Here is a 43,429-nt window from a genome sequence, read left to right on the forward strand (position 1 = left end):
ACGCACGGCGAGCTCGTCGCATCCGTGCCGCTGTACCGCGACCTCGCGGCGCATCAACTGCTGGTCTGAGGCGCCTCGAGGCGAGCGGCACCGAACGCGCTACCGCAGCCCGATCGAGACGACCTTTCCGTCGCCGAACACCTCGGTCGAGACGTAGAGCCGGCCGCTCTGCCACTCGATGTCGGCAGGCGAGGTCAGGTCCGCGAAGGTGCTGACCTCACCGCGCTTCGTGATGACCGACACCCGGTCGCCGAACATCTCGGCGACGAACACCGTGCCGTTCGGGGCGACCGCGAGGCCGGTCGCACCGGCGAACCCGGACGCGTACAGCTGTACCTCACCCGTCGTGGGGTTCACGCGATACACGGAACCTCGCGCACCGAAGCTCGCATCCTCGGGGCCCCCCGGGAGCGAGGTGACGTACAGCCAGCCGTCAGTGCCCAGCTCGACGTCGGTCGGCACCGGCTCGGTGACGAAGTCGTGACCGACGACGCACTCGGGCAGGCCGGAGGACGCTGCGAGTTCGTCTGTGGCGACGAAACTCGACGACGGCAGCACGGCGACCGTCGAGATGTTCCCGGCCGAGTCGACGGCGAGCACGGCGTTCGCGCCGGCATCCGCGACGTAGGTCACGTCGTTCAGCGTGAGCGAGCCGTACACATGGGTGTCGATCCCGCCTCCGTGCGGGCCGACGAAGGGCAGCAGGAACGGCGGGATCTGCGCCAGGCAGTCCGTCGAGAGGTCGCGGAAGCCGTACTCGGCGCTCGCATCGGGGTTGTTCGCCTGCTCCCAGGCGAGCACGTCGATCGACGTCACCGTTGCGTCTGCGGCGCGCCGCATGAGCCGGGAGGCGGACACCTGCTCCATGTCACCCTCGCGCTCACCCCAGGTCACGACGTCGCCGAGGGTCGAGACCGCGGCGATCGCAGGCCCGGTGGCGAGCGTCTCGGAGACCCCGCCGGAGACCTTCGTGAGCAGGCCGACGAAGTCCTGGCCGATGTAGAGCGTGCCGTTCGGCGTCACGTCGAAGGTGAGCGGCCCGACGAGGTGCTCGGCCAGCGTTTCCGTACCGCCCGGAGACGGCGGTTTCGGCCCGTTCGGCGCGGCCGTCGCCGGGACGGCGACCGCCGCGAGCGCCACCGTCAGCGTCGCCACCGTCGCAAGTGCGCTGAATCGTCGCATGAGTCTCCCCCTCGAGAAGCGCCGTCACGGGAACTCTCCCGTCTGCGAACCGATCTCTCGGGACGCAGTAACAACGACTGGCTGGACTTTACCGCCCTGCGGACACGGCGAAAACCCCCGAACGAGGCACACATCCGTTTCGACATCCCCGGTCGCACGTCTGCAGGAGACAGGCGGCCCGCGCGGCTAGACTCGCCGGATGACGCGCTTCGTCGTCGTGCTGCCGATCGAGCCACTCGTCGTGAACGCCGAGTTCACGGTGGCACAATGGCCCCTGCACGTCACGCTCGTCGAGCCGTTCGAGACCGACGTCGAGGTCGACACGCTGGACGCCGCGCTCGCCCCGGTCGCCGCGGCGACACGGCCGATCCCGGCCGACGTCGCCGAGGACGCGATGTTCGGCCCGCGGCGCAACATCCTCGTCTCGCTCGTGCGCGACGATGGCGACGCCCTGCCCGCCCTGCGGGCCGTCGCGATGACCGCCCTGCGCGAGCGGGCCGTCGACCTCGGGCACACCCGTACGGACTACCGCCCGCACGTCACGGCCAAGGGGCACGGCCGGGTGCACGAAGGAGATCGGCTCCTGCTCGACACCATGGCCCTGGTGCGGCTCCGGCCACCCGAGACCTCGCACCACGGGCGCATCGTCGGGTCGTGGCGGATGGGCGAGGCGGCCGGAGAGGCAGCCGGCGCATCCGTCGCCGAAGCCGACGCGAGACGACCGGCGACGTAGGCTCGGAGTCATGTCGTTCTCCGTGCCCCAGAGCCGAAACCTCGTCACCGAACTGCCCGGTCCCCGCTCACGCGAGCTCCTCGAGCGCCGCCGGCGCGCGGTGTCACGCGGCGCCGGCACGCTCGCCGACATCTTCATGGACCACGGCTCGGGCGCGATCCTCGTGGACGTCGATGGCAACCGCGTCATCGACCTCGGGTGCGGCATCGGCGTGACGACCATCGGGCACGCCCACCCCGACGTCGCGGCCGCGGCATCCGCCCAGGCCTCGAAGCTCACGCACGCGCTGTTCACGGTCACGCCCTACGAGGACTACGTGCGGGTCGCGGAGAAGCTCGCCGAGATCACGCCCGGCGACTTCGAGAAGCGCTCGATCCTCGTGAACTCGGGCGCCGAGGCCGTGGAGAACGCCGTGAAGATCGCCCGAAAGCACACGGGCCGCCGCGCGATCGCGTCGCTCGACCACGCGTTCCACGGCCGTACCAACCTGACGATGGCCATGACGTATCGCCCGTGGCCCGAGCGCGCCGGCATGGGGCCGTTCCCCGGCGAGCTCTACAGCGTGCCGTCGAGCTACCCGTTCAAGGACGGACTGAGCGGGCCTGATGCCGCGGCCCGCACCATCGACTACGTCGTCACCCACATCGGGGCGTCGGAACTCGCCGCCCTGTTCGTCGAGCCGATCCAGGGTGACGGCGGTGTCGTGATCCCCGCGGACGGCTACTTCGAGGCCCTCGCGGAGTTCTGCGCCGCGCACGGCATCGTCTTCGTCGCCGACGAGATCCAGGCGGGCATCGCGCGCACCGGCGCGTGGTACTCGATCGAGCACTTCGACGTCGTGCCCGACCTAGTGACGACGGCGAAGGGCATCGCCGGCGGGTTCCCGCTGGCCGCGGTCACGGGTCGCGCCGAGATCATGGACGCCGTGCAACCCGGCGGCATCGGCGGCACGTTCGGCGGCAATCCGGTGTCGACGGCCGCGGCGCTCGCCACGTTCGAGGTCATCGAGCGCGACGGGCTCATCGCCGAGGCTCAGCGCGTCGAGCGCGCATTCACCGCACGCATCGGGGACTGGGCCGACCGCTTCCCCGTCGTCGGCGAGGTCCGCGGTCGCGGTGCGATGTGGGGTGCAGAGCTCGTGGTCCCCGGCACACGCACGCCCAATCCCGGCGCGCTGAAGGCCGTCATCGGGCACGCCGCGGCAAACGGCGTCATCGTGCTCGACGCAGGCTCGTGGGACAGCGTGCTGCGGTTCCTGCCGAGCGTCGTGATCAGCGAGGAACTCGTCGACGACGCGGCATCCGTGATCGAGGAGGAGCTCGCCCGCCAGAGCGGATGACGACGACCTCGGCCGGCCTCGAGCCATCCCGGGTCCCCGGCCCCCGCATCGCGAGCACAACGCCTCGCAGTGCGTCAGATGGACTCGGACCGTTCCACCACGGGCTCGTCGCGCTTCTGCCACGGCGAGCGGCCCGTGATCTCGAGCTCGAGCGAGAAGCTCAGGAACGTCCGGATGAGCACGATGATGCCGAGCACCGCGACCGACTCGAGGGTGGGCGTGACCGCGACGGTCTTGATGATGTCGGCGGCGACGAGCAACTCGAGGCCGAGCAGGATCGCCCGACCGAGCACGCGGCGGAAGCGCGAGTACACGGGACCCCGTCGCCGGAGGCCGCGCAGCGCCGCGTCCGCCATCGCGTAGACCACCCCTACGACGATCGCCACGACGCCGATGATGTCGACGATCTCGCCGACCTGCTCGATGCCCGCCCCGTAGTCCATGCCGCCTCCTCGCGGCACAGGCTAGCGCCGCGAGGCGTCCGCGGCCGTGCGACCTGCCGGAAAGCGCTAGTCGTCCTGGTGCTTCAGGTGGTAGCGCAGGCTCGCAAGCTCGGCGTTGAGCGCCGCCGGGACGCGGTCGCCGAACTGCGCGAAGTACTCCTCGGTGAGGTCGCACTCGGCCAGCCACGTCTCGCGGTGCACGTCGAACAGCTGCTCGACGGTGTCGTCGGAGAGATCGAGACCCGCGATGTCGAGCGCGCCGGGCGCGGGCAGCAGGCCGATGGGCGTCTCGACCGCGTCGGCGGCGCCCTCGACGCGGCGCACGATCCACTCGAGCACGCGCGAGTTCTCGCCGAACCCGGGCCACAGGAACGAACCGTCGTGGCCCTTGCGGAACCAGTTCACCTGGTAGATCTTCGGCGCCTTCTCGCCGAGGAGGCGACCCATCTTCACCCAGTGGCCCCAGTAGTCGGCCATGTTGTAGCCGCAGAACGGGAGCATCGCGAACGGGTCGCGGCGGAGTTCGCCCACGGTGCCCTCGGCCGCGGCAGTCTGCTCCGACGAGATCGTCGCACCCATGAACACGCCGTGCTTCCAGCTGCGCGCCTCGGCGACCAGCGGCACGTTCGTCGCGCGACGTCCGCCGAAGAGGATGGCGTCGATCGGCACGCCGTCGTGCGCCTCCCAGTCGTCGGCGATCTGGGGGCACTGGGCCGCCGCGACCGTGAACCGCGAGTTGGGGTGCGCCGCCGGGCGGCCGGATGCCGGCGTCCAGTCGTTGCCCTGCCAGTCGATGAGGTGGGCGGGCACGTCGTCGGTGAGCCCCTCCCACCAGACGTCGCCGTCATCGCGGAGCGCGACGTTCGTGAAGATCGTGTTGCCCCAGATCGTCTGCACGGCGGTCGGGTTGGTGGTCTCGCCGGTGCCGGGCGCGACGCCGAAGAAGCCCGCCTCGGGGTTGATGGCATAGAGGCGGCCGTCGTCGCCGGGGCGCATCCAGGCGATGTCGTCGCCGATGGTCTCGACCTTCCATCCGGGGATGGTCGGGCGCAGCATCGCGAGGTTCGTCTTGCCGCAGGCGGACGGGAACGCCGCGGCCACGTGGTAGGCCCTGCCCTCGGGCGAGGTGATCTTGATGAGCAGCATGTGCTCGGCGAGCCAGCCCTCGTCGCGCGCCATCACCGATGCGATGCGCAGCGCGAACGACTTCTTCGCGAGCAGGGCGTTGCCGCCGTAGCCCGAGCCGTACGACCAGATCTCGCGGGAGTCGGGGAACTGCACGATGTACTTCGTCTCGTTGCAGGGCCACTCGACATCGGAGCGCCGGTGGCCGACGCCGTCGACGAGCGGGTAGCCGACCGAGTGCACGGTCTGCACCCACGGCTCGCCGGCCTCGATGAGGCGGTACACCGCGTCGCCCATGCGGGTCATGATGCCCATCGAGAGCACCACGTAGGGCGAATCGGTGATCTCGACGCCGAGCTGCGAGATGTGGCCGCCGAGCGGCCCCATCGAGAACGGCACGACGTACATCGGGCGGCCCTTCATCGAGCCGTCGAACACGTGCGTGAGCTCCTCGCGCATCGCGTGGGGGTCGCGCCAGTTGTTCGTGGGTCCGGCATCCTCCTCGTATGTCGAGCAGATGAACGTGCGATCCTCGACGCGTGCGACATCGCCCGGGTCCGTGCGCGCCAGGAAGCTGTTGGGCCGCCACTCGGGATTCAGCTTGATGAGCTTGCCCTCGGCGAGCATCTGCTTGGTGAGGAGGTCGGCCTCCTGCTGGGAGCCGTCGCACCAGACGATCTCATCGGGCTTGGTCAGCGCCGCGATCTCGTTGACCCAGGCGATCAGCTCGGGGTCGGTGGTGCCGCGGCGCGTGCCGCCGACCGCTGCAGAGGCGTCGGTGCCGATCGAGAAGTCGGAGATCGTCATCTTCGTCCCTTTCCATGTTCTGGAGCCTGGATCGTGCGCTTCGGTACTTCAAGGATGCGCCTCTTTCACGGAGTCGTACGCGTCTTCTGCGCGTTAAGAACGTTGGATCTTTCGCTATCCTTAAGCCATGAAGGCAGGTACCCCCGACCTGGCGATCCTCGGCCAGCGCATCCGTCACTTCCGCGGCGAACGCGGACTCACGCTCGACCAGCTCGGAGCCGCGGTGGGCCTCGCGGGCAGCCAGCTCTCGCTCATCGAGAACGGCAAGCGCGAGCCGAAGCTCTCCACGCTCGACGCCCTCGCGCTGGCGCTCGGCGTGGAGCTCGCCGAGCTCCTCGCGCGCGAGGCGCCGAGCCGGCGCGCCGCCCTCGAGCTCGAGCTCGGGCGCGCGCAGTCGAGCCCGCTGTACGCGAGCCTCGGCCTCCCGCCGATCCGGCCGGTTCGCGGCGTCAGCGACGAATCGCTCGAGGCCATCGTGGGCCTTCATCACGAGCTGCAGCGGCGGGCCGCCGAGGCCATCGCGACCCCCGAAGAGGCGCGTCGCGCGAACACCGACCAGCGCGAGCGCATGCGCGAGCAGGGCAACTACCTGCCCGACATCGAGCAGCTCGCCGAGGAGCAGGTGCGAGCGTCGGGACACCGCGCTGGTGCGCTGACGCACCGCGAGGTGAGCGTGATGGCCGAGCGCCTCGGGTTCCAGCTCATCTACGTCAACGACCTGCCCGACTCGACGCGTTCCATCACCGACCTCGCCAACGGGCGCATCTACCTGCCGCCGGCCTCGATCCCCGGCGGGCACGGACTGCGGTCGATGGCGCTGCAGGCCATGGCCCACCGACTGCTCGGGCACACGCCGCCGTCGAGCTACGACGAGTTCCTCTGGCAGCGGCTCGAGATCAATTACTTCGCCGCGGCCTGCCTGATGCCGCAGGAGGCATCCGTCGCGTTCCTGCAGGTCGCGAAGAAGGAGAGGCGACTCGCGATCGAGGACTTCCGCGACGCGTTCGGCGTGACGCATGAGGCCGCGGCGCTGCGCTTCACGAACCTCGCGACGAGCCAGCTCGACATGACCGTGCACTTCCTGCGGGTCGCGGGCGACGGCGCCCTGCTGAAGGGTTACGAGAACGACGGCCTCCCGCTGCCGACCGACGTCACCGGGTCGATCGAGGGCCAGTGGGTATGCAAGCAGTGGAGCGCGCGACGCGCGTTCGAGCACACCAATCGCACGACGGAGAACTACCAGTACACCGATACCCCGGCGGGCACCTTCTGGGACGCGACGCAGACCGGGCGCACGGATGCCGCGGAGTTCTCGATCACGGTCGGCGTGCCGTTCAACCAGGCGAAATGGTTCCGCGGCCGCGAGACGACGGTGCGCGCCGTCTCGACGTGTCCCGACGAGGCCTGCTGCCGCCGAGCGCCCGACGGGCTCGCCGAGCGCTGGGCCGGGCAGGCGTGGCCGAGCGCCCGGCTGCACGCGCACGTGCTGTCGCCGCTGCCGTCGGGCACGTTCCCGGGCGTCGACGACGCCGAGGTCTACCGGTTCCTCGAGGCCCACGCCGACCACTGACGTGTGTGTTGGGCGTCACCCGATGAAGTGACGATTGCATTAGTGTGTGTCACACAGTACCGTGTGTGGCATGAGCGATGACGACCTCACCGCGGGGCACGTGCAGGAGCTGCGCCGCGGCACCGTGGTGCTCGCGTGCCTCGTGCGGCTGCGCACGCCCGACTACGGGTACGCGCTGCTCGAGTCGCTCAACGCGATCGGCATCACCGTCGACGCGAACACCCTCTACCCGCTGCTCCGGCGACTCGAGAAGCAGGGCCTGCTCACGAGCGAGTGGAACACCGACGAGGCCCGTCCGCGCAAGTTCTACCGCACGGGCCCGGCCGGCGAGACCCTCGCAGCCGAACTGACCGCCGACTGGCGTCGCATCGACGATGCCCTCACCCGACTCACGACTGGAGACGAACGATGACCACCCTCATCGACGGGTTCCGCAAGGCCGCGGCCAACCGCGGCGCCCCTGCGCTCGACGCGGTCTGATCCCGGGTCGGATGCCGCGGCGCCCGCGCCACCGGGGTCGCGGGCGTCGCGACATCCGCTCGCCGCCTACTTCGGCTGCATCCGGATCGCGCCGTCCAAGCGGATGCTCTCGCCGTTCAGCATCGGATTCGCGATGATCGAGCGCACGAGTGCGGCGTACTCGGTCGGATGCCCCAGGCGCGACGGGTGCGGCACCTGCGCCTCGAGCGACGCCCGCACGTCGTCGGGCATGCCCGCCATCATGGGCGTCTCGAAGATCCCGGGCGCGATGGTGACGACGCGGATCAGGAGCTTGGACAGGTCGCGGGCGATGGGCAGGGTCATCCCGACCACGCCGCCCTTCGACGCCGAGTAGGCGGCCTGCCCGATCTGGCCTTCGAACGCGGCCACCGAGGCGGTGTTCACGATGACGCCGCGCTCGGCCGTCGCCGGGCCGCCGGGCACGCCCGCCGACACCGGCTCGGTCTCGGCCATCGCCGCGGCGGCGAGCCGGATCACGTTGAACGTGCCGATGAGGTTCACCCGGATCGTGCGCTCGAACGCGTCGAGCGGCGCCGGGCCGTCGCGCCCGACGGTGCGGTTCGCCGTGGCGATTCCGGCGCAGTTCACCGCGACGCGGAGTGGCGCCAGGGCGGATGCCGCGGCCACAGCCGCCTGCACCTGCGCTTCGTCCGCGACATCCGCCCCGACGAAGCCGGCACGGTCGCCGAGTTCGGCGGCGGCCTCCTCGCCGCGGGGGCCGGGCAGGTCGACGAGGACGACGGATGCCCCGCCCTCGATGAGTGCGCGGGCGGTGGCCTTGCCGAGGCCGGATGCGCCGCCCGTGACGATCGCGGAGGTGCCGTCGAGTTCCATCTGGTGTGTCCTTTCGCGTGCCGGTTGTCGAGCGTGCAGTTGCCGCCACCGCGAGGGCGGTGAGTGCACTCTCGAGGTTCGGAGGGTGATGGAGCGAGTGGTGCGGGAGGGTCGGCTCGCTTCGACAGGCTCAGCGAGCGGTTCCTCAGAGGCGCTCGATGACGGTGGCGTTGGCCATGCCGCCGCCCTCGCACATCGTCTGCAGGCCGAGGCGTCCGCCCGTGGCCTCGAGCTGGTTCACGAGCGTCGTGAGCAGGCGGGTGCCGCTCGAGCCGAGCGCGTGGCCGAGGGCGATGGCGCCGCCGCGCGGGTTGAGCTTCGCGGCATCCGCCCCGGTCTCGCGAAGCCACGCGAGCGGCACCGGCGCGAACGCCTCGTTGACCTCGTAGGCATCGATGTCGGCGTGTACGAGCCCCGCCCGCGCGAGCACCTTCTCGGTGGCCGGGATGACGCCGGTGAGCATGTACAGCGGGTCGCTGCCGACGACCGAGAACGCACGGAACCGGGCGCGCGGCGTGAGGCCGAGCTTCTCGGCGGCCTCGGCGCTCATGATGAGCGCTGCGGATGCCCCGTCGGTGAGCGGTGACGAATTGCCGGGCGTGATACGCCAGTCGAGCTCGGGGAACCGTTCGGCGAGCGCGTCGGTGCGGAACGCCGGGTTCAGGCCCGCGAGCGACTCGACCGTGGTGGCCGGCCGCACGGTCTCGTCGACGAGCGAGTCGACGCCGGGCACCGGCACGACCTCGGTGGCGAACGCACCCGACTCCCCCGCCGCCGCGGCGAGCTGGTGCGAGCGGGCCGAGAACGCGTCGAGCTCCTCGCGCGAGAAGCCCCACTTGGCGGCGACGAGCTCGGCGGAGACGCCCTGGCCGACGAGCCCGTCGGGGTATCGGGCGAGCAGCCGGGAGCCGTACGGGTCGGCGCCGGCGGTACTCGAGCCGAGCGGAACGCGGCTCATCGACTCGACGCCGCACGCGATCACGATGTCGGCATGGCCGGCGAGCACCGCCTGGGCGGCGAACGTCGCCGCCTGCTGGCTCGATCCGCACTGACGGTCGATGGTCGTGCCCGGCACCGTCTCGGGGAAGCCCGCCGCGAGCACGGCGTTGCGGGTGATGTTGAAGCTCTGCTCGCCGATCTGGCTGACGCATCCGCCGATCACGTCGTCGACGAGCGCCGGATCGAGGTCGTTGCGCGAGACGAGGGTGTCGAGGACGCCCGCGAGGAGGTCGACCGAGTGGATGCCCGAGAGGAGACCCCCGGGCTTGCCCCGCCCGACGGGCGTGCGGATGACATCGACGATGACGGCTTCGGTGCTCATGCGTTCCAGCCTACGACATGTCGCGGGAGGGCTGGAGACGCTGCGTCCGACTCGACCGGCGAAGCCGCGGCCACCGCGCGCTCCAGCACGACCGGTTCGCGCTCGGGGAGCACGAGCGGGTGCGTGCCGGCCATCGCCTCGATGACGCGGACGACCTGGCAGCTGTAGCCGTACTCGTTGTCGTACCAGACGTAGAGCACGGCTTCGGTGCCGTCGGCGATCGTGGCGAGCCCGTCGACGATGCCCGCACGGTTCGACCCGACGAAGTCGGTGGAGACGACCTCGGGCGACTCGATGTAGTCGATCTGCGGGCGAAGCGGCGATGTCAGCGACACCTGACGGAGGTGGCGGTTGAGCTCGGCCTTCGACGTCGGGCGCTCGAACTGCAGGTTGAGGATCGCGAGAGACACGTCAGGGGTGGGCACCCGGATGGAGCTGCCCGTGAGCTTGCCTGCGAGCTCGGGCAGCGCCTTCGCGACGGCCTTCGCCGCGCCGGTCTCGGTGATGACCATGTTGAGCGCCGCCGAGCGGCCGCGGCGATCGCCCTTGTGGAAGTTGTCGATGAGGTTCTGGTCGTTGGTGTACGAGTGCACCGTCTCGACGTGTCCGCGAACCACGCCGTAGGCGTCGTGGACGGCCTTGAGCACGGGCGTGATGGCGTTCGTCGTGCACGAAGCGGCCGAGAGGATGCGGTCGTCGGCGGCGATCTCGCCGTGGTTGATGCCGTGCACGATGTTCTTCAGCGCGCCCTTGCCGGGTGCCGTGAGGAGCACGCGGGCCACGCCCTTCGATCGCAGGTGCTGGCTGAGCCCCTCCTCGTCGCGCCAGCGACCGGTGTTGTCCACGACGATCGCATCGTCGATGCCGTACTCGGTGTAGTCGATCGACGCCGGGTCGTTCGAGTAGATGACCTGGATCAGGGTGCCGTTGGCGAGGATCGTGTTCGCCTCCTCGTCGACCTCGATCGTGCCGGCGAACGGGCCGTGCACCGAGTCGCGGCGGAGCAGGCTCGCACGCTTCACGAGATCGTTCTCGGCGCCCTTGCGCACCACGATGGCGCGCAGGCGCAGGCCCTTGCCGTGCCCGGCGTGCGCGATCAGGATGCGCGCGAGGAGGCGCCCGATGCGTCCGAAGCCGTAGAGCACGATATCGGTGCCGCGGGCCGGCTCGGCGTCGTCATCGACCAGGACCGGCGCGAGCTCGCTGCGCAGGAAGTCGATGAGCGGCACCTGCTCGCCCGACGCTCGGTGGCGTGCCATCAGGCGGGCCACGTCGATGGAGGCCGGACCGGGGCCGAGTTCGCGCAGCGCCTCAAGCACCCGCATGGTGTCGGCCAGCGGCATCTCCTCGTCGCCGGCCTGCCGCGCGAATCGGTGCGCCTTCAGCAACTCGATCGCCGAGCGGTTGATCAGCCGCCGACCCTGTATCGACGTCACCACCCCGTGGTCTCGATAGAGGCCGCCGATGAGCGGGATCATCCGCTCGGCGAGCTCCTCTCGGGCGATCCATTCCTCGCGTCGGGCGTCGAACTCGTGGGTCACGTGGTTCCTCCTCGACCGAGCGCGCCGGAGCGCCGCCGGCCTCGTCGTGGTGGGGGGATGCTTCGATTCTACGGAATGCTCGATGCCGTCCCCGTTGCAGCCTGTTGCAGGCTTGGCGAACAGCATTCTATTATCGAATCGCCAGTTCGACTATTGATACGCCAAGGGGCCCTCGATGACCGTTGACGATCGAGCGGACACCGCGGACACGATCGAGGGCGCCAAGGCGCCGCACTCGCAAACGCTGTCGCGAGGCATCCGCGTGCTCGAGGTCCTGGCCGAGGCCGCCGGCCCGCTCACCATCGCGGAGCTCGCCGCAGCCCTGGACGTGCACCGTTCGATCGTCTATCGGCTGCTGCGCACGCTCGAGGACCACGGCCTCGTCGGGCGCACCGCCTCGGGCAGCATCGAACTCGGAGCGCGTCTCGCGGCGCTCGCCAGAAGCGTCTCGCGCGACCTGCAGTCCGCCGCGCTGCCAGAGCTCACCGCGGTGGCGAACGACCTCGGCATGACGGCCTTCGTCGGCATCCTCGACCACGGCGAGGTGGTCACGCTCGTGAGCGTCGAGCCGCGCCACGCGCACGCCACCGTCGCCCAGCGGCCGGGCACGCGCCACGCACTCGCGGTCGGCGCCCCCGGCATAGCCATCCAGACGCTCCTCACGCGCGAGCAGCGCCGCCGCCCCCTCGCTGCGGAATCCCGGCTCGACCTCGACGATGACCGCATCACCGAGGCGCACGAGCGCGGCTTCGCGGTGAGCCGCGACGAGGTGATCCCGGGCATGGCGTCGGTCGCCGTGCCGCTCGCGGTGCCCGGCCAGCCGCTCGCCGCCCTCGCGGTCGTCTACATCGGGGTGCAGGCGCGGCTCGACGACATCGGCGCCCGGCTGGCACGGGCGGCTCGCGGCATCCGGGCCGAGCTCAGCTGACGCGCATAGCGGACCCGCGACCCGCCACGCAACCGGTGGACAGACGGCCCGATCGGTGGTCGAGTGGCCCCATGGTCGCACCCCGCGAACCCGTGGGGCGAGGACCATCCGTCGAAGGGAAGATCCGTGAACATCCTCCTGATCATCGTCGCGATCATCGCCGTCATCCTGCTCTTCACGGGCGGGTTCGTCGAGTCGCTGAGCTTCCTGCTGTGGGTCGGCATCGTCCTGCTCGTCATCGCGGTCATCGTGTGGCTGGTGCGGATGATGACGGGCAGCCGTCGAGTCTGACCCGGACCAGCCGGTCCGGCGCGGTGGGTCGTGCCCACCGCGCCGACGGGCATGTGCGCAGTCGCACGGCGGCCGATCGGTGCCGGTAGACTCGTGGCGTCCAGGCGCCGCGCGCGCCGGTGCTCGAAAAATGGGCACGAAGCCGAACCGCGACGAACCGGCTCGAGCGAGACATACACGGATTCGTCAGTTCCGTTCACCGTCTCGAAGGACTTCGCATGGCCTCGGTCTCCGCGCACGTCGCGCACGCGCTCTCCGCCCGCGTCGACCACGTCTTCGGCGTCATGGGCAACGGCAACGCCGCCCTGCTCGACGCTCTCGACCGCACCTCCACCCGGTACACGCCGTTGCGCCACGAGGTCGGCGGCGTGGTGGCGGCAGACGCGTTCTTCCGCGCCTCGGGCCGCCTCGCCGCGGCGACCGCGACCTATGGTGCGGGCTTCACGAACACGCTGACCGCGCTCGCCGAGTCCGCCCAGGCGCGGATCCCCGTCGTGCTCGTCGTCGGCGACGCTCCGACCGCAGGGCTGCGCCCGTGGGATGTCGACCAGGCGGCCATGGCCGCCGCTGCACGGGTGCCGACCCTCACGATGAGCCGCGAGGATGCCGCGGCCACGACCCTGCGCGCGATCGAGCACGCGCTCGCCCACCGCACGGCCGTGGTGCTCGCGATCCCCTACGACCTCGCCACGGCCGACGCCGGAGACCTGCCCGCTGCCGGCGCAGTCCCGCCTGTCGCCCTGCCCGCACCGCTCATGCCGGACGGCCGGCGGCTCGACCTGGTCGCCGAGCTGCTCACAGGCGCACGTCGGCCGTTCCTCCTCGCCGGCCGCGGCGCCTGGCTCGCCGGCGCGGGCGAGCAGCTCGGCCGGCTCGCGGACCTCACGGGCGCCGTCACCGCGTCGACCGCACTCGCCCGAGGCATCTTCCCCGAACCGCGCTTCGACCTCGGCGTCACCGGCGGGTTCGGTCAGGAGCACGCGATGGCGCTCGTGCACGAGGCGGATGTCGCGGTCGTCTTCGGCGCCGGACTCAACCAGTACACGATGCGGTTCGGCCGGCTCTTCGCGCCGGGCACGCGGGTCGTGCAGGTCGACCTCGCCCCCGAGGCGACGCACCCCACGGTCACCGACTTCGCTCCGGGCGACGCGCGGCTCGCGGCATCCGGGATCGCCGACCGACTGGAACAGGCGCACGCGTCGTCGAACGGCTGGCGCGAGTCGGTCGACTTCGCCCCGCTCCGCCGGCTGCACCCCGGCGACGACGTCGCTCCCGACGGCCGGCTCGACCCGCGCCGCGTCGCGGCCCGCCTCGGCGAACTGCTGCCCGGGGACCGCGTCGTCGTGTCCGACGGCGGGCACTTCATCGGCTGGGCGAACATGTACTGGCCGGTGGCGTCGCCCGACCGCATGCTCATGGTCGGCACGGCGTTCCAGTCGATCGGACTGGGCCTGCCCAGCGTGCCGGGCGCCGCCGCGGCGAAGCCCGAGTCGGCCATCGTGCTGACGACGGGCGACGGCGGCGGCCTCATGGCGCTCGCCGACCTCGAGAGCGCCGTGCGAACGGCCGCCGGGCGCGGCATCGCCGTGGTCTGGAACGACGCGGCCTACGGCGCCGAGGTGAACCTCTACGGGCTGCAGGGCTACGCCGAGGCGCCCATGCTCATTCCCGAGGTCGACTTCGCGGCCCTCGCGACCGCCGTCGGCGCCGAGGGCGTCGTGGTGCGCGAACTCGCCGACCTCGACCGGCTCGCGACCTGGGCAGCCGGGCCGGTCGGCGAGCGCCGGTTCCTGCTGCTGGACTGCCGCATCTCGGGGCGCGTCATCGCGCCGTACCAGCACGAGGTGATCGCGGTCAACCGACGATGAGCCGACGCCCACGCGGGCCCTCCGCCCCGCCGGATGTTTCCGTTCCCGCGCGACGTGCCCGCTGGAGCGGGCACGTCGCGCGGGAACGGAAACATGCCGGTGTGGTCCGCGACGGGGGCGGATGCGGCTCACCGCAGAGCCGGGTGAACGTGACACACATCATATATGATATGAGATACCACATCTGACGACCGGATCGAATACGATCGAGACCGAGTCCTCGACAACGAAGTGGAGCCAACGCTTGCTCGATCCAGCACGCATCGCCGAGATCGCCGACGAACTCGTCGCCGCCGATCGCGATCGATCCATCGTCCCCCTCCTCACGGCGCGCAACCCCGACATGACCGTCGAGGACGCATACGCCGTGCAGCAGCTCTGGGCCGAGCGCCGCGCCGAGCAGGGCGCGCGACTCGTCGGCCGCAAGATCGGGCTCACCTCCAAGGCCATGCAGGTCGCCACGGGCATCACCGAGCCCGACTACGGGGTGATCTTCGACGACATGGTCATCGAGTCGGGCACGAGCGTGGAGTTCGACCGGTTCTCGAACGTGCGCATCGAGGTCGAGCTCGCCTTCACGCTCGCGAAGCCGCTCGCCGGCCCCGACACGACCATCTTCGACGTGCTCGACGCCACCGCCTACGTCGTGCCCGCGCTCGAGATCCTGAATTCGCACGTCGAGATGGCCGGTCGCACGATCGTCGACACCATCTCCGACAACGCGGCCATGGGCGCGATGGTGGTCGGGGGGAATCCCGTGCGGGTCGACGCGGTCGACCTCCGCTGGGTCTCGGCGCTGCTCTACCGCAACCAGGTCATCGAGGAGTCCGGCGTCGCGGCGGCGGTGCTCGGCCACCCCGCCATGGCCGTCGCGTGGCTCGCGAACAGGCTCGCGCAGCACGGCCAGTCGCTCGGCGCCGGCGAGATCATCCTCGCGGGGTCGTTCACGCGCCCCATGTGGGTCGAACGGGGCGACACCGTGCACGCCGACTACGGACAGCTGGGGGCCATCACATGCCGATTCGAATGACACTGCCGCCGACCTTCGGCGACCGGCTCGCGGCATCCGACCGGCCGCTCGTCGGGATGTGGGTGTGCTCCGGCAGCCCGCTCATCGCCGAGATCGCCGCGGGCAGCGGACTGGACTGGCTGCTCATCGACGGCGAGCACTCCCCCAACTCGCTCGAGTCGATCCTCGCCCAGCTCCAGGCCGTGGCCGCCTACCCGGCCACCCCGCTCGTGCGCCCGCCGTACGGCGACGTCGTGACGATCAAGCAGTACCTCGACCTCGGTGTGCAGAACCTCCTCGTGCCCATGGTCGACTCGGCCGAGCACGCCGCCGAGATGGTGCGCGCGGTGCGCTACCCGCCGGCGGGCGTCCGCGGGGTGGGCAGCGCGCTCGCCCGCGCGTCGCGATGGAACCGGGTGCCCGACTACCTCGCGGATGCCTCGGGCACGATCTCGCTCACGGTGCAGATCGAATCCGTGGCCGCGGTCGAGCACGTGACGGAGATCCTCGCGGTCGACGGCGTCGACGCGATCTTCGTCGGCCCGTCGGACCTCGCGGCCTCGATGGGACTGCTCGGGCAGCAGGAGCATCCCGACGTGGTGACCGCTGTCGAGCACTGCATGCGCGCGGCCGCGGCGGCCGGGAAACCCGCCGGGGTGAACGCGTTCGCTCCCGCCGTCGCCGACCGGTACCTCGAGGCCGGGGCGGCGTTCGTGCTCGTGGGCGCGGACGTCGCGATGCTGGCTCGCGCGTCGGAGGCGCTCGCAGGCCGCTTCATCCGGACCGGCGGGGGCCCCGGCGACGATGCGGGGAGCGGGCCGCGCGCCGGCTATTGAGCGGCGCCTCCCCTGTCGTGCATGATCGTATATGATTTCAGATACAACGAGACGAGGATGTCCATGACCACCGACGAGATCGCCACCCCCGGCAAGATCATCGCCGTGCACCTCAACTACCGGTCGCGCGCGGCGCAGCGCGGCCGCACGCCCGCAGCCCCGAGCTACTTCCTGAAGCCGACGTCTTCGGTGGCGGCCTCCGGCAGCACGCTCGAACGTCCTGCCGGCACCGAACTGCTCGCCTTCGAGGGCGAGATCGCGCTCATCATCGGCGAGCCCGCGCGGCGCGTCTCCCCCGAGGAGGGCTGGCGGCACGTGGCATCCGTCACCGCGGCCGACGACTTCGGCCTCTACGACCTGCGGGCGGCCGACAAGGGCTCGAACGTGCGCTCGAAGGGCGGAGACGGCTTCACGCCGCTCGGCCCGGCCGCGATCCCAGCGGAAGCCGTCGACCCCGCCGGCCTCCGCGTGCGCACGTGGGTCAACGGCCGACTCGTGCAGCACGACACGAGCGACACGCTGCTCTTCCCGTTCGGCCAGCTCGTCGCCGACCTCTCACAGCTCATGACCCTCGAGACCGGCGACGTCATCCTCACCGGCACACCGGCAGGCTCGTCGGTCGTCGTGCCCGGCGACGTCGTCGAGGTCGAGGTGGACGCACCGGATGCCCCGGGCGCGCCCTCGAGCGGGCGACTCGTGACGACCATCACCGAGGGCACCGTGCCGTTCGGCGACTTCGGCACCACGCCGGCGGTCGACGACCTGCAGCGCGAGGAGGCGTGGGGCAGTGCCGAGGCCGCGGGCCTCGCCCCGGTCGCTGAGCCCGTCGAAGGGACCGCGCCGGGGCAGCTCCCTTCGACAGGCGCGGGGAGCGAAGAGTTCGAGCTCACCCACGACCTGCGCGAGCGCCTCTCCGGGGTCGGCGTCGCGACCCTCTCGGTCGCGCTCCGCAAGCGCGGCTACCACGACGTCTTCATCGAGGGCGTCTCATCGAACCACGACGGCGACCGCATCGTGGGTCGCGCGAGGACCCTCCGGTTCATCCCCTTTCGGCCCGACCTCTTCCAGCGCCACGGCGGCGGATTCAACGCGCAGAAGCGCGCGTTCGACACCGTGGCGCCCGGCGAGGTGCTCGTGGTCGAGGCCCGCGGCGAGCGCGGGACCGGCACCGTGGGCGACGTGCTCGCGCTCCGCGCCCAGGTGCGCGGCGCCGCCGGCATCGTCACCGACGGCGGCGTGCGCGACTACGACGTGGTGCGCGGCTTCGAGCTCCCCGTGTTCTCGCAGGGCGCGCACCCCTCGGTGCTGGGCCGCCGGCACGTGCCGTGGGAGACCGACGTGACGATCGCGTGCGGCGGCGCCGCCGTGCAGCCCGGCGACGTCATCGTGGGCGACGGTGACGGCGTCATCGTGATCCCGCCCGCGCTCGTCGAGGAGGTGCTCGCCGAGGCGGAGACCCAGGAGCGCGAGGACGCCTGGGTCGCCGAGCAGGTCGCGGCCGGGGCATCCGTCGACGGACTGTTCCCGATGAACGCCGAGTGGCGGGTCCGCTACGAGGCGGCCCTTCGACTGGCTCAGGGACCGACCTCATGACCGGGGCGAGCAAGTCGCAGCGGGCCTACGACTACCTCCGCGAGCGCATCGACGACGGTCGCTTCGTGCCCGGCTACCGGCTCGTGCTCGGCCAGATCGCGCGCGAGCTCGACGTCTCGGTGGTCCCCGTGCGCGAGGCCATCCGGCGCCTCGAGGCCGAGGGGTACGTCACGTTCGAACGCAACGTCGGCGCCCAGGTCGCGCTCATCAAGGAGACCGAGTACCTGCACACCATGCAGACGCTCTCCATCGTCGAGGGCGCGGCGACCTCGCTGTCGGCGCCGTACCTCACCGCCGACCAGCTGCAGCGGGCCCGGCAGATCAACGAGCGGATGCGGAGGCTCCTCGACGACTTCGACCCGCACCGCTTCACGGCGCTCAACACCGAGTTCCACGCCGCGCTCTACGAGGCGTGCCCGAACCCGCACATCCTCGACCTCGTGCACCGCGGCTGGAACCGCCTGAAGCTCCTGCGCGACACGTCGTTCAGCTTCGTGCCGGGCCGCGCCGCCGAGTCCGTGGCCGAGCACGAGCGCATCATCGAGCTCATCGAGTCGGGCGCCGACGCGCTCGAGATCGAGCTCGCCGCCCGGGCCCACCGCACCGCCACGCTCGACGCGGTGCTCGCCTACACCGCCGAGCACAAGCATCCGGCCCCGCGCCGGGCCACGGAGCCGCAGCTCGCCACGACCATCGACTGACCCACCGAACGAGGAACACATGACGCGTCACATCCCCGAGGGACTGCCCGACCGCATCCGCCACTTCATCGACGGCGAGTTCGTCGACTCGGTCGGCGGCGAGACGTTCGACGTGCTCGACCCCGTGTCGAACGAGACCTACGTGCAGGCCGCGGCCGGTCAGAAGGCCGACATCGACCGCGCCGTCGCCGCCGCCAGGCGCGCCTTCACCGAGGGCTCGTGGCCGCGGATGCTGCCCCGCGAGCGCTCCCGGGTGCTGCACCGCATCGCCGACGGCGTGGAGGCGCAGGACGCACGCCTCGCCGAGCTCGAGACCTTCGACACCGGCCTGCCGATCACGCAGGCCCTCGGACAGGCGCGTCGCGCGGCCGAGAACTTCCGCTTCTTCGCCGACCTGATCGTCGCCCAGGCCGACGACACCTACAAGGTCCCCGGCCGGCAGGTGAACTACGTGAACCGCAAGCCGATCGGCGTCGCGGGGCTGATCACGCCGTGGAACACGCCGTTCATGCTCGAGTCGTGGAAGCTGGCCCCCGCGCTCGCCACCGGCAACACCGTCGTGCTGAAGCCCGCCGAGTTCACGCCGCTCTCGGCATCGCTGTGGGCCGACATCTTCCGCGAGGCAGGCCTCCCCGACGGGGTGTTCAACCTCGTCAACGGCCTCGGCGAGGAGGCGGGCGACGCGCTCGTCAAGCACCCCGACGTGCCGCTCATCTCGTTCACGGGCGAGAGCCGCACCGGCCAGATCATCTTCGGCAACGCGGCGCCCTTCCTCAAGGGCCTCTCGATGGAGCTCGGCGGCAAGAGCCCGGCGGTGGTCTTCGCCGACGCCGACCTCGACGCGGCGGTCGACGCCACGATCTTCGGCGTGTTCTCGCTCAACGGCGAGCGCTGCACCGCGGGCAGCCGCATCCTCGTCGAGCGTTCGATCTACGACGAGTTCGTCGAGAAGTACGCCGCGCAGGCGAAGCGCGTCGTCGTGGGCGACCCGCACGACCCGAAGACCGAGGTCGGCGCGCTCGTGCACCCCGAGCACTACGAGAAGGTCATGAGCTACGTCGAGATCGGCAAGGCCGAGGGCCGCCTCGTCGCCGGCGGCGGCCGCCCCGAGGGCTTCCCCACGGGCAACTACGTCGCCCCGACGGTGTTCGCGGATGTCCCGAAGGACGCGCGGATCTTCCAGGAGGAGATCTTCGGGCCGGTCGTCGCGATCACGCCCTTCGACTCCGACGCGGAGGCGCTCGAACTCGCGAATGGCGTGAAGTACGGCCTCGCCGCCTACATCTGGACCAACGACCTCAAGCGCGCGCACAACTTCGCGCAGGCGGTCGAGGCCGGCATGGTGTGGCTGAACTCGAACAACGTCCGCGACCTGCGCACACCCTTCGGCGGCGTGAAGGCCTCGGGCCTCGGCCACGAGGGCGGCTACCGCTCGATCGACTTCTACACCGACCAGCAGGCGGTGCACATCACCCTCGGTGCGGTGCACAATCCGACGTTCGGCAAGCAGGAGCACCACGACGAGACCGACCCGGACGACCCGGACCCTCGCTGACCCCCAGTCCAACCGCAGAGGAACATCGAGCAAGGACGCGAAATGAGCACCAACGACAAGACCCTCACCTCCTCGGGCTTCTACGTCTCGCAGGAGGCCCCCATCCACGCCGACCACCCGATCCCGACCCCATCGGCGCCGGCGCCGGACATCCTGCGCTGCGCCTACATGGAGCTCGTCGTCACCGACCTGCAGCGCTCGCGCGCGTTCTACGTCGACGTGCTGGGCCTCACCGTGACGGAGGAGGACGAGGACACCGTCCACCTCCGCTCCCTCGAGGAGTTCATCCACCACAACCTCGTGCTGCGCAAGGGTCCCGTTGCAGCGGTCGCCGCGTTCAGCTACCGCGTGCGCACTCCCGAGGACCTGGACAAGGCCGTCGCGTTCTACACGGAGCTCGGATGCCGCGTCGAGCGCCGCGCCGAGGGCTTCACCACGGGGATCGGCGACTCGGTGCGTGTCGAGGACCCGCTGGGCTTCCCCTACGAGTTCTTCCACGACGTCGACCACGTCGAGCGCCTCGCGTGGCGCTACGACCTGTACACCCCGGGCGCACTCGTGCGCCTCGACCACTTCAACCAGGTCACCCCCGACGTGCCGCGCGCCACGAAGTTCATGCAGGACCTCGGCTTCCGGGTCACCGAGGACATCCAGGATGAGGCGGGTACCGTCTACGCCGCCTGGATGCGCCGCAAGCCGACGGTGCACGACACCGCCATGACCGGCGGCGACGGCCCCCGCATGCACCACGTCGCGTTCTCCACCCACGAGAAGCACAACATCCTCGCCATCTGCGACAAGCTCGGCGCCCTGCGCATGAGCGACCGCATCGAGCGCGGTCCCGGACGCCACGGCGTCTCGAACGCGTTCTACCTCTACCTGCGCGACCCCGACGGCCACCGGGTCGAGATCTACACGCAGGACTACTACACGGGCGATCCCGACAACCCCGTCGTCACCTGGGACGTGCACGACAACCAGCGCCGTGACTGGTGGGGCAACCCGGTCGTGCCCTCGTGGTACACCGAGGCGTCGCTCGTGCTCGACCTCGACGGCACCCCGCAGAAGGTCGTCGCCCGCACCGACGCCAGCGAGATGGCCGTCACCATCGGTGCCGACGGGTTCTCGTACACCCGTCCCGAGGAGGGCGAGGCCTCGATGCCCGAGTGGAAGCAGGGCGAGTACAAGCTCGGCCACCAGCTCTGACCGGCTCGCCGACGAAGTCGGCCGGATTCGTCAGGTGTGTCAGTCCTCGTCGGTCGCGGCCGACTCGGCGGCGAGGAACGCGATCGCCGCGTCCTTGAACGCGCGCGACGTGAGCGTGGACACGTGGTCGCGGCCCGGGATGGTGACCAGGTCGCTGTCCCATTCGAGCGCGAGCTCCTGCACGCCCTCGGGAACCGGATCCTGCTCGCCCGCGACGAAGAGGGTCGGGATGCCTCCGGGAATCGACAGCGGTGCGCCCAGCACGCCCTCGATGCAGGCGAGCAGCGCCTCGCGGTCGGCGCCCGCGGCGATCGCCGGCCGCAGCACCCGCTCGAGGTGCGGGTTGCCCGAGGGCTCGTCGCGGAGCAGCACGCCCCGGGCCTCGTCGAGATCCCAGGTGGCGAACCACTCCCGCGGCCCCGCCCCGCCGATCACGACGCGGCGGACGCACTCGGGCGCGAGCTCGGCCAGGCCCGAGACGACCCGGTTGCCCATGGAGTAGCCGACGACGTCGACGCGCGTCGCCCCGACCGAGTCGAGCACCGCGACGAGGTCGGCACCCTGGCGCTCGGGCGTGTACGAGTCGGCGTCGGCCGGCTTGTCGCTCTCGCCGTGGCCGCGCAGGTCGACCGTTATGACCGCGCGGCCCGCGTCGAGCAGCGCGCGCACCCAGCCGGTGCCCTCCCAGGTGACCCGCGAGTTCGACGCGAACCCGTGCACGAGCAGCACCGGCGGCAGCGAGGCATCCGATTCGCCCTCGTCGTGCACCCGGTAGGCGATGAGCACGCCGTCGGGCGACTCCGCGTGCAGCGTCGGCGCCGGCGAGGCGGCCGCGGCGCGGTTCACGCTTCCTGCTCCTCGAGCGCACCCGACTCGGTGATGACGGCGCCCGCGTGCCCGAGCTCGGCGAGCGCCGCCTCGGAGGACCCGGGCGCGACCCCTGCCACGAGGTCGGTGAACACGCGCACGTGCTGTCCGTGCTCGAGGGCGTCGAGCGCGCTTGCGCGAACGCAGTAGTCGGTCGCGAGGCCGACCACGTCGATGTCGGTGATGCCGCGCGAGGTGAGCAGTTCGCTCACCGTGGCCGCCGCGTCATCCGTGCCCTCGAAGATCGAGTACGCGGGCACCCCCTGCCCCTTGCGGATGTGCACGTCGACGAGGCCCGTGTCGAGCGCCGGGTGGTACTCGGCACCCTCGGTGCCCTCCACGCAGTGCGGGGGCCACGAGTCCACGAAGTCGGGATCCATGTCGCCGACGGCGAAGTGGCCGCCGTTGTCGTTCTCGCTCGAGTGCCAGTCGCGGGATGCCACGACCACGCGGTAGTCGTCGCGGTGCCGGCCGAGGAACTCGGTCACCCCGGCGGCCACCGCCGCTCCCCCGTCGACGCCGAGTGCGCCCTCCTCGGTGAAGTCGTTCTGCACGTCGATGATGAACAACGCCCGCGTCATGGTGTCTCCTTCGCTCGTCTGGCACGCGAATCGCGCGCCGCCGTGCCTCCCATTCTTCCAGCCCGCGCAGGCGCGCTCACTGGTCTGAGAGATTGTCGCCGCAGAGGAAGAAGCCGGTCGTCAGGGTGTCGATGGCCTGCTTGGCGTCGTCGGACACGTCGCCAAGGGCGTAGATCGCGAACGTGAGGGTCGCACCGTCCTGCGCGCGGACGACGCCCGAGAGCGTGTAGCCCGTCTCGATCCAGCCGGTCTTGGCCGAGACCGCCCCGGCGGCGACGGCGTTGTCGCCGGCGAAGCGGTCGCTGTACGACAGCGACCCCCGCTGTCCCGACACCGGCAGTCCGTCCATGACGACGCCGAGGTTCGCCTCCCGGGCGTTGATCTTCACGAACAACTGCGTGAGGTAGGAAGGCGGCACCGCGTTGTCGTCACTCAGCCCCGAGCCGTCGACGACCGTGATGCCGGTCGTGTCGAGGCCGTACGCGGCGAGCCCCTGCAGCACGCCCTGGTTGACCGCCCCGAACGTGTTGCCCGCGCCCGTCTCGATCGCCACGAGCCGCGCGAGCATCTCGGCGACCGTGTTGTCGGAGACGACGAGCGCCTTGTCGACGAGCTGGGCGACGGTCGGCGAGCGCACCTGCCCGAGCTGCGCGGCACCCGACGGCACGGTGCCCCGCTCGATCACCCGGATGCCGCCGAGTTCGGCCGCGAACGCCTCGCCGGCCCGCGAGATCGGGTCGCCGCTGCGCCACGACGTGTTCGCGGTCGGATCGTCGCGATCCCCGTCGACCTGGAGTGCCGTGATGTTCGACATGTAGCCGTACTCGCGTTCGACCAGATCCCAGCTCGGCTCCCACTCGTCGCCGCCGAAGTACGTGGCGTCGAGCACGAGCTTCGTCAGCGGCGGGTTCGCCGGGTCGGCCTCCCAGGCCGCGCGCACCTGAGCCGCGAGCTCGTCGAGGTGCGCGGCGCCCGGGTACACCGTCTCGGTGCCGCTCGGCGTGCGCGAGAGCGTGACGTCGCCGCCTCCGACGAGCACCGCGGAGCCGGGCTCCGCGCCCTTCACGACGGTCGTCGCCGCGCGGAAGTCGGGGCCGAGCACCGACAGCGCGGCCGCCGAGGTGAGGACCTTCATCACGCTTGCCGTGCGCGAGGGCGTCGTGCCGCCGCGATCGTAGAGCACCTCGCCTGTGGCCGCGTTCACGACCTGCGCCTGCAGGTTCGCGAGGCGGCCGTCGGCGGCGCGGTCGGCGACCGAGCATGTGCGGATGCGGCTCGGGGTCACCGCGGCCGCGGGTGCGGGCCTGGCCGGCTCGGCCGTCGGCGTGGGCGGCGGCGCGGTCGCGGCGCCGGCCCCGGCGGGCGCGTTCACCGCCGCCCCGGCGGCGAGCGCGCCCGAGCCGAGCAGCGCGAGCGCGAGCACGCCGGCCGTGATGAGGAGCGCGAGCCGGTGCTTCCGAGCGAAGGCGACGACGGATGCCGCGAGCCCGCGCCTGGCGGTCGAATCGGCGCGGTTCGCGGAGTCGTTGACGGGGTCGCCGGGCGTCGTGGGCTCGCCCGCGGCATCCGTCTCGTCGATCACCCGGGAATTGTACGCGGCCGTCTCGGGCGGTTCCTGAGGATCCCCCGGCGCACGACGGCGCGACCCGGGCGACGACCGCCGCGGCCGCACCCCGGCCGCACCCCGGTCACTCGCCGGTCACTCGCCGGTCACTCGCCGGGGTAACGGAGCCCGATCTCCTCGCGGATCGCGTCGAGCGTGCCCATGATCGCGACGGTCTCGTCGATCGGGAGCACATCGCCCGTGAGGTTCCCCTCGGCGACGAGCCGCTCGACCGCCGCCGCCTGGAAGTGCATGCCGCGGCCGGTCACGTCGGAACGGAACTCCTCGAGCACCGAACCGTCGGGCGCGACCACGCGGAAGGTCGTCGGCGTGTACCAGACCCGGTCGATCTCGATCCGGGCGTCGGTGCCGAGCACCGACGCGGTGTTGGGTCCGAGGGTGTGGCTCGCCGAGAGCGTCGTCGCGAGCCGATCGCCGTCGTACCCGAAGATCGTCGCGATCTGGGCGTCGGCGCCCGTGGCCTTGAAGGTGGCCGTCGTCTGGACCGTGAGCGGCGCGCCGAACAGGTCCCACGCGAACGAGATCGGATAGATACCGAGGTCGAGCAGGGCGCCGCCGCCGAGCTCGAGCGCGTTGATGCGGTGCTCGGGATCATCGGGGAGCCGCTGGGTGTGGTCGGCGATGAGGGTGCGCAGCTCGCCGAGCGTGCCGTCGGCGATGATCTCGCGGATGCGCACCATGTGCGGCAGGTACCGGGTCCACATGGCCTCGAGTATGAGGAGCCCCCGCTCGGCGGCGAGGTCGGCGAGCTCCTGCGCCTCTCGGGCGTTCACGGTGAACGGCTTCTCCACGAGCACGTGCTTGCCCGCCTCGAGCGCGAGTCGTGCGCTCGCCGCGTGCATCGGATGCGGCGTCGACACGTAGACGACGTCGACCTCGGGGTCGGCGACGAGGGACTCGTAGCTGTCGTGGGCGGTCGGGATGTCGAACTTCGCGGCGAACGCGTCGGCCGCCTCCCTGGACCGCGAGCCCACCGCCTGCACCGTGAAGCCGTTGAGCGTGAGGTCGTTCGTGAAGAGTCGGGCGATACCGCCCGTTGCCAGGATGCCCCAGCGCAGTCGATCCGTCATGGCCCGAAGCCTAGCGTCGGAGCCGCCCGCCCAGCGTGCGATGCCCCGGCTGAGGAGTTACGACCGCTCCGGCTCCGAGTCAAGGGATTGATCCGAACCCTGCCGAGCGATTACTCGTGGAGTATGGAGCGCATCTACTACGCCGGCGACCAGTTCCTCACGGGCACGGCCATCGCGAACGCACTGGTGTCGTACGCGGCCGCCCTCGGCCGTCGCGGCACGACGGGTGCCATCGAGATCCCGGTGCGCCACCCGGACGACGGCAGGCTCAGCGTGGTGAACTTCCTCGTCGGTCCCGCGAGCCAGATCGTGACCGAGCGCATCGACGCGGGGGACGACGACGAGCTCCGCGACGAGCAACTCGTGGAGCGGCTGCGGTCGCTGACCGCCGAGCTGGCGCCCATGCATCCGATCACGAACCACGGCGTGCCCGACACCGAACAGGCCGTCGACTACGACTGGACCGACGAGGTCTAGTCCGAGGTCTCGGACGTCTGGGCCAGGTGGCCATCCGCGGAATCGTCGGCCTGATCGGCCGCGGTCGGCGGCTCGTCGGGGATCGGCAGGAGCGCGATCGGGATGCCCGGACCGACGAGGATTTCGGCGGCCTGCGGCCGGCCCTCGCCGTAGTTCACGCGGATCCAGATCGAGCGCCCGTCGCGGTGCGCCGCCTCGACCTCCGACTTCATCTGATCGAAGCCCTCCTGGCCGATCGAGAACTCGCGGCCGCCGTAGATGATGCCGATGCGCTTCATGGCTCCCGGTCTCCACTGGTGCCGGTGTCCTCGGGCTCGGGCATGAGGTGCAGTCCGCTCGGCGAGTTCGCCGTGCCCATGAGCAGGTCGATCCACGCCCGGTTGATCGACGGCTGGCGCCCGCCCGCGTACTTGAAGTGGAGCGGGACCGTCGGATGGATCCAGAGCGTCGACCGCCCGTCGCCGACCGCCGGATCGTCGCGCCAACTGAAGTAGAACGACTCCCCCCGCCGGAGCTTGGCGCCGATCACGAGTTGCAGGTGAGCGAGGACGCGGTCGTCGAAGTCCACCGTCAACGTCGAATCGTAGGTCAGTCTGCCCACCGGGCCCCCCGATGCTCTGCATCCCGGCGATCGGGTACCCGCCGGGTCGTTGCGCCCAGACTAGCCGTGGCGGGCAGCCTGCCGCGCCCCCTTGACGAGTGGCGCGCGCGGTGCCTGCGCACGTGTCGGCGGGAGGGCTTCCACCGGCCGAACACGCCGTTCCGCCGCGAGGTCCGCGCGGGTGGTGTGCTGCACCGCCGAGCACCGCCGCGAAACCGCCGGCCCTCGTCAACGCGCTCGACGCCCCGCTCCCGACCGAGCGCGTGGTGGTGCCCGACGGCGGCAACGTGAATGTCGCGCAGCCGCACCGGCTGTAGTGTTGTCCGAGCCTGGCCGCGACTTCCGAGGAGGGCATTCGATGGGTGTTGGCGAGAACCCGGAGCCGGCCGCATGAGCCGGGGCGTGGCCACGAAGCGGGGCCGGCGACCGATCACCCTGGGCCTTCGCGCGAACGCGGCGCAGTTCACGATCCTGGTGGCCATCAACGCGCTGGTCGGCGGCATGGTCGGCCAGCAGCAGACGGTCCTGCCACTGCTCGCCGAGGACGAGTTCGGGCTCACCGGCTACACGTTCATGTTCACCTACGTGATCGCTTTCGGCGTCACCAAGGCGACCGCGAACTACTTCGCCGGCGCATGGTCGGACAGGTTCGGCCGCAAACCGGTGCTGATCGCGGGATGGCTGTTCGCGGTGCCGGTGCCTCTGATGCTGATCTGGGCCCCCGAGTGGGGCTGGGTCGTGGCGGCCAACGTGCTGCTGGGCGTCAACCAGGGGCTGACCTGGTCAACCACGGTGATCATGAAGATCGACCTGGTCGGTCCGAAGCAGCGGGGCCTGGCGATGGGCCTGAACGAGGCCGCCGGCTACGGTGCCGTCGCCATCACCTCGATGGCGGCCGGCTACCTGGCCGCGGAGTTCGGCCTCCGGCCTGCGCCGTTCCTCCTCGGCCTGACCTACACCGCGCTCGCACTGGGGCTTTCCACGCTGGCGGTCAGGGAGACCCGGGGCCACGCCGAGGCCGAGGCATCCGGTCACGTGCCCCGCGCCGACGGCCGGCATGACCATCTGCACGGCGAGCTCAGCAACCGCGAGGTGTTCGCGCAGACCAGCTTCCGCGAGCCTGCCCTCTCCTCTGCGAGCCAGGCGGGCCTGGTCAACAACCTCAACTTCGGCCTGTCGTGGGGACTGTTCCCGCTGCTGTTCGCAAGCTCGGGGCTCCCTGTCGGCCAGATCGGCGTGCTGTTCGCGCTCTATCCCGCGATGTGGGGCATCGGCCAGCTCTTCACCGGCGCACTGTCGGACCGGTGGGGCCGCAAGTACCTCATCGTCACGGGCATGTCCACCCAGGCCGCCGCCCTCGCCGTGATCGCGTCCGCCGAAAGCTTCGAGCTGTGGGCAGCGGGGACCATGCTGCTCGGCGCGGGCACGGCGATGGTCTACCCGACCCTGCTCGCGGTGGTCGGGGACGTGGCGCACCCGGCATGGCGGGGACGCGCCGTCGGCATCTACCGGGTCTGGCGCGACCTGGGCTACGCGGTCGGCGCGCTCATGGGCGGTGTCGTCGCCGACCTGTGGAGCCTACGCACCGCCGTCTGGGTGGCGGCGGCGGTCAGCGTCGTCTCCGCCGTGGTGGTCGCCGTGAGGATGTACGAGACGCATCATCGTCCCGCCGAGATGACGCCGGAGTCGGCTGACCATGGGTGACCGATACCGAGGCCGTCGACACCGACGAGCTGGTTCGCCGCATCGACGGCGGTGATGCGATCCTCCTGGATGTCCGTCCGGAGCCGGGGTATGCCGGAGGACACCTCCCGGGCGCGAAGCACATCCCCCTCGAGGAGCTGACCGGACGGCTGTCCGACCTCCCCCGCGATCGCGAGATCGTCGCGTACTGCCGCGGACGGTACGGTGTCCTGGAGTGGTGCCTGCCGGACTCCCGGTCGCGACCTCACGCACGGAGCCGCCTGTGGGAATCGAACCCACGACCTATTCATTACGAGTGAATCGCTCTGCCGACTGAGCTAAGGCGGCGTGGCCAGCGCATCACCGATGCGATCCCGCTGGCACGAGAGTCCATGTTAGCGGATCCGGAGGGCAGCGTTGACCACGTCAGCAGCCTGGGTCGTTCGCGGGTACCGTGCCGTCGATGAGGAACGCCTCGACCGTGTCGTCGACGCACGCGTTGGACTTGTTGTAGGCCGTGTGGCCCTCGCCGTCGTAGCTCACGAGCACGCCGCTCGCGAGCTGGTCGGCGAGCGCCACCGCCCACTCGTAGGGCGTCGCCGGGTCGCCGGTGGTGCCGATCACGAGGATCGGCGCCGCACCCTCGGCGTGGATGGGCCCGCGCTCGCGCTCGCCCTGGTGCGGCCAGTTCACGCACGCCAGGTCGCCGAAGCCGAAGTACGGCCCGATGGTCGGCGCGGCGGCGGCGACCGACGCGGCCTTCTCGCGCATGACGCCGACATCGGACTGGTACGCGTAGTCGAGGCAGTTGATCGCCCGGAAGGACTCGGTCGAGTTGTCGAGATAGGTGCCGTCCTCGTTGCGGCCGTTGTATCCGTCGGCGAACGAGAGCGCGTAGTCGGCCTCACCGAACATGACGGACTCGAGCATCTGGCTCAGGTACGGCCAGGAGTCGGCACTGTACAGGGGGTAGATGATGGCGGTGAGCAGCGTGTCGGCGCCCACCATGCGGCCATCGGAACCGCGTAGCGGGCTCGCGTCGACCGAGGCGAGCAGGCGGCCGACCTCGGCCATGCCGTCGTCGGCCGTGCCGTCGAAGGGGCACTCCGTTCCGGTCAGGCAGTCCTCGAGGTAGGCGTGCAGCGCCTGTTCGAAGCCGATCGCCTGCGCCTCGGTGACCTCGGCGTCGCTCGCCGATGGATCGATCGCGCCGTCGAGCACGAGGCGGCCCACCTTCTCGGGGTAGAGCTCGGCGTACGTCGCTCCGAGGAACGTGCCGTAGGAGTAGCCGAGGTAGTTGAGCTGCTCGTCGCCGAGGATCGCCCGCAGCAGGTCGAGATCGCGCGCCGCGCTCACGGTGTCGACCTCGCCGAGGAGGTCGCCCGTGCGCTCGGCGCAGGCCTGCCCGAAGTCCGCCGAGGCCGCCCCGACCGCGTCGACCCAGGCGTCGCTGCCGCGCTCGGCCGGCACGATGCCGTAGAGGTACTCGTCCATCTGCTCGGCGTCGTAGCAGGCCACCGCCGACGACTGGCCGACTCCGCGAGGGTCGAAGCCCACGACATCGAACCGCTCCTGCAGCGGTTCGCCGACCGCGTAAGCGAGCGACTCGGCGATGAACTCGTAGCCCGAACCGCCGGGACCGCCCGGGTTCACGAGCAGCGACCCGATCCGGTCGCCGCTCGCGACGTGGCGCACGAGTGCGAGCTCGATCTCGCCGCGCTCGGGGTCGTCCCAGTCGAGCGGCGCCGTCGCGCTCGCGCAGCCGAGCCCGTCGCCGCAGCGCTCCCATTCGAGCACCTGCGTGTAGAACGGGCGCAGCGCCTCGGCGACGTCCTCCCCGGTCGGGGTCGACACGGGCTTCTCGGCGTCCAGGATCGACGGAAGGCACCCCGTGAGGGCGAACGTGGCGACGAGCACGCCTGCGGCCGCGACCGCACGGACGCGCCGCGGCATCCGCCCCCTCGTGGTGCTGGTGCGTGCCCCGGTCATGCGGCTCCCTGTTCGGTCGTGGCGGTGCGGATCGCGCTCACGAGCATCGCCTCGAGGGCGAGCGCCGGTTGCACGTTGCCGTCGATGCGCTCGCGCGCGGCCTGGATGGCGTCGAGCGTGGCGAGCGTCGTCGCGGGAGCAGCAGATGCCGCGGCCCGGCGCAGCTCGGGCTCCAGCTCGCGATTGACGAGGTCGACACGGGCGTCGAGCTGGATCAGCAGGATGTCGCGGTACAGCGACGCGAGGTCGACGAGGATGCGGTCGATGCCGTCGCGGAGGCTCCTGGTGGCCCGGCGCTTCTGGTCGTCGTCGAGGGCCTTCAACTGCGGCCGGAGGGCGGCGGGCACGGCCTGCCCGGGAGCGAGGCCGAGCGAGTGCAGCGCGTGCGCGCGCTCCTCCGCGTCGCGCAGCTCGGTGATGGCCTTCGCGTCGTCGCCGGCGATCTCGAGGAACCGCGCCGCGGTCATGACGGCTGTCGCCGCCGATCGCACGGCGAGGGCGAGCCGCAGGGTCTCGGCGCGGCGGAGCCTCGCCTCCTCGCTCGTCGCGAGCCGGTGCGCCATGCCGATGTGGCACTGCGCCTCTCGAGCCGAGCGCTCGGCGAGGTCGGGCTCGATGCCGTCGCGACGTTCGAGGAGCGCCGCCACCTCGGCCACCGAGGGCATCTGCAGCCGCACGGTGCGCACGCGCGAGCGGATGGTCGGGATGAGGTCGGCCTCGCTCGGTGCGCAGAGGATCCAGACCGTGCGCTCGGGCGGCTCCTCGAGCTCCTTGAGCAGGAAGTTCGACGTCTGCTCGGTCATGCGGTCGGCGTCCTCGACGATGATGACGCGATGCCGGCCGACCGACGGCGAGTAGTGCGAGCGCCGCACGATCTCGCGCACGTCGTCGCGCTTGATGATGACGCCCTCGGTCGCGAGCACCTGCAGGTCGGGATGGCTGCGCGCCTCGACCTGGATGCGGGTCGCCTCATCGCCGTCGGGCTCGCCCGAGATGAGCGCCGTGGCGAACGCGTACGCGAGGTTCGACCGCCCCGAGCCGGGCGGCCCCGTGATGAGCCACGAGTGCGTCATCTGCTGCGACGACGCAGTCGACGCGTCGGCGGACTCGGCCGCCGAACGGAACACGGCTATGGCCTGCTCCTGCCCGGTCAGGTCGCTCCACACGCTCACGACACCACGCTACCTTCCGCCGCTGACCGTGATCCGTGAGGGCGTGATCCATGAGGGCTCAGACAAGGAAATCGATCGCCGAGGGGCACCGCGTCCTCCACGTCCCACGTCGCGAAGAGCTCGGTCGGCGCCGAGCCGCCGTGCACCAGCAGCACCGGCGGCCGGCCGGATTCCGCATCGTCGCCATGCACGCGGTAGGCGATGAGCACCCCGTCGGGCGACTCGGCGTGGAGGATCGGCGACGAGGACGACTCCGGGATCACACGCGTCCCGCCTCGTCGTCGGCCGATGCGCCGGCGGCATCCGCCTCACCGTCGCCATCCGCCGGCTCGGCCGCATCCACGTCGTCGGCCTCGGGCGCCTCGGCGACCTCGCCCGGCGGCAGCTCGGCCGATTCGACGATCGCGGCCCCGGCGTGGCCGAGCTCGGCGATCGCGGCCTCAGACGTCTCGGGCGCGACGCCCGCGACGAGATCGCGGAGCACGCGCACATGACGTCCGTGCTCGATGGCGTCGAGCGCGCTCGCGCGGACGCAGTAGTCGGTCGCGATGCCCGCGACGTCGACATCGGTGATGCCGTGGCGCTCGAGGACCTCCGTGATCGACGCGCCCGCGTCATCCGTGCCTTCGAAGATCGAGTACGCCGGCACGCCCTGGCCCTTCCGGATGTGCACGTCGACGCGGCTCGTGTCGAGCGCCGGGTGGTACTCGGCGCCGTCCGTGCCGGCCATGCAGTGCTTCGGCCACGTCGTGACGAAGTCGGGTGCCACGTCGGTCGCGAAGTGCCCGCCGTTGTCGTCGTCGGGGTTGTGCCAGTCGCGGGATGCCACGACGAGGTCGTAGCGCTCGCCGTGCTCGGCGAGGTACTCGGTGATGCCGGCGGCCACCGCGGCGCCGCCGTCGACGCCGAGCGCTCCGCCCTCGGTGAAGTCGTTCTGCACGTCGATGATGAACAGGGCCCGACTCATGATCGGCTCCTTCGCTCCTCGGGTCTCGGGCGGGGTTCGTCCAGCCGCCGTCTCCATTCTGTCGCGGTTCGGGATGCCGCGGGCGGGCACTCCGTCACTCGTTCGAGAGCTCGTCCCCGCAGCGGGAGAAGCCCGTGGTCAGCGTGTCGATCCACCCCGTCTTGCGAACACCGCGCCGCGCGCGACCGCGTCGTCGCCCGCCAACCGGTCGTCGCTCACCCGGGCATCGTACGGAGGCCGCCCGGACGAGTCCCGAGTGCCGGTCGCGACGGTACACGCCCCGCGACGGACTCAGCGTGCGGGGTCGCGGTCGTCCGTCGCAGCGCAGAAGTCCCCGATGACGCGCCCGATCACGTCCGTGAGTGCCTCGAGCGACGCGATCGAGACCCACTCCTCGTCGGCGTGCGCGCCCCCGCCGATCGGCCCGACGAGCACGACCGGGATGCCCGCATCGGCGATGAGGCCGGCGTCGGTCCACCACGGGTCGCCGCGGCGGTCGGCGGGGGCGCCCGTGACGCGCTCGACGCCGTCGAGCACCGAGCGGACGATCGCGGCCCCGGCCCCGGCCTCCATCGCGGGCCGCGACACGACGCGGACGATCCGCGACGGCTCCGACGCGGCGAGCACCCGCTCGAGCTCGGCGCCCGGATCGGCATCGCCGGGGAGGGTTCGCCGCTCGACGACGAGCACGCAGCGATCGGCGACCGTCGCGGCATCCGTCCCGCCGTCGATCGTCGCCACGCGCACGCTTCCGGTTCCGAGCAGCGGATGCCGCGGCCGCGCCGCGAGCTCGCGGCCGAAGGCCCGCAGGGCGAGGAGCCCGTCGAGCGCGCGCTCGATCGCATCGACGCCGAGGTCGGGCTGCGAGCCGTGCGCGGCGACGCCGTCATACTCGACGCGGTACCAGGCGAAACCGCGGTGCGCGAGCGTGACGCCGAGATCGGTCGGCTCGAGCACGACGGCGCCGTCCGGACGTCGATCCGCGCCCTCGGGGCGGGCGGCCTGCGCGCGGATCGCGGCGAGCAGCTCCTCCATGCCGAGCGACCCGAACTCCTCGTCCGCGGCGAACGCGAGCACGACGTCGCCCGGGAGCCCGTCGGGCGCGGTGGCGGCGGCGACCATCGCGGCCGCGAGGCCTCCGGCCATGTCGTACGCGCCGCGGCCGAGGATGCGGTCGGGTGCGGCGTCGGCAGCGCCATCCGCCCGCAGACCCGCGACGCTGCCATCGTCCCCGGCGCGCCCACCCGTACCCGCACCCGCACCCACGCCGCCCACGGTGTCGAGGTGCCCGGCGAGGAGGAGCGTGCGACCGCCGCCGCTGCCCCGACGCCGCGCGAGGACGCTCGGACGCTCGGGGTCGGCGCCGACCAGGCGGACCTCGAAGCCGCGCTCGTCGAGCCATGCCGCGACGACCTCGGCGAGTTCCCGCTCGCCGGCGCCGCCCGCGACCAGCGAGGGGTTGGTCGCGTCGATCTCGACGAACCGCCGGGTCAGCGCGGCGACGTCGGTGCTCGAGGACATCCGCTCCGCGCTCCGACGTTCGGGATGCCGCGCTCGTCGGCGAACGCGCGAGCGGACTCGATCGAACGCGAGCCCACGGCGCGAACGTCGAAGCCGTTCCGCAGGAGGTCATCGGTGAAGAGGCGGGCGATCCCGCCGATCGCGAGGATGCCCCATCGCAGTCGTGCCGTCATGCGCGCCAGCCTAGCGGGGCCGGAGATGCGGAGGCCGTGGTCCTGATGACACCTGTTCTGGGAGATGCGGAAACCTCGACTTCTCGCTACGGTTCGGCCATGTCGGCACATTCCATCCGCAGGAGCCGCATCGTCGGCTCATCCGTCGGGGCCGTCGTCGCCCTCGTCGCCGCACTGTTCGGCGCCGCTCCTGCCGCCCTCGCGGATCCGCCCGCCCCACCCGCGAAGTACGTCTCGCTCGGCGACTCGTACGCGGCAGGCCAGGGTGCCGGCATTCCGCTCGACGCCTGCTTCCGATCCACCGCCGCCTACCCCGTGCTGCTGGACGCCGAGCCGCGCACGAACCTGCTCCGCCAGGCGGCCTGCAGCGGGGCCACGATCGCGGATGTCTCGGCGACGCAGCTGTCGCGGGTGAATCGTGGCACGACCCTCGTGACCGTGACCGTCGGGGCGAACGACGTCGGTGCGGGCGCGGTCTACGCCGCGTGCGCCCAGGAGCCGTACTCCGTCGCGTGCTATCAAGCCGTCGGCGCAGCGACGGAGGTGCTGGAGTCCGGGGTCATCGCAACGGAGCTCACGGGGCTCGTGTCGGCGATCTCCGAGCGGGCACCGAACGCCGCCATCGTCGTCACCGACTATCCGCTGCCCTTCGCGAACGGGCTCGATGAGCTGACCGAGTTCGTGAACGGTGCGACGCTGACGCTCGACCAGCAGATCGCGGCAGGCGTCGGGGCCGCCCACGACGCCGGTGCGGACGTCGAGCTGGCGCCCGTCGTACCGGCCTTCCTCGGCCACGGCGCCGGTGGGCCTGCGGCGTGGGTGGGATCTGACCCGGCCGACGCGCTCACCTTCCTGCACCCGACGGCCGACGGCCAGGCGGCGTACCGCGACGTGATCCTCGCCGCGCTGGCGAGCTAGGGGTCGGGCGATGTCGAACCGCGCGCGCGCCGCCGCCGACCACCACCCGTACGATCGTCGGCGGCTTGCGGTGCTCGCCGCCGCCCTGCTCGCCGCGCTCGCGCTCGTGATGGGCGCCGCCGTCGTCGGCCCTGCGGATGCGGCCTCCGCTGCCGTCTCGGCCGGCAAGCCCGACAAGCCGGGCAAGCCCGGGGGCGGCGGGGGCGGCGGCACGACCGAGCTGACGTACGCCGCGCTCGGCGACTCGTTCGCAGCGGGCGTCGGCGCGGGCAGCTACCTCGAACGGACCTGCTACACGAGCTCGAAGAGCTATCCGAAGCTGCTGGACGCCGACTCGGACAAGCAGCTCGTCGCGTTCCCGGCCTGCTCGGGCAAGGACACGGCGGACGTGGTCTCGCGGCAGGTGGCCACGGTGCCGACGACGGCGAAGGTCGTCACGGTCACGGTCGGCGGCAACGACGTCGGCTTCGCCGGCGTGATGCAGAACTGCTTCGTGCTGCCGGACGACACCGCGTGCGCGTCTGCCATCGCGACGGGCGCGGCCATCGCCGCGTCGGACGCGTTCGCGGCGAGCATCGCCTCGGTGGTGAACTCGCTCGAGGCGCGCGCGCCGGGGGCGAAGGTCATCGTCACGGGATATCCGCTGCTCTTCTGGGAGGACAGCTCGGGCGTCAACCCGAAGTACTCCTGGGCCGACGAGGTGAACGACGAGACGGTCATCCTGAACGACGTGATTCAATCGGTCGCGACCACGAACGGCGCCGTCTTCGTCGACGTCGAGGACGACTTCGCCGGCCACGGCATCGGCAGCTCGAGCCCGTGGATCAACGACTGGAAGTGGGTCACGGCGACCACCCCGACTGCGTTCCACCCGAACGCCACCGGGCACGCGGCGTACGCCACGGCGATCCGCGCGGTGCCGCTCTCATAGTCCGGAGGAGCGCCCCGAGCGGACCGAGGACCGGTGAGCGGTGGGTCGCGGCATGGCCGAGGCCGACCTTCCGCCGCTGACCGTGATCCGTGAGGGCTCAGACGAGGCCGGCCACGCGGCCGCGAATCGCCGCCGCGATGTCATCGGCGGGAAGCGCCGCATCGACCACCAGGAACCGCCCGGGCTCGGCGGCCGCGAGCTCGAGGTAGGCCGTGCGCACGCGGTCGTGGAACTCGGATGCCTCGGCCTCGAGTCGGTCGTACCGCGTGCGCGCCCGGTCGAGGCGGGCGCGCGCGGCATCCGCGTCGAGGTCGAGGAGGATCGTGAGGTCGGGGAGCAGCCCCTCGGTCGCCCACTCCGAGACGAACCGCACCTCCTCGGGATCGAGCACGCGGCCGGCACCCTGGTAGGCGACCGACGAGTCGATGTAGCGGTCCTGGATCACGATGTCGCCGCGTTCGAGGGCGGGCCGCACGACGGTGGCGACATGGTGCGCGCGGTCGGCCGCGTACAGCAGGGCCTCTGCGCGCGGCGCGATGTCGCCGCGATGGTGCAGCACGATCTCGCGCACCTCGACGCCCACGTCGGTGCCGCCGGGCTCACGCGTGCGCACCACCGTGCGGCCGCGGCCGGCGAGCCACTCCTCGAGAAGCTCCGCCTGCGTCGTCTTGCCCGACCCGTCGCCTCCCTCGAGCGTGATGAAGACGCCGCGCGTCACGTGGTGCTCTTCTTGGCGGACGCCTTCTTCGCGGGCGCCTTCCTCGGCGCGGCGGAACGCGTCGTCGTGCGCGTGGCCCGCGGCGCGGCGGGACCCTTGTCGCGCTTCTGCTGGAGCAGCTCGGCGGCACGCTCGAACGTGATGTCCTCCACCGACTCGGCGCGCGGGATCGTCGCGTTCGTCGTGCCGTCGGTGACGTACGGGCCGAACCGGCCGTCCTTCACCTTGATCGGCTTCCCACTCACGGGATCGGCGTCGAACTCCTTGAGCGCGCTCGACGCGCGGCGGGCGCCGTACTTCGGCTGCGCGAGCAGCTCGAGCGCGCCAGCGAGGTCGGTCTCGAAGATGGCGTCCTCGCTCGGCAGCGTGCGGGTCTCGGCGCCCTTCTTGAGGTACGGGCCGTAGCGACCGTTCTGCGCGGTGATCTCGTCGCCCGACTCGGGGTCGATGCCGATGACACGCGGCAGGTCGAGCAGCTTCAGCGCCGTTTCGAGGTCGACCTCCTCGATCTGCATGCTCTTGAAGAGGGACGCGGTGCGCGGCTTCGCGGGCACCGCCTTCTTGGCGCCGCGCTTGGGCTTCGCCGGCTCGACGACCTCGCCGGTCGCGGCGTCGACGGATGCCTCGGGCTCGGGCTCGACCTCGGTGACGTACGGCCCGAACCGGCCGTCCTTCACGACGACCTCCTTGCCGTTCTCGGGGTTCACGCCGAGCACCCGGTCGCCCTGGACGGGCGCCTCGATGAGCTCGCGGGCCTTCGTCTCGGTGAGCTCGTCTGGCGCGAGGTCCTGCGGGAGGTTCACGCGCCGCGGCGGCGCGTCGGGTGCGGCGTCGGGATCGACCGTCTCGAGGTAGGGACCGTACTTGCCGATGCGCAGCGTGATGCCGGGCGCGATGGCGACCGAGTTGATCTCGCGCGCATCGATGTCGCCGAGGTTGTCGACGACCTGGCGGAGGCCGCGGTGCTTGTCGGAGCCGAAGTAGAAGCTCGACAGCCAGTCGACGCGGTCGGCCTCTCCGGCCGCGATGTGGTCGAGGTCGTCCTCCATCTCGGCGGTGAAGTCGTACTCCACGAGGTCGCCGAAGTGCTCCTCGAGCAGGCGCACGACCGAGAACGCCACCCAGCTGGGCACGAGCGCCTGGCCGCGCTGCGTGACGTAGCCGCGGTCGAGGATCGTCGAGATGATCGACGCGAACGTCGACGGGCGGCCGATGCCGAGCTCCTCCAGGCGCTTGACGAGGCTCGCCTCGGTGTAGCGCGGCGGCGGGCTCGTCTCGTGGCCCTTCGCCTCGAGGTCGGCGAGGCCGACCGTCTGGCCCTCCTTCAGCGGCGGCAGCTTGGCCTCGCCCGGCGCGTCGTCGGCGTTGCGCTCCTCGTCGCGCCCCTCCTCGTACGCGGCGAGGAAGCCGCGGAACGTGATGACGGTGCCGCTGGCCGTGAACTCGGCGATGGTGCCGGCCACGGCGACGGACGCCTCGGCGGGGGCCGGGGCATAGGTCGCCGTCGGCCCGACCTCGATCGTGACGGTTGCGGTCTGGCCCTTGGCGTCGGCCATCTGCGAGGCGACCGTTCGCTTCCAGATGAGGTCGTACAGCTTGAACTCGATGCCCCGCAGCATGTTCTGCAGCTCCGAGGGCGTGCGGAACACGTCGCCCGACGGCCGGATCGCCTCGTGCGCCTCCTGCGCGTTCTTCGACCTGCTTGCGTAGACGCGGGGCTTGTCGGGGATCGAGTCCGCGCCGTAGAGCGCGGTCGCCTGCTTCCGGGCGGCGGTGATCGCCTGCTGCGACAGCGACGTCGAGTCGGTGCGCATATAGGTGATGTAGCCGTTCTCGTAGAGCGACTGCGCGACGCGCATGGTGTCACGCGCGGAGAGCCGGAGCTTGCGGGCGGACTCCTGCTGCAGCGTCGACGTGGTGAACGGCGCGGCGGGGCGGCGGGAGTACGGCTTCGACTCGACCTTCGTCACCGTGCGGGCGACGCCGTCGGCACGCAGCGCCTCGACGAGCGACTCGGCGACCCGCTCGTCGAGCACGACCGCCTTCGACTTGAGCTTGCCCATATCGTCGAAGTCGCGACCCGTGGCGACCCGCTCGCCGCCGAGGCGGACGAGGCGCGCCTCGAACGACGGCGCGTCCGAGACATCCGTCGCCGCCGTGAAACGGCCGATGAGGTCCCAGTAGCCCGCCGGCACGAACGCCAGGCGCTCGCGCTCGCGGTCGACGACGAGCCGCGTCGCGGCCGATTGCACACGGCCGGCGGAGAGGCCCGGGCCGACCTTGCGCCAGAGCACCGGCGACACCTCGTAGCCGTAGAGCCGGTCGAGGATGCGGCGCGTCTCCTGCGCGTCGACGAGGGCCGTGTCGAGCTCGCGGGTGTTGTCCTTCGCCTTCTCGATCGCTTCCTTCGTGATCTCATGGAAGACCATGCGCCGCACGGGCACCTTGGGCTTCAGCTCCTGCAGGAGGTGCCACGCTATGGCCTCGCCCTCGCGGTCCTCGTCGGTGGCGAGCAGAAGTTCGTCGGCGCCCTTCAGTGCACGCTTGAGTTCGGCGACCGTCTTCTTCTTCGCGTCGGACACCACGTAGTAGGGCTCGAAGCCGTGCTCGACGTCGACGGAGAACTTGCCGAGCGATCCCTTCTTGAGCTCGGCGGGCAGGTTCTTCGGCTCGATGAGGTCACGGATGTGTCCGACCGACGAGAGCACCTCGTATCCGTCGCCGAGGTACTGGGCGATCGACTTCATCTTGGTCGGCGACTCAACGATGACCAACTTCTTCGCGCCTGCCACCAGACTCCTCTTCACTCTGAATAGGGGAACGCACAGTCCGAGCTCGCCCCCCGAGCGGTGTGCCGTCGATCGGCGGAACGGTGCCGCCGACAGCCACACCATACACACACTCACCGTGAGTGCACCCACTCGACGCCGCGAAGCTGCCGCGATCGGGGCACGGGAAACGCCCTCGCGCCACCCCTTGCACATCGCCGGTCGCGGAGGAGAATGGCGACATGGACACCTCTTCCGCGAGCTCGTACACCGCCAAGCTGATCGACGGTCCGCTCGAGGGGAAGACGGTCGCGACCGCCTTCCTCGAGTCGGGCGACCCTCGCCCGAGACTCGAGTTGAACGCCGAGCAGGGAAAGCGCTACATCTACACCCGGGCCGCCGGACTCGAGTTCGCCGGGGAGGACGACGATCGGCCCACCGCGGTCGAGTACCGGTTCATCGAGACCGTCTTCGACTGAGTCTCCCTTCGGCTGAGTCACCCGGGCGGTCGTCGGCGTCAGCCGTCCCAGCGCCGGATCAGCGCCGCCAGCGCCTGACCGCCTCCGATGCACATGGTCACGATCGCGTACTCCAGGTCGCGCCGGTGCAGGTCGAGCGCGGCGCGCACGGTGAGGATCGCGCCGGTCGCGCCCACGGGGTGCCCGAGCGCGATCGCCCCGCCGTAGGGGTTGGTGCGCTCGGGGTCGAGGCCCGCATCGCGGATCACGGCGACCGCCTGCGCCGCGAACGCCTCGTTCAGCTCGACCGTGCCGATGTCCGAGGGGGTCAGGCCGGTCTGCTCGAACAGCCGGGCCAGGGCGATGACGGGCGCGTAGCCCATGAGCTCGGGCTCGATTCCGGCGGTCGCCACGGCCTCGATCGTGGCGAGTCCGCCCAGGCCGCGCTCGCGCACCTCGGCCTCGCGCATGAGCACGACGGCGCCCGCTCCGTCATTGATGCCCGACGAGTTGCCGGCCGTCACCGAGCCCCCCTCCTGGAAGGCCGGGCGAAGGCCCGCGAGCACCTCGAGTGTCGTGCCGGGTCGCGGATGCTCGTCGGCGGTCACCTCGACGGGCCTTCTCCCGCCCGTGGTGAACCGCACGATCTCCTCGGCGAAGGCTGCGCGCGCGGCATCCGTCGCCGCCCGGCGCTGGCTCTCGACGGCGAACTCGTCCTGCTCTGCGCGCGACACGCCGTAGCGCGCCGCGACGTTCTCGGCCGTGACGCCCATGTGCGAGCCGGTGAACGGGTCGGTCAGCATGGCCACGGTGCCGTCCACGAGGGTGCGGTCGCCGAGCCGATCGTTGAACCGGGCGTCGAAGTCGTAGAACGGCATGCGGCTCATGTTCTCGTCGCCGCCCGCGAGCACGACGTCGACGCCGCCCCACCGGAGTTCCTGCGCGCCCGACCAGATGGCCTGCAGGCCCGATCCGCACAGGCGGTTGACCGTGAAGGCCGGCACGCGCACGGGCATCCCTGCGGCGAGCGCGACCCGCCGCGCGTTGTAGGCGTCGCCGGCGACCTGGCCGATGCAGCCCATCACCACCTCGCCGACCTCGTCCGCGCCGACCCCGGCACGGACGAGGGCCTCCGTCGCCGCCGCGGCGCCGAGCTCATGCGCCGGGGTCCCGCGGAACGCCCCTCCGAACGTGCCGACGGGGGTGCGAGCCCCCGCCACGATCACGACCTTGTCATTGTTCGGCATCGATCACTCCTCCTAGAGTTCGTTCTGGTGCAACCGGTCGGCCGACGACGACCGGGACATGCCGCTCCTCGACGCCGTCGTAGACGGAGAGCGGACGGATGAGCGCGTTGGCCGCGGCCTGCTCGATGATGTGCGCCGTCCAGCCCGTGACCCGGGACGCCACGAAGAGCGGGGTGAACGTCGGCGTGTCGAACCCCATGAGGTGGTACGCGGGACCCGACGGGTAGTCGAGGTTGGGGTGGATGCCCGTGCGTGCGACGAACTCGGTCGCGAGCGCGTCGTACAACGCCGCGACATCCGGCCGGTCGTAGTGGGCGATGAGCGTGTCGAGCGCGGACTTCATGGTGGGCACTCGCGAGTCGCCGCTCTTGTAGACGCGGTGGCCGAAGCCCATGATCTTGCGCCGTTCGGCGAGCGCCCCGTCGAGCCACGGCGTCACGTTCTCGGCTGATCCGATCTCCTCGAAGAGGTGCATGACCGCCTCGTTGGCACCACCGTGCAGCGGCCCCTTGAGGGCGCCGATCGCGCCGACCACGGCCGAGTACAGGTCGGAGAGCGTCGAGGTGATGACCCGGGCGGTGAACGTGGAGGCGTTGAAGGAGTGCTCGGCGTACAGGATCATCGAGACGTCGAACGCGTCGACCACGAGCTGATCCGGCACCTCACCGAACGTCATGTACAGGAAGTTCGCGGAGTAGCCGAGGTCGTCGCGCGGTGGCACGACGACCTGGCCTCGACGACGACGCTGGTCGTACGCGACCATCGCCGGCAGTGCGGCGAACAGCGCCTTCGCCTTGGCCAGGTTCGCCTCGGGGCTCGAATCGTCGGCGGTGGGGTCGGATGCCCCGAACACGCTCACGGCGGTACGCACGACGTCCATCGGGTGCGCCGTCGTGGGGAGCAGGTCGATCGCGGTCCTGACGTTCGGCTGCAGTGCCCGGCCGGCGCGCTCCCCAGCCCGGAACGCGGCCAGCTGCGCGGCATCCGGCAGCTCGCCGTGCCAGAGCAGGTAGGCGACCTCCTCGAATCGCTTCGCCGCGGCGAGCTCCTGCACGGGATAGCCGCGATACAGCAGGGAGTTGGTGTCGGGGTTCACCTTCGAGATGGCCGTGGTGTCGACCACGACCCCGGTGAGGCCCTTGCGGATGTCAGGCGCCGGCGCCGGCGCCGGCGCGGTGGTGGTGGTGGAGTCGGTCATGCGGATCCGTTCTCGAGCGTCAGCGTGCGACGGTGAAGTTGAAGATCGAGGTGTCGAAGTGGCTGTAGCCCTCGTAGTCGATGAGCTCGTAGAGGTCGGCGCGGTGCTGCATGCGGTCGAGCAAGCCGTTGAGCGTTCCCGTGGCATCGAGTTCGTCGAGGCCCCGCTCGGCGGCGCCCATCGCGAGGCGCAGCAGCGACACGGGCCAGATGACGATGTTCATGCCGACGTTCGCCAGCTGCTCGACGGTGAAGAGCTCGCTCTTGCCGAACTCGGTCATGTTCGCGAGCAGCGGAACGTCGACGGCGGCGCGGATCGCCGCGAATTCCTCGAGCGAGGCCATCGCCTCGGGGAAGATCGCGTCGGCGCCCGCGTCGACGAGCTTCTTGGCGCGGTCGACCGCCGCGGGCAGTCCGTCGACGGCACGGATGTCGGTGCGCGCCATGATGAGGAAGTTCTCGTCGCGGCGGGCATCGACTGCGGCGCGGATCCGCTGCAGGGCGGTCGTTTCGTCGACGACCTGCTTGCCGTCGAGGTGGCCGCACCGCTTCGGGTTCACCTGGTCCTCGATGTGGAGGCCCGTGAGGCCCGCGTCCTCCAGCTCCTGCACCGTTCGGGCAACGTTCATGGGCTCGCCGAAGCCCGTGTCCGCGTCGATGATCGCGGGCAGCTCGGTCATCCGGGTGATCTGCTTCCCGCGGCCCGCGACCTCGCTGAGCGTGGTGAGGCCGATGTCGGGCAGGCCCAGGTCGGCCGAGAGCACGGCACCCGAGATGTAGACGCCGTCGAAGCCCTTCCGCTCGATCAACCGTGCCGAGAGCGGGTTGAACGCCCCCGGGAACCGCAGGATCTCGCCACTGGCGAGCCGCTCGCGGAACCGGCGGCGCTTCTCGTGAGCGGGTGTCTGTGCGTACAGCATGGTGGTGGACCTCCTAGAAGATGCCGACGGGCGCGTCTACCTGGGCGAGCACGCCGGGCGCCGCCGTGATGGTGAGGCCGCCGAGCTCCTCGGGGCCGAGCTCGGGCAGGCGCTGCGCGAGTTCGAGGAACCGCTCGATCTCGGCCTCCTCGAGCACCCATTCC

Annotated in this window: 41 protein-coding genes, 1 tRNA gene and 1 pseudogene (1 of these 43 cut by a window edge); 20 read left to right on the plus strand and 23 right to left on the minus strand. The window is 71.2% G+C overall.

Annotation, left to right across the window (positions count from 1 at the left end):
* A protein-coding gene (locus IEX31_RS03605) for an ABC transporter ATP-binding protein (RefSeq protein ID WP_188742062.1) crosses the window boundary here: on the plus strand, window positions 1-69 show its end. The gene continues 1,815 nt to the left of window position 1, outside the view; the window shows 69 of its 1,884 coding nt (coding positions 1,816-1,884); the start codon falls outside the window, past its left edge; the stop codon is at window positions 67-69.
* Between the two features lie 30 nt (window positions 70-99).
* Here IEX31_RS03605 and IEX31_RS03610 read toward each other — a convergent pair whose 3' ends face one another.
* A complete protein-coding gene (locus IEX31_RS03610; protein ID WP_188742063.1) occupies window positions 100-1,182 on the minus strand; it encodes a ScyD/ScyE family protein in 1,083 nt (360 codons plus the stop codon).
* 199 nt (window positions 1,183-1,381) lie between these two features.
* Here IEX31_RS03610 and IEX31_RS03615 point away from each other — a divergent pair, with 199 nt between their 5' ends.
* Together IEX31_RS03615 and IEX31_RS03620 are read left to right on the plus strand one after the other, a co-directional pair.
* The gene (locus IEX31_RS03615) at window positions 1,382-1,915 is read left to right on the plus strand and encodes a 2'-5' RNA ligase family protein (RefSeq protein WP_188742064.1); all 534 of its coding nucleotides are present in this window, start codon (window positions 1,382-1,384) and stop codon (window positions 1,913-1,915) included.
* Window positions 1,916-1,925: 10 nt separating this feature from the next.
* Window positions 1,926-3,254, plus strand: a complete 1,329-nt coding sequence (locus IEX31_RS03620; protein WP_188742065.1) for an aminotransferase class III-fold pyridoxal phosphate-dependent enzyme — start codon at window positions 1,926-1,928, stop codon at window positions 3,252-3,254.
* Between the two features lie 74 nt (window positions 3,255-3,328).
* Here the strand turns inward: IEX31_RS03620 and IEX31_RS03625 are convergent, their stop codons facing one another.
* Together IEX31_RS03625 and IEX31_RS03630 are read right to left on the minus strand one after the other, a co-directional pair.
* The gene (locus tag IEX31_RS03625) at window positions 3,329-3,697 is read right to left on the minus strand and encodes a DUF1622 domain-containing protein (RefSeq protein WP_188742066.1); all 369 of its coding nucleotides are present in this window, start codon (window positions 3,695-3,697) and stop codon (window positions 3,329-3,331) included.
* Between the two features lie 66 nt (window positions 3,698-3,763).
* Entirely contained in the window at window positions 3,764-5,629 is a 1,866-nt protein-coding gene (locus IEX31_RS03630) for a phosphoenolpyruvate carboxykinase (GTP) (RefSeq protein WP_188742067.1), read from the minus strand.
* A gap of 127 nt (window positions 5,630-5,756) precedes the next feature.
* Here IEX31_RS03630 and IEX31_RS03635 point away from each other — a divergent pair, with 127 nt between their 5' ends.
* Together IEX31_RS03635 and IEX31_RS03640 are read left to right on the plus strand one after the other, a co-directional pair.
* On the plus strand, window positions 5,757-7,199 hold the full coding sequence (locus tag IEX31_RS03635; protein WP_188742068.1) for a helix-turn-helix domain-containing protein: 1,443 nt from the start codon (window positions 5,757-5,759) through the stop codon (window positions 7,197-7,199).
* A gap of 70 nt (window positions 7,200-7,269) precedes the next feature.
* On the plus strand, window positions 7,270-7,611 hold the full coding sequence (locus IEX31_RS03640; RefSeq protein ID WP_188742069.1) for a PadR family transcriptional regulator: 342 nt from the start codon (window positions 7,270-7,272) through the stop codon (window positions 7,609-7,611).
* Window positions 7,612-7,745: 134 nt separating this feature from the next.
* Here the strand turns inward: IEX31_RS03640 and IEX31_RS03645 are convergent, their stop codons facing one another.
* The 3 genes from IEX31_RS03645 to IEX31_RS03655 form a co-directional block, all read right to left on the minus strand.
* Complete coding sequence (locus tag IEX31_RS03645) at window positions 7,746-8,534, minus strand: SDR family NAD(P)-dependent oxidoreductase (RefSeq protein WP_188742070.1); 789 nt, start codon at window positions 8,532-8,534, stop codon at window positions 7,746-7,748.
* 145 nt (window positions 8,535-8,679) lie between these two features.
* Window positions 8,680-9,855, minus strand: coding sequence for a thiolase family protein (locus tag IEX31_RS03650; RefSeq protein WP_188742071.1), 1,176 nt, complete (start codon window positions 9,853-9,855; stop codon window positions 8,680-8,682).
* On the minus strand, window positions 9,852-11,396 hold the full coding sequence (locus tag IEX31_RS03655) for a glyceraldehyde-3-phosphate dehydrogenase (RefSeq protein WP_268236944.1): 1,545 nt from the start codon (window positions 11,394-11,396) through the stop codon (window positions 9,852-9,854). Before IEX31_RS03655 ends, IEX31_RS03650 begins: the two co-directional genes overlap by 4 nt.
* 175 nt (window positions 11,397-11,571) lie before the next feature.
* Between IEX31_RS03655 and IEX31_RS03660 the strand changes: the two genes are divergently transcribed.
* The 9 genes from IEX31_RS03660 (at window position 11,572) to hpaD (ending at window position 21,383) form a co-directional block, all read left to right on the plus strand.
* Window positions 11,572-12,324, plus strand: a complete 753-nt coding sequence (locus IEX31_RS03660; protein ID WP_188742073.1) for an IclR family transcriptional regulator — start codon at window positions 11,572-11,574, stop codon at window positions 12,322-12,324.
* Between the two features lie 126 nt (window positions 12,325-12,450).
* Window positions 12,451-12,615, plus strand: coding sequence for a hypothetical protein (locus tag IEX31_RS03665; RefSeq protein WP_188742074.1), 165 nt, complete (start codon window positions 12,451-12,453; stop codon window positions 12,613-12,615).
* Between the two features lie 218 nt (window positions 12,616-12,833).
* Complete coding sequence (locus IEX31_RS03670; protein ID WP_188742075.1) at window positions 12,834-14,483, plus strand: thiamine pyrophosphate-binding protein; 1,650 nt, start codon at window positions 12,834-12,836, stop codon at window positions 14,481-14,483.
* 244 nt (window positions 14,484-14,727) lie between these two features.
* Window positions 14,728-15,513, plus strand: coding sequence for a 2-oxo-hept-4-ene-1,7-dioate hydratase (hpaH, locus tag IEX31_RS03675; protein WP_188742076.1), 786 nt, complete (start codon window positions 14,728-14,730; stop codon window positions 15,511-15,513).
* On the plus strand, window positions 15,498-16,328 hold the full coding sequence (locus IEX31_RS03680; protein WP_188742077.1) for an HpcH/HpaI aldolase family protein: 831 nt from the start codon (window positions 15,498-15,500) through the stop codon (window positions 16,326-16,328). The genes hpaH and IEX31_RS03680 overlap by 16 nt, the downstream gene beginning before the upstream one ends.
* A gap of 63 nt (window positions 16,329-16,391) precedes the next feature.
* Complete coding sequence (locus tag IEX31_RS03685; protein WP_188742078.1) at window positions 16,392-17,921, plus strand: fumarylacetoacetate hydrolase family protein; 1,530 nt, start codon at window positions 16,392-16,394, stop codon at window positions 17,919-17,921.
* Complete coding sequence (locus IEX31_RS03690) at window positions 17,918-18,622, plus strand: GntR family transcriptional regulator (protein ID WP_188742079.1); 705 nt, start codon at window positions 17,918-17,920, stop codon at window positions 18,620-18,622. The genes IEX31_RS03685 and IEX31_RS03690 overlap by 4 nt, the downstream gene beginning before the upstream one ends.
* A gap of 19 nt (window positions 18,623-18,641) precedes the next feature.
* Window positions 18,642-20,177 (plus strand): 5-carboxymethyl-2-hydroxymuconate semialdehyde dehydrogenase, encoded by a 1,536-nt coding sequence (hpaE, locus tag IEX31_RS03695; protein WP_188742080.1) that lies wholly within the window; start codon window positions 18,642-18,644, stop codon window positions 20,175-20,177.
* 42 nt (window positions 20,178-20,219) lie between these two features.
* The gene (gene hpaD / locus IEX31_RS03700; protein ID WP_188742081.1) at window positions 20,220-21,383 is read left to right on the plus strand and encodes a 3,4-dihydroxyphenylacetate 2,3-dioxygenase; all 1,164 of its coding nucleotides are present in this window, start codon (window positions 20,220-20,222) and stop codon (window positions 21,381-21,383) included.
* 39 nt (window positions 21,384-21,422) lie between these two features.
* Here the strand turns inward: hpaD and IEX31_RS03705 are convergent, their stop codons facing one another.
* The 4 genes from IEX31_RS03705 to IEX31_RS03720 all read right to left on the minus strand — a co-directional run bounded on the left by IEX31_RS03705 (window position 21,423) and on the right by IEX31_RS03720 (window position 25,525).
* Window positions 21,423-22,229, minus strand: a complete 807-nt coding sequence (locus tag IEX31_RS03705; protein ID WP_229662082.1) for an alpha/beta fold hydrolase — start codon at window positions 22,227-22,229, stop codon at window positions 21,423-21,425.
* Window positions 22,226-22,831, minus strand: a complete 606-nt coding sequence (locus tag IEX31_RS03710) for an isochorismatase family protein (protein ID WP_188742082.1) — start codon at window positions 22,829-22,831, stop codon at window positions 22,226-22,228. Before IEX31_RS03710 ends, IEX31_RS03705 begins: the two co-directional genes overlap by 4 nt.
* Window positions 22,832-22,907: 76 nt before the next feature.
* The gene (locus IEX31_RS03715; RefSeq protein WP_188742083.1) at window positions 22,908-24,413 is read right to left on the minus strand and encodes a D-alanyl-D-alanine carboxypeptidase/D-alanyl-D-alanine-endopeptidase; all 1,506 of its coding nucleotides are present in this window, start codon (window positions 24,411-24,413) and stop codon (window positions 22,908-22,910) included.
* Between the two features lie 128 nt (window positions 24,414-24,541).
* Window positions 24,542-25,525 carry a Gfo/Idh/MocA family protein gene (locus IEX31_RS03720; protein WP_188742084.1) on the minus strand — a complete coding sequence of 328 codons (984 nt, stop codon included), beginning with the start codon at window positions 25,523-25,525 and terminating at the stop codon, window positions 24,542-24,544.
* 123 nt (window positions 25,526-25,648) lie between these two features.
* On the opposite strand from IEX31_RS03720, the gene IEX31_RS03725 reads away from it, so the two are divergent.
* A complete protein-coding gene (locus tag IEX31_RS03725; RefSeq protein WP_188742085.1) occupies window positions 25,649-26,002 on the plus strand; it encodes a hypothetical protein in 354 nt (117 codons plus the stop codon).
* On the opposite strand, the gene IEX31_RS03730 is transcribed toward IEX31_RS03725, so the two are convergent.
* Entirely contained in the window at window positions 25,999-26,280 is a 282-nt protein-coding gene (locus IEX31_RS03730; protein ID WP_188742086.1) for a hypothetical protein, read from the minus strand. The two genes, IEX31_RS03725 and IEX31_RS03730, sit on opposite strands and share 4 nt — an antisense overlap.
* Window positions 26,277-26,603, minus strand: a complete 327-nt coding sequence (locus IEX31_RS03735) for a DUF7882 family protein (RefSeq protein ID WP_188742087.1) — start codon at window positions 26,601-26,603, stop codon at window positions 26,277-26,279. Before IEX31_RS03735 ends, IEX31_RS03730 begins: the two co-directional genes overlap by 4 nt.
* A gap of 390 nt (window positions 26,604-26,993) precedes the next feature.
* On the opposite strand from IEX31_RS03735, the gene IEX31_RS03740 reads away from it, so the two are divergent.
* Together IEX31_RS03740 and IEX31_RS03745 are read left to right on the plus strand one after the other, a co-directional pair.
* Window positions 26,994-28,307 carry an MFS transporter gene (locus IEX31_RS03740; protein WP_188742088.1) on the plus strand — a complete coding sequence of 438 codons (1,314 nt, stop codon included), beginning with the start codon at window positions 26,994-26,996 and terminating at the stop codon, window positions 28,305-28,307.
* On the plus strand, window positions 28,304-28,606 hold the full coding sequence (locus tag IEX31_RS03745; protein ID WP_188742129.1) for a rhodanese-like domain-containing protein: 303 nt from the start codon (window positions 28,304-28,306) through the stop codon (window positions 28,604-28,606). Before IEX31_RS03740 ends, IEX31_RS03745 begins: the two co-directional genes overlap by 4 nt.
* On the opposite strand, the gene IEX31_RS03750 is transcribed toward IEX31_RS03745, so the two are convergent.
* From IEX31_RS03750 to IEX31_RS03775, 6 genes and pseudogenes are all read right to left on the minus strand, one after another.
* Window positions 28,562-28,634, minus strand: a tRNA-Thr gene (locus IEX31_RS03750). The two genes, IEX31_RS03745 and IEX31_RS03750, sit on opposite strands and share 45 nt — an antisense overlap.
* Window positions 28,635-28,712: 78 nt before the next feature.
* Window positions 28,713-30,239 carry an alpha/beta hydrolase gene (locus IEX31_RS03755; protein WP_188742089.1) on the minus strand — a complete coding sequence of 509 codons (1,527 nt, stop codon included), beginning with the start codon at window positions 30,237-30,239 and terminating at the stop codon, window positions 28,713-28,715.
* A gap of 32 nt (window positions 30,240-30,271) precedes the next feature.
* Complete coding sequence (locus IEX31_RS03760; RefSeq protein ID WP_188742090.1) at window positions 30,272-31,447, minus strand: DNA polymerase III subunit delta'; 1,176 nt, start codon at window positions 31,445-31,447, stop codon at window positions 30,272-30,274.
* 394 nt (window positions 31,448-31,841) lie between these two features.
* Window positions 31,842-32,414: pseudogene (locus IEX31_RS03765) on the minus strand (isochorismatase family protein); the annotation flags it as partial.
* A gap of 291 nt (window positions 32,415-32,705) precedes the next feature.
* The gene (locus IEX31_RS03770; RefSeq protein WP_188742092.1) at window positions 32,706-33,935 is read right to left on the minus strand and encodes a M20/M25/M40 family metallo-hydrolase; all 1,230 of its coding nucleotides are present in this window, start codon (window positions 33,933-33,935) and stop codon (window positions 32,706-32,708) included.
* Entirely contained in the window at window positions 33,905-34,108 is a 204-nt protein-coding gene (locus IEX31_RS03775) for a hypothetical protein (RefSeq protein WP_188742093.1), read from the minus strand. Before IEX31_RS03775 ends, IEX31_RS03770 begins: the two co-directional genes overlap by 31 nt.
* 99 nt (window positions 34,109-34,207) lie before the next feature.
* Between IEX31_RS03775 and IEX31_RS03780 the strand changes: the two genes are divergently transcribed.
* Window positions 34,208-35,026, plus strand: a complete 819-nt coding sequence (locus IEX31_RS03780; RefSeq protein WP_188742094.1) for an SGNH/GDSL hydrolase family protein — start codon at window positions 34,208-34,210, stop codon at window positions 35,024-35,026.
* Between the two features lie 10 nt (window positions 35,027-35,036).
* Window positions 35,037-35,957, plus strand: coding sequence for an SGNH/GDSL hydrolase family protein (locus IEX31_RS03785; RefSeq protein WP_188742095.1), 921 nt, complete (start codon window positions 35,037-35,039; stop codon window positions 35,955-35,957).
* Window positions 35,958-36,054: 97 nt separating this feature from the next.
* On the opposite strand, the gene tmk is transcribed toward IEX31_RS03785, so the two are convergent.
* Together tmk and topA are read right to left on the minus strand one after the other, a co-directional pair.
* Complete coding sequence (gene tmk, locus IEX31_RS03790) at window positions 36,055-36,675, minus strand: dTMP kinase (protein ID WP_188742096.1); 621 nt, start codon at window positions 36,673-36,675, stop codon at window positions 36,055-36,057.
* Window positions 36,672-39,467, minus strand: a complete 2,796-nt coding sequence (gene topA / locus IEX31_RS03795) for a type I DNA topoisomerase (RefSeq protein ID WP_188742097.1) — start codon at window positions 39,465-39,467, stop codon at window positions 36,672-36,674. The genes tmk and topA overlap by 4 nt, the downstream gene beginning before the upstream one ends.
* A gap of 218 nt (window positions 39,468-39,685) precedes the next feature.
* Here topA and IEX31_RS03800 point away from each other — a divergent pair, with 218 nt between their 5' ends.
* Window positions 39,686-39,922 (plus strand): hypothetical protein, encoded by a 237-nt coding sequence (locus IEX31_RS03800; RefSeq protein WP_188742098.1) that lies wholly within the window; start codon window positions 39,686-39,688, stop codon window positions 39,920-39,922.
* 38 nt (window positions 39,923-39,960) lie between these two features.
* On the opposite strand, the gene IEX31_RS03805 is transcribed toward IEX31_RS03800, so the two are convergent.
* The 3 genes from IEX31_RS03805 to prpB are packed head-to-tail and all read right to left on the minus strand — an operon-like array spanning window position 39,961 to window position 43,265.
* Complete coding sequence (locus IEX31_RS03805) at window positions 39,961-41,148, minus strand: thiolase family protein (RefSeq protein WP_188742099.1); 1,188 nt, start codon at window positions 41,146-41,148, stop codon at window positions 39,961-39,963.
* Window positions 41,135-42,346, minus strand: coding sequence for a bifunctional 2-methylcitrate synthase/citrate synthase (locus IEX31_RS03810; protein WP_188742100.1), 1,212 nt, complete (start codon window positions 42,344-42,346; stop codon window positions 41,135-41,137). The genes IEX31_RS03805 and IEX31_RS03810 overlap by 14 nt, the downstream gene beginning before the upstream one ends.
* 19 nt (window positions 42,347-42,365) lie before the next feature.
* Window positions 42,366-43,265 carry a methylisocitrate lyase gene (prpB, locus tag IEX31_RS03815; RefSeq protein ID WP_188742101.1) on the minus strand — a complete coding sequence of 300 codons (900 nt, stop codon included), beginning with the start codon at window positions 43,263-43,265 and terminating at the stop codon, window positions 42,366-42,368.
* Window positions 43,266-43,429 lie beyond the last annotated feature (164 nt).

It is taken from the genome of Agromyces bauzanensis, assembly GCF_014645655.1.
In the GTDB taxonomy this organism is placed as follows: domain Bacteria; phylum Actinomycetota; class Actinomycetes; order Actinomycetales; family Microbacteriaceae; genus Agromyces; species Agromyces bauzanensis.

Bases quoted from the DNA above. Each gene is read 5' to 3' on its own strand.
- IEX31_RS03610 (WP_188742063.1), bottom strand. From the start codon at position 1,182: ATGCGACGATTCAGCGCACTTGCGACGGTGGCGACGCTGACGGTGGCG.
- IEX31_RS03615 (WP_188742064.1), top strand. From the start codon at position 1,382: ATGACGCGCTTCGTCGTCGTGCTGCCGATCGAGCCACTCGTCGTGAAC.
- IEX31_RS03620 (WP_188742065.1), top strand. From the start codon at position 1,926: ATGTCGTTCTCCGTGCCCCAGAGCCGAAACCTCGTCACCGAACTGCCC.
- IEX31_RS03625 (WP_188742066.1), bottom strand. From the start codon at position 3,697: ATGGACTACGGGGCGGGCATCGAGCAGGTCGGCGAGATCGTCGACATC.
- IEX31_RS03630 (WP_188742067.1), bottom strand. From the start codon at position 5,629: ATGACGATCTCCGACTTCTCGATCGGCACCGACGCCTCTGCAGCGGTC.
- IEX31_RS03635 (WP_188742068.1), top strand. From the start codon at position 5,757: ATGAAGGCAGGTACCCCCGACCTGGCGATCCTCGGCCAGCGCATCCGT.
- IEX31_RS03640 (WP_188742069.1), top strand. From the start codon at position 7,270: ATGAGCGATGACGACCTCACCGCGGGGCACGTGCAGGAGCTGCGCCGC.
- IEX31_RS03645 (WP_188742070.1), bottom strand. From the start codon at position 8,534: ATGGAACTCGACGGCACCTCCGCGATCGTCACGGGCGGCGCATCCGGC.
- IEX31_RS03650 (WP_188742071.1), bottom strand. From the start codon at position 9,855: ATGAGCACCGAAGCCGTCATCGTCGATGTCATCCGCACGCCCGTCGGG.
- IEX31_RS03660 (WP_188742073.1), top strand. From the start codon at position 11,572: ATGACCGTTGACGATCGAGCGGACACCGCGGACACGATCGAGGGCGCC.
- IEX31_RS03670 (WP_188742075.1), top strand. From the start codon at position 12,834: ATGGCCTCGGTCTCCGCGCACGTCGCGCACGCGCTCTCCGCCCGCGTC.
- IEX31_RS03680 (WP_188742077.1), top strand. From the start codon at position 15,498: ATGCCGATTCGAATGACACTGCCGCCGACCTTCGGCGACCGGCTCGCG.
- IEX31_RS03685 (WP_188742078.1), top strand. From the start codon at position 16,392: ATGACCACCGACGAGATCGCCACCCCCGGCAAGATCATCGCCGTGCAC.
- IEX31_RS03690 (WP_188742079.1), top strand. From the start codon at position 17,918: ATGACCGGGGCGAGCAAGTCGCAGCGGGCCTACGACTACCTCCGCGAG.
- hpaE (WP_188742080.1), top strand. From the start codon at position 18,642: ATGACGCGTCACATCCCCGAGGGACTGCCCGACCGCATCCGCCACTTC.
- hpaD (WP_188742081.1), top strand. From the start codon at position 20,220: ATGAGCACCAACGACAAGACCCTCACCTCCTCGGGCTTCTACGTCTCG.
- IEX31_RS03710 (WP_188742082.1), bottom strand. From the start codon at position 22,831: ATGACGCGGGCGTTGTTCATCATCGACGTGCAGAACGACTTCACCGAG.
- IEX31_RS03720 (WP_188742084.1), bottom strand. From the start codon at position 25,525: ATGACGGATCGACTGCGCTGGGGCATCCTGGCAACGGGCGGTATCGCC.
- IEX31_RS03725 (WP_188742085.1), top strand. From the start codon at position 25,649: ATGGAGCGCATCTACTACGCCGGCGACCAGTTCCTCACGGGCACGGCC.
- IEX31_RS03730 (WP_188742086.1), bottom strand. From the start codon at position 26,280: ATGAAGCGCATCGGCATCATCTACGGCGGCCGCGAGTTCTCGATCGGC.
- IEX31_RS03740 (WP_188742088.1), top strand. From the start codon at position 26,994: ATGAGCCGGGGCGTGGCCACGAAGCGGGGCCGGCGACCGATCACCCTG.
- IEX31_RS03755 (WP_188742089.1), bottom strand. From the start codon at position 30,239: ATGCCGCGGCGCGTCCGTGCGGTCGCGGCCGCAGGCGTGCTCGTCGCC.
- IEX31_RS03770 (WP_188742092.1), bottom strand. From the start codon at position 33,935: ATGTCCTCGAGCACCGACGTCGCCGCGCTGACCCGGCGGTTCGTCGAG.
- IEX31_RS03775 (WP_188742093.1), bottom strand. From the start codon at position 34,108: ATGACGGCACGACTGCGATGGGGCATCCTCGCGATCGGCGGGATCGCC.
- IEX31_RS03780 (WP_188742094.1), top strand. From the start codon at position 34,208: ATGTCGGCACATTCCATCCGCAGGAGCCGCATCGTCGGCTCATCCGTC.
- IEX31_RS03785 (WP_188742095.1), top strand. From the start codon at position 35,037: ATGTCGAACCGCGCGCGCGCCGCCGCCGACCACCACCCGTACGATCGT.
- IEX31_RS03800 (WP_188742098.1), top strand. From the start codon at position 39,686: ATGGACACCTCTTCCGCGAGCTCGTACACCGCCAAGCTGATCGACGGT.
- IEX31_RS03805 (WP_188742099.1), bottom strand. From the start codon at position 41,148: ATGCCGAACAATGACAAGGTCGTGATCGTGGCGGGGGCTCGCACCCCC.
- IEX31_RS03810 (WP_188742100.1), bottom strand. From the start codon at position 42,346: ATGACCGACTCCACCACCACCACCGCGCCGGCGCCGGCGCCGGCGCCT.
- prpB (WP_188742101.1), bottom strand. From the start codon at position 43,265: ATGCTGTACGCACAGACACCCGCTCACGAGAAGCGCCGCCGGTTCCGC.